Genomic DNA, 57,384 nt, shown 5'->3' with positions numbered 1-57,384 from the left:
CGTCGGCGCTGCGGACCTCGCGGAATTCGACGACGTGAATCCCGTAGCAGTCCAATAGATCGACGGCTTCCAGGTCGGTGAGCCAACGCCCGTCGGATTCGGCCATCCAGCCCGCGACCAGCCGCTTGGCCCGTTCCGCGTCGATACCGGCCGGACGCACTACCGTCGACACCGGTTTCGTGCGCCACTGCGCGTACCGATGTGCCCTGGCCAGCGCCCGTGCGGCGCGCTCTGGATCCGGATAGGACGGTATCGAGCCGCGCACCGCTGTACCGGCCGGACCACGCATGGCCAGCAGGTTCGGAATCCCCTGCTCGGCGACGAAAGTGGTGAGAATAGGTTTCGCCGCATCGGGTACGGCCGCCGCGGCCTCGCGAATGGCATCGGCGAATCCGGCCATCCGCAGCGGCACCGGCGGCGCGAAAACCACGATCACCGAATCGATCTCGTCCGAGCGCAACGCGGCGACCACCGCATCCAAGTAGGCACCCGGCGTCGCGTCCGGTCCCAGGCTCACTGGATCGCCGATCGACTGCTCGTCCACCACACGCTCGGTCGGGCGCGGGCGTCGAACGCCGTCGTACGGCACCGTGGCGGGACGTCGAACCTCGAGCCCCTCACCGCGCGCGGCATCGACGGCCAACCAGTTCAACGCCGCGCTATTGCCGATCACAGCGACCCGCGGACCCGCGGGCAGCGGCTGATAACCCAGCAGCGCCGCACAGTCGAACAGTTCCGAAATAGAGTCGACCTGAACGATTCCCGACTGCACGAACAGGTCGCGCACGATGGATCGATCCATATCCCCGGTCGGCTGGGACCGCGCTGCCAAACGTCCACTGCTCACCGCGACGATCGGTTTACTCCGCGCGACCCGACGCGCGATCCGGGAGAATTTGCGCGGATTACCGAAGCTCTCCAGATACAGCAGGATCACATCGGTGGCGGAGTCGGTGTCCCAGTACTGCAGCAGGTCGTTGCCGGACACATCGGCGCGATTGCCCGCCGAAACGAAGGTCGACAACCCCAGATTGCGTGCGGCAGCTTCACCGAGGATGGCCGCACCCAATGGACCGGACTGACAGAAGAATCCGATGCGCCCGCGCCCGGGCAGCACCGAGGCCAGGGTCGCGTTCAAGGAAACCGAGGCATCGGTATTGGCGATGCCGAGCGCACTCGGCCCGACCACCCGCATCCCGTGTCCGCGCACCGCGGCTACCAGCTCGTGTTCGGCGACCACACCATCTTCGCCGGTTTCCGCGAAGCCCGCGGTGAGCACCACCAATCCCTTGACGCCCTTGGCCATACAGTCGTCCAGAACCGAACTGATCGCCTCGGGTGGCACGGCAACCACCGCGAGATCCACCTCATCGGGAATATCGCGCACCGTCGGGTACGCCCGTACCCCGCGCACCGATCGCCGATTCGGATTGACCGGGAAAACCGGCCCCTGGAACATTCCGGACAGCAAATTGGCCAGGATCACTCCACCGACCCGGGCCGGGCCCATGGTGGCGCCGATCACCGCGACCGAACGCGGCGCGAGCAGATTGCCGACACTGCGCGCCTCCGAGGCGCGCTCACGCGAATCCCGCACCGAGAGCAGAGCTTCGGTGGGATCGATGGCGAATTCCAGATGCAGCACCGAACCGTCCCTGGCGCGCTCCACCTGGTAGCCCGCGTCACGGAATACGGTGACCATCACAGTGTTCTCCGCGAGCACCTCCGCGACGAACGTCTCGATCTTGTTCTCCGCGGCCGCGCCCGCCAGATGTTCGAGCAGAATCGATCCGAGTCCGCGTCCCTGGTGTTCGTCTGCCACCACGAATGCGACTTCGGCGGCGCGTGGTCCGATGCGGTCGGTCAGCAGTTCATAGCGGCCGACCGCGATGATCGCCTCACCGAGGACCAGCAGCAGTCCGACCCGGTCGTGGTGGTCGACGTGGGTGGAGCGGTACAGATCCTTGGGCGAAATGCGCGGGTACGGACCGAAGTAGCGCAGATATCGGGAACGATCCGACAGCGCCGCGTGGAATTCCTGCAGCCGCTCGGCATCATCGGGCGTGATCGGGCACAGTCGCACCACGCCGCCGTCGGAGGCCAGTACATCGGCGAACCAGTGCTGCGGCGGCGGTGGCGGCACCGCGGGCGTGCTCGGGGAGTCCGGGACGGGTGGGTTCTCAGTCACGGGGGTCCTCCGGATCCAGGCCGAGCAACCCGAAGGTGGCTCGGCGCGTGGCCAATACGGCCATATCGATTGCGCGTTGCGCACGGTCGGTGCGCGCGTCCCCAGTTTCCCCGGTGCCGCCGGGACCATCCCATGGGTGGTAGGCGGTGTTACCACCGTCACCCATGGTGCGCGGCGGATCGACGGTCGGCGCCGCGGATCGGATCATATCGATCCAGTCCTGCGGCACCGCGGTTTCCGGTGCGATGGTGCGGTCCAGCGCAGTCGCCAGCAGATGCGTCCAGGCGCGCGGCACCACCCGCACCAGGCCGTAGCCACCGCCACCGACGGCGAGCCAACGGCCTTCGGCGTATTCGTCGGCCAGATCGCGCATGGCGATGAAGGCGGCGCGTTGCCCGTCGACGGTCAGTTCCATATCGGCCAGCGGGTCCTCGCGATGAGTGTCGACACCGCATTGGCTCACCACGATCTGCGGACGGAAGGCCGCGAGCGCACCGGGCACGATCGCGTGAAAGCCGCGCAGCCACTGGGGATCTCGGGTGCCCGGCAGGACCGCCAGATTGATCGCGGTGCCCTCGGCAGCACCGTGGCCGGTCTCCTCCGGCCAACCGGTATTGGGCCACAGGGTGGCCGGATGCTGATGAATCGAGATCGTCAGTACCCGGGGGTCGCCGTAAAAGGCGCGCTGCACACCGTCGCCGTGATGCACGTCGACATCAAGGTAGGCGATCCGGTCGAATCCGTTGTCCAGCAGCCAGGAGATGGCCACGGCCGCATCGTTGTAGATACAGAATCCCGCCGCCGAATCCGGCATCGCGTGGTGCATGCCGCCGCCGATGCTCACCGCGCGCCGGGTCCGCCCGTGGGCGATCTCGCGCGCGGCGGTCAATGTGCCGCCGACGATCACCGAGGCCGCCTGATGCATCCGCGGGAATACCGGATTGTCCGGTGAGCCGAGGCCGTACGGAGGTGCGAGCGGCGCACCCGCGGGCGGTGTGGCGTGTTCGACGGCTTCGATGTAGTCCGCGGTGTGGATGCGCAGCAAATCGGACACTTGGGCCCGCTCGGGCACCAATCGCTCGACACCGTCGAGTAATCCGAGACTTTCCGCCAAGGCCATGGTGAACTGCAGGCGCGCCGGTTTCATGGGATGCTCCGGCGTCCACGCGTAGTCGAGGAAACGGTCGGTCCAGACGACGGTCCCGGATCGCGCCTCGAGATCACCTTCGTCGAGCGGCGCGGACTGTTCGCCGTGCGGTGCAGTGGCCATGCTCGCAACGCTACGCGGGAAGGTAACGGCCCCGTTGGACGTTCGTATGCAGTAGAAATACAAGCAAGAGCGAACACGGTGACAGGCCGTGCGCCGACAGAATTCCCACAGCGCAGTCACGGGTGTAGCGCGAAACCACGCGGCACGCGGGGGTGCCGACGTGCGTGGGTAGAATTCGTGCCGACGAAGGGGTAACAGGTGAAGGATCTGGTCGACACCACGGAGATGTACCTCCGTACCATCTACGACCTCGAGGAAGAGGGCGTGGTGCCCCTGCGTGCGCGCATCGCCGAGCGCCTCGAGCAGAGTGGCCCGACGGTCAGCCAGACCGTCGCGCGGATGGAACGCGATGGTCTGCTGCTGGTCGCCGGTGATCGCCATCTCGAACTGACCGACAAGGGCCGCAGCATGGCGGTCGCGGTCATGCGCAAGCATCGCCTCGCCGAGCGGCTGCTCGTGGACATCATCGGGCTCGACTGGCAGAACGTGCACGCCGAGGCGTGCCGCTGGGAACACGTCATGAGCGAGGATGTCGAGCGGCGACTGGTCGAGGTGCTCAACCACCCGACGACCTCCCCCTATGGCAACCCGATTCCGGGGCTGGACGAGCTGGGCATCATCCCGTCGAGCGGCGCCGACGAAACCCTGGTGCGGCTGTCGGATCTGCCGCACGGACAGGTGCATGCCGTCGTGGTGCGTCGCCTGGCCGAGCACATCCAGACCGATCCTGAGGTCATCGGCCAGCTGCGGGAGGCGGGTGTGGTGCCCGACGCCCGTGTGACGGTCGAGACCAAGCCCGGTTCGGTAGTCATCACCGTGCCCGGCCACGAGGGTTTCGAGCTCTCGGACGAAATGGCCCACGCCGTCCAGGTGAAGTTGGTCTGAGGCGTGAAACTTCTGGTCACGGGTGGCGCGGGCTATGTCGGTGGCGTCTGCGCGCAGGTTCTGCTCGAATCGGGGCACGAGGTCGTGGTGGTCGACGATCTGTCGACCGGCAATGCCGAGGGTGTGCCCACCGAGGCGCGGTTCGTCGAGGGTGATGTCGCGGTCGCCGCGCCCGCACTGCTCGAGGCCGAATCCTTCGACGGTGTCCTGCATTTCGCGGCGCAGTCGCTGGTCGGTGAGTCGGTGCTGCAGCCGGAGAAGTACTGGCACGGCAATGTGGTGAAGACGCTCGAACTGCTGGAGGCGATGCGGCGTACCGAAACGCCGAGGCTGGTCTTCTCCTCGACCGCAGCCGTATACGGCGAACCCGAACAAGTGCCGATCACCGAGGATGCGCCGACCCGGCCGACCAACCCCTACGGTGCCTCCAAGCTGGCCATCGACCACGCCATCACCTCCTACTCGATCGCACACGGCTTGGCCGCGACCAGCCTGCGCTATTTCAACGTCGCGGGCGCCTACGGCGGCCTCGGCGAAAACCGGGTGGTGGAAACCCATCTCATCCCCCTGGTGCTGCAGGTCGCCCTCGGTCATCGCAAGGCGATCTCGGTCTTCGGCACCGACTGGCCCACCCCCGACGGCACCGCGGTCCGTGATTACATCCACATCCGCGACCTCGCCGACGCCCACCTGCTGGCCCTCGGCTCCGCGGAATCCGGCACCCATCGCATCTTCAATCTCGGCAGCGGCACCGGTTTTTCGGTCCGTGAGGTGATTTCGGCCTGCGAGCGCGTCACCGGCCTGCCCATCGCCGCCGAGGACGCACCGCGCCGTGCCGGCGACCCGGCCACGCTGATCGCGTCCAGCGATCGCGCCATCACCGATCTCGGTTGGCAGCCCAAGCACAACGACCTCGACGAAATCGTCTCCGATGCCTGGGAATTCCTGCGCAACCTCGGTCCGCTGGCACACAGCGCGAAGTAAGCCAGCTCACTATCGAGCGCGGTCACATGGTGGTGCTGTACTTGCCGCAACCACCATGTGACTCGCCGGCTCACCTCTGACCGCCCGAGTACGGGCTCACCGGACAACCGGCCCCAGGTCGATGCCGAGGTCCGCGGCAATACCGAGCCCGCAGTAGGCAAGGCGGCGCAGCGTATCCGGGCGCATCCCGGTGCGTAGGGAGATCTCGAGCAGACTCGCCATGGAATGGGCGGGATCGGCTTCGAGAGCCGCTTGCAGCGCGATGCCTGCGAGCGGCCCGTCACCGCGGATATAGGCGCTGTAGCCGAGAAGTGTTGCGGCGTCGGCACGGTCGCTGCCCGACAGCGCATGTGTCAGTACCACCCACAGGGTTTCGGCTGGGGCCGCGTGGGCTCCGACCGCCAACCCGAACAGTGAGTCGCGCACTGTCCGATCGCGCAGTGCCGCGGCCAGTTCCGCGTACTCCTGGGCGGCGAGGGCCACACCGGAGTCGATGTTGGCGATCTGCCACAGCATATGTTCGAGCGCCCGCCGGTGATATCCGTCGGGATCACCGCGCCGGACGGCGGCCGCGTACCGCTCGTGCGCGAGTGCCCGGGCGCTGTCGAGATGGACCGCGACCTGTTGCGCCAGCTCCTCGTCGGGTGCGACCAGATCGGTCAGCTCCGAGCGGGTGCCCCGGATCGGTCGCCCTTCGAGCACATGCGCCACCGTCACCATCGATGTCGCCGGATCCGGCAGCGTCCCACGGTGATTCACATCGAGCAGACTCCACCACCGCTGCTCCGCCTCGATGGCGCGCACCGCCCAGGCACCCTCGAGGTATACCTCGGCCCGCGCCAGTCGCCGCGCGAACGCCGCGATGAGCGTGCCCCACGGCCCGGTACTCCCCACACCGTTTCGGCGCGTGCGTCGCGGTTCGCGCGCCCGGTCATCGACGACTACCGCGAGTACTTCCGTCGCCCCCTCCGCGGCACAGATATGCGAAACACACTCGGCATACGCCGCTGCGAGGCCGCGCCGACTTCCACCCTCCTGATCCAAATCGAACCGCACCACCGCATCGATGATCGGACTCTGCTCCGCATCGGTGGCGCCGCGCAGCACCGCCACCACCAGCGACCGCTCCGGCACGAATCCGACCATGGCGGGCACCGCCACAATCAATTCACCGGGATCGTCGACATGCAGCGAATCCCCCGGAATCCGATCCCCGAATTCCGGCGGCGGTTCCGCACAGATACCCGGGCGCAACTCTTTCCCGAAACCACGTGTGCACTCCGGCGATTCGTCGTCGACATCCGGGTCGAAGAAGGACATCGAATCGAATCGGGCCGAGACCTCATCCACGGGCCATGTGCGATATGCATGCGCCCCAACGCTATCGCCCGCTGGTTCAGCGAAACGCGACGCACAGGCAATGTCACTCGAATCCGTGATGTCATTCGGCTCGTCGACTTGTGGACTTTCCGATGGCTGGCCGATTCGCGCACCGCGGCCTGTATCCGCATCGTCACGCGGATGCGCGACGTCGCGTAGACCCGAGTCGCCGAAACGCGGCGGGTGCGCGGATTTGCGGAGGTGAACGGCGGGGCTCGGGCAAAAACCGGTGCGCTGCGATGCACCATCACCTGGATCTCCGAGGGCGGGAGCGGCGTTCGTAGAAGTCGTCATGCATCGAGGGTGCGCTTACCCACCGCGAAGCCCGGGACGCTGACCTGGGGATATCGCGGGACCGAATTACTCTGTGGAAAACACTTGGATTGTGGACGAATCGGGAATCGGGGACCAGAACGGCGGGGACCATGTCGGTGCCATCTGCTACCGTCCGGCTGCGAGCTCCAGCTGCCATTCGGTAGAACCCACGGCATTCACCCCCGCTTGACCTTCCGCACCGCCGTCGTGAACAGCTCGTCCAACGCCGCGGTATCGGGCTTCGCATCGCCGAATGTCATGTACGTCACCGTGATTCGCACATCGGCGACCTGCCCGGTCAGCGTCCGCATCGACTGCGTCACCCGCGCCGCACTCACCTGTGGCGCCACTGTGCGACGCAACGCGAGCGTGTCGTCAGCATCGATCGGGGGCGGCTGCTGCAATTCGGTGGTCACTGTCGTTATCGCACCCGCCCGGCTCACGTGCACCTGCTGACACCGCTTCAACTGCTCACGCAACACCGACAACGGCTGTCCGGTTCTGGTCAATTCCACGGTCATCGTGGCGCGCGTCTGGTTGTCGGTACCCACCACGATGGCCGTCTGATTCGGACCGAATAGCTGAGCGGGCGGGACACACCCATCGGGTTGCACCGTCGAACCGCGCCCGACCCCGGTCAGATCCCCCGCCGCCTGCGCGGCCGCCTCCGCCGGAAGCACCACGGCATCGTAGTCGACCGGGAACTGCCCGGGATCGGGCAGCAGCGTCGAAAGCTGTGCCGCCACATGCTGGGTCACGGTATTCGGCTCGGACCCAACCGGATGTCCGGTCACCGTCGACGCGCAGCCGGCGAGCAGCACCATAGTCGCGGCCAGGGGCACCCAACCCGATACCCCGAATCCGCGTGGTCCCCTGCGCGTCGAATTCGGTACAGTCACCGCTTCACTGTGCCAAACTCCCCGCACCCGCCCGCGATGCCACGCCGATTCTCGGAGTGACCGGGAATGTGCGGGGTACCGCCGATGTTGCCCTGTCTTATGGGTCGGTGTCGCCCGTGGCAACGTGTGTCGGAGCCATGGGGGACAATGGACAGTGGTTGACCGCCGCGAATTGCCCAACAGGCCTGTGAACCTGGAAGCTCGCATCGGTGAACCGCGCAGGAAGGAGATGCGATGGAGCACGAGTCGCGAATGTACGAGTTGGAGTTCCCCGCTCCGCAGCTGTCGAACGACGATGGCTTGGGTCCGGTCCTGGTACACGGACTGGAGGGCTTCACCGATGCCGGACATGCGGTGCGGCTGGCCACGACGCACCTGCGCGAGAGCCTCGAGAGCGAGCTGGTCGCCTCGTTCGATGTGGACGAGCTGCTGGACTACCGCTCGCGTCGTCCGCTGATGACGTTCAAGACAGACCACTTCTCGGAGTACGCAGAACCCGAGCTGAATCTGTGGGCGCTGCGCGATACCGCGGGCACCCCGTTCCTGCTGCTGTCCGGCCTGGAACCGGATCTGCGCTGGGAGAAATTCACTACCGCGGTGCGGCTGCTCGCCGAACAGCTCGGTGTGCGGCGCAGCATCGGTCTGAGCGCCATCCCGATGGCGATCCCGCATACCCGCCCGCTCGGCATCACCGCGCACTCCTCCGACCGCGATCTCATCGCCGACCATCAGCGCTGGCCGGGCGAACTACAGGTGCCAGGCAGCGCTTCCTCTCTGCTGGAGTACCGCATGGCCCAGCACGGCCACGAATCCGTCGGTTTCTCGGTGCACGTGCCGCACTACCTCGCGCAGACCGCCTACCCGGAGGCCGCGCAGACTCTGCTCGAGCATGTCGCCGACAACGCGGGACTGGAATTCCCCCTGGCCGCGCTGGGTGAGGCCGCCGCGCGGGTGCGCGAACAGGTCAACGAGCACATCGCCGGCAACTCCGAGGTCGAGACCGTGGTGCACGCGCTCGAGCGCCAGTACGACAGCTTCGTCACCGCTCAGGAACGTCAGTCGAGCCTGCTGGTCGGCGACGGTGAACTGCCCAGCGGCGACGAATTGGGCGCCGAATTCGAGCGCTTCCTGGCCGAGCAGGGCGGCTACGAGGGTGACAAGGGCGACGAGGGCGAACAGTCCAACTGACCCGATCACCCTGACGGAGCCGTAGACGGCTGCCCGTAGGGTGGTCGGAGTGGATCTGACCGAACTGCTCGATATACCGGGAACCGACGCCGACGCACTCTACGAATCCTTCGGGGCGTGGGCGGCCGAGCAGGGCACCCCGCTTTATCCGGCACAGGACGAGGCGCTGCTGGAATTGGCGTCCGGATCCAATGTCATCTTGGCCACCCCCACCGGGTCCGGTAAATCTCTTGTCGCGGTCGGCGCGCATCTGTTCGCGCTGACGCGCGGCCTGCGCACGTACTACACCGCGCCCATCAAAGCCCTGGTCAGCGAGAAATTCTTCGCCCTGTGCGACGTTTTCGGCGCGGACCGGGTCGGCATGGTGACCGGTGACGCGGCAGTGAATCCGGAGGCGCCGATCATCTGCGCCACCGCCGAGATCCTGGCGAATATGGCGCTGCGCGAGGGCGCTGCCGCCGATGTCGGCCAGGTCGTGATGGACGAATTCCATTTCTACGCCGATCCGGACCGCGGCTGGGCCTGGCAGGTACCGCTGCTGGAACTTCCGGGCGCCCAATTCCTGCTGATGTCGGCCACTCTCGGCGAGGTCGATTTCTTCGCCGCCGATCTGGAACGTCGCACCGGCAATTCGACCGCCATTGTCGCGGGCACCGAACGTCCTGTCCCGTTGAGCTTTTCCTACGCGCGCACCCCGATCACCGAAACCCTGGAAGATCTCGTCACGACCAACCAGTCACCGGTGTACGTCGTGCATTTCACCCAGGCCGCCGCATTGGAACGCGCCCAGGCGCTGACCAGCGTCAACTTCGCCACCCGCGCCGAAAAGGACGCCATCGCAACGGCGCTGGGCGATTTCCGCTTCTCCTCCGGCTTCGGCAAGACCCTGTCCCGGCTGATCCGCCACGGTATCGGCGTACATCACGCGGGCATGCTGCCCAAGTACCGCCGACTGGTGGAACGCCTGGCCCAGGACGGTCTGCTGAAGGTGGTGTGCGGCACCGACACCCTCGGTGTCGGCATCAACGTGCCGATCCGCACGGTATTGCTCACCGGCCTCACCAAATTCGACGGTGTGCGCACCCGCAGGCTCAAGGCCCGCGAATTCCATCAGATCGCGGGCCGCGCGGGCCGGGCCGGCTACGACACCATGGGCACCGTCGTCGTGCAGGCGCCCGACCACGAGGTGGAGAACACCCGACTGCTGGCCAAGGCGGGCGACGATCCGAAGAAGCAGCGCAAGGTGGTGCGCCGCAAGCCGCCGGAGGGCTTCGTCTCCTGGAGCGAGGAGACCTTCGACCGACTCGTCGCCGCCAGCCCCGAACCGATGGTGTCGCGCTTCAACGTGACGAACTCCATGCTGCTCAATGTGATCGCCCGCCCGGGCAATTGCTTCGACGCCATGCGCCATCTGCTCGAGGACAATCACGAGCCGCGCCCCGCACAACGTCGCCATATCCTGCGCGCCATCCGCCTGTACCGCGCGCTGCGCGACGCGGGTGTGGTGCAACAGCTTCCCGAGCCCGACGCACAGGGCCGCCGCGCCAGACTCACCGTCGACCTGCAGCGCGATTTCGCCCTCGACCAACCCCTGTCTCCCTTCGCTCTCGCCGCACTCGAGCTGCTCGACAAGGACGCCCCCGGCTACACCCTCGACGTCATCTCCCTCATCGAATCGACACTCGAGGATCCGCGCCAGCTGCTCATGGCCCAGCAGCACAAGGCCCGCGGTCAGGCGATCAACGAGATGAAGGCCGACGGCATCGAATACGACGAACGCATGGAGCTGCTGGAAGAGGTCACCTGGCCCAAACCGCTGGCCGAGCTGATCGAGCCCGCTTTCGAGACCTACCGAGCCGGGCATCCCTGGATGTCGGAATTCGCCCCGTCCCCCAAATCGGTTGTCCGCGACATGATCGAACGCTCGATGACCTTCGCCGAGCTGATCTCGCATTACGAACTGGCCCGCTCCGAGGGGGTGGTGCTGCGCTATCTCGCCGACGCCTACCGCGCGCTGCGGCGTACCGTCCCGGAATCGGCGCGCACCGAGGATCTCGACGATATGACCGAATGGCTGGGCGAGCTTGTGCGCCAAGTGGATTCGAGTCTGCTCGACGAATGGGAGCAGCTCACCAATCCAGGCGCGGAGACCGATGCGGATCAGCTCGCCTTCGGCGCGGAATCGGTGCGGCCGATCTCGGCCAATGAGCGTGCGTTCAAGGTGATGATCCGCAATGCCATGTTCCGTCGCGTCGAACTCGCCGCGCTGCGCCGCTGGGAGGCCCTCGCCGAGTTGGGCACAGGCCCGGACTGGGCGGCCGAATTGACGCCCTACTTCGACGAGTACGAGCGCATCGGCACAGGCCCGGACGCTCGCGGTCCGCAACTGTTCCAGGTGGAACAACGCCCCGGTTTCTGGCAGGTGCGCCAGGTGCTCGACGATCCCGCCGGGGACCACGGCTGGGCACTCGCGGCGGTGGTCGATCTGGCCGAGTCCGATGCCGCGGGCGAGGTCGTATTCGACGAGGTCACGGTAGTCGCGGGGTGATCATGATCAAGGTGTCGTCAACGAGTTGGTTACCAGGGGCATCGCGCTGATACTCTCTCGCGCGGTGCCCGAACGACGGCCAACCCCCAAACGACGGAGAGTTCCCTTAGATTGACCGGTTCAAACCTGCCCGAATCGCCCTATCTGGCCATCCACCCAGAGCGGGTGCGCGAGAACTACCGCGCGCTCCAGGCCGCGGTACCCGGAGCCCGAATTCGCTTCGCGGTCAAGGCGAGTCCGGTCCCGGAACTCATCGGTCTGCTCGACCGTCACGGCGCGGAGTTCGACGTCGCCAGCGTCGGTGAGATCGAACTGTGCCTGCGCGAGAGCGTCGACCCGGCCCGTATGTGCTACGGGAACCCGATCAAGAAAGCCGCCCATATCGCCGCCGCCTACGCCGCGGGCGTGCGCCGCTACGCCTTCGACACCGAGGATGATCTGCTGCGCATCGTCGAGCACGCGCCGGGCTCGGAGGTCGAGTGCCGGTTCCTGTCCTCGGCGCCGCAGTCGACGACGCCCTTCGGTACCAAATTCGGCTGCTCTCCCACCGAGGCGCTGCGCCTACTGGTGCGCGCACGCGATCTCGGATTGATCGTCGGCGGTCCCTACTTCCATGTCGGCTCCCAGCAGACCGACCCGAGGGCCTGGCGCGTCGGTATCGAACAGGCGGGCCGCATCGTGGCAGCGTTGGCGGACAAGGATATTCCGGTGCGGTCGGTGAATATCGGTGGCGGCCTGCCCATTTCGTACGTCGAGGCGGCGCCCGCACTCGACGATATCGGCACCGTCATCGCGGCCGCCACCGCCGAATTCCTACCCGAGACCGCCGGACTCGTCATCGAGCCCGGCCGCGCGCTCGTCGGTTCGGCTGGCACCATTCACGCCGAGGTCATCAGCGTGCGCATAGCGCCGGACGGACGGCGCTGGGTGTATCTCGACATCGGCCGCTACAACGGCATGGCCGAGACCGAGAACGAGTACATCGCATACCGCTTCGTCACCGAACGTGACGGAGATCCCGTGGACGAGGCGGTGGTGGCCGGACCGACCTGCGATGGCGACGATGTACTGTATCAACGCACGAAGGTCCTTCTTCCGACCTCGTTGCGAGCCGGTGATCGCATCCAGATCCTCGATACCGGCGCCTATACCGCGAGTTATTCGTCGGTGTCCTTCAATGGTTTTCCGCCCTTGACCGTTCATGTCTCGGGCGCTGAGCGAGAGTGAGTTTGCCCATGACGGCGGAATTCACCGGCTGGCATGTGCTGGCCGAGTTCGGTGGTGTCGACGCGACCCTCTGCGACGACCTCGAACGACTCGAATCGGCGTTGCGCGAGTCTCTGATCGCCGCGGGCGTCACCATCTGCGATGTCGTACACAAGAAGTTCGATCCGCAGGGGGTGACTGTCCTCGCGCTGTTGTCGGAGTCTCACGCCTCGATTCACACTTATCCGGAGTCCGGCGACATCTTTGTCGACGTATTCACCTGCGGAAGTATCGGCGCCGGCGCGTCGAAGGCTGTCGAACTACTGCGAGATAAGTTGTCTCCCAAGAATGTTCGCATGCAGGTCATCCAGCGCGGGCACGGCTCGACGCGGATCGAGGAACCGGTGGGCAATGGCCTGACCCGCATCTGGGATCTGCACGAGGTCATCGTCGATACCCACACTCCGTTCCAGCACATGGTGATCGCACGCACCGAACAGGGCATCAGCCTGTTCTCCGACGACGATCGCCAGTCCACGGAGTTCTCCCAGCTGACCTACCACGAGGCGATGATGGTCCCAGCCTTCGCGCTGGCCGCGAAGCTGGACAAGGTGCTGATCATCGGTTCGGGTGAGGGTGTGGCCAGCCAGATGTCGGTCGCCGCGGGTGCGACGCTGGTGGATCACGTCGATATCGACCAGCGCGAGGTCGAATTGTGCGCCGAGCACCTGCCCTACGGCTACACCAGCGATGAACTGGCCGCCGCGGTGAAGGGTGCGGGCCCGGTCAAGGTGCACTACGCCGACGGCTGGGACTTCCTGGCCAACGCGACCGAGGCGGGTACCCGCTACGACGTGATCGTCATCGATCTGCCCGATGAGCGGGTCGAGGACGCGCAGCACAACCGGCTCTACGAGTCGGAGTTCCTGTCGCGATGTCAGGCACTGCTCGCGCCCGGCGGCGTACTCAGCGCACAGGCCGGATGCGCGACGATGTGGCGCAACGAGACGCTGAAGCGGTCCTGGAAGCGCTTCCACGAGCAGTTCGATACCGTGGTGCAGTACGGCAGCGATGAGCACGAGTGGACATTCCTGTTCGGGTTGAATGACCGGATCGATGACCCGGTGCAGGCGATGACCGATCGGCTGGGCACGCTGCCCTACCGCGCCGAAACGATCGATGCGCGGGCGCTGGTGCGTGGCGCGATCGAACCGCACGCGCTGCGGGTTTAGCGGTAGCCTCGAATCGCACCGGCTCCCAAAGGATTTCCCGTGAGTCGGTGCGATTCGACCGAATACTGCCCGCCCCGCTCTCCGGCGCGCTGCCGGGGCTGATCGCCGCGGCCGCAAGCTGAGCGATTGTCAGCGTGCCGGGTGGTCAGTAAGTGCAGAGCTGATACCAGTTGCCCGAACGGGTGGGCGTGCCGACAGCAGCATTATTGCGGAAGTACAGCCCGGCGTCCTTCACATACGGAATAGCGAGATCAATCTTCGCGCGCCGGTAGATCACATGACGGTCATCGACCGAGACGATCTGCGCATCCTCCATACCGGCGAGGAAACCGCTGAAGGAGTGCGTGTGATTCTCGCTCGAGATCCTGCCGTCTTGCACGATCGCGACCTGATTCGTGATCGCGGTGAACGACCCCCACCCGTTCACCGTGCCCGCACAGGAACCGGCGTGCGCACCGGCCCCCGCTGTGGCGGGACCAGCGCCGGCAATCAATCCGAACGAGAATCCCCAGCGCAACAAGAGCTTTCATGAGCACAGCCTGCGCAATATGGCTTGCGGAATCCTTAACGGTTGCGACCGTGAGGCATTACGCGGACCTTCCCGAGATGAACCCGCCGTCGACGGGGAGGATGTGGCCGGTGGTGAAGGCTGCGTCCGCGAGATACAGCACCGCTGCGGTTGTTTCGCTCACCTCACCGATTCGATTGAGCAAAGCCAGTCGGCCCGAGGCACTTTCGTCGCCGTCACCGAACAGCGGAGTGCGGATGATGCCGGGTGCGACGGCATTGACTCGGATGCCGTCGGCGGCGAGTTCCGCGGCCAAGCTCGTCGTCAGTGCGTGAACGCCACCCTTGCTGACCAGCGCCGCCGATGCGGGCAGCCCCGCGAGCGCGTGGTTGATCAGCACTGTCCCGATATTCACAATGCTGCCAGCACTTTTCTGCGCTCGCAGCTGACGCACGACGGCCTGTGTGGTGAAGTAGGTCCCCTTGAGGTTCCCGTTCAGGTAGCCGTCCAGATCCGCCTCGGTGACGTCGACGAACGGCTTCGCGCCGAAGATCCCGGCGTTGTTCACCAACACATCCACTCGACCGAACCGCTCCACCGCAAGGCGAACCAGCTCGGAACCCGTTGTAGGCCTAGCGATATCACCAGCGAATGCCGCCAACTGTGAGGGCGCGCCCAACGAATCCGCCACCGTCGCGAGCTTGTCCGCATCCCGTCCGTTGAGCACGACATTGTCGCCACGCTCCACGAAGGCCCGAGCTATACCGCGCCCGATCCCACTGGAGGATCCGGTGATGATGACCGTCTTGACCATATTCTTCTCTCTTCCTCGTGATACTCACCGATACGACCGGTCGTCTTGGAATGGATACACGGCCACGCAGGACGGCAATACCCACGGGTCAGACCCGAAAGTAGTCATCCAGCAGTCGACGCAAACACTTGTGCAACGGTTCGAGCGAGCGCTCGATCTTCATCCTGAGCACCGCACCCTCCCAGGACTCCAGTAGCAGATCGGCCAATTCTGTGGCGTCGATATCGTCGCGAATCATCCCGAGCTCCTGCGCCCGCCGTAGCGCCGCCGCCACCCCGTCCCGCCAGGAATGCCAGGCCACCGCCAAGGATTCGCGCAGGACCGCGCTGCCCTCGAGTTCCCCGCCGAGGTTCGCGATCAGGCATCCACCGGTGAACTCCGCCCGCACGAAGTCATCCATGAGCCGTCCGAAGAACGCTCGCAATCCGGCGACCGGATCCGGCGAACTCCCGAGCGCCTCGGCCAGATTCCGCTGCACACACAGCGAATGGTGGTCGATTATGGCCTGCCCGAAACTCTCTTTGCTATCGAAGTAGTTGTAGAACGACCCCTTCGGCACTCCGACCGCATCCAGGATCTGCTTGATACCTGTCCCGTGATAGCCGTTCGTCAGGAAGCCGGCAGCACCGTGCTCCACCAGAAGCTGCCGAGTGTCATCGCTGCGTCGGGGTCGCGCCATCACATTAATATATGACCGGTCGTCTTGGAATGGCAAATCTTGCCGTGCTTCAGAGCAGTCTGCGCCACTCGGCGCACCGAGCCACGAACGCGCCCAAATGCTCGGCGGCAAAGCGCTCGGCATACCAATTATCCTGCGCGACAACGGAAGTCCACACATACGTCCACGCCGACGTGGCCGGACCCGGCTGAACCCGTCGCAACTCGTACTCGTCATCCTCGAACGCATCCAGCACCGCCCACTCCCCCGCGTCGAGCCCCGACAGCACGACACCTCGCGCAACCCCACCCGCGGCGGGCACCAACCCGGGATACACCCGCCCCGGCAGTGCCGCCACCCGCCACCCGGTCAGCTCCGCCGCCACCAATTCCGGACACCGCCCGATCAACTCGCCCAATACTTCCGGAAACTGCAATGTCCCGTAGACGAACAGCTGATCACCGTTCGCGATAGCGCGACCCAGCCGCTCGGTGCCACCCGAGTTATCCACCACGAACCCTTTCGAACTGCCCACCAGCGGAGATTACGCCCGACGAGCTCGCGCAATCAGCCCGACACCGACGCCTGCTACCGGGAATTCGGCGTGCGAACGCGTACCGTGCCACTGGAGCCGATACGCCCGCGGGGCCGCGACCGCCCGCACGCCGCTACAGGAAGGCACCCATGATCCGGCGCACGCTCGCGGCGGGTATTGCCGTCGCCATCGTTTCGGTTGCCCTCGCCGGGTGCACGACCGCACCCGACGGTCGGCCGCAGGCAGATCGGCTGCGGGATGAGCTCGGCGCCATGCCGGGCGTGGAAAACATTTCCGTCGACTACTCCAACGACTTCACCCGGGGCACCTACCTGGACTTGGACCTATCGATGCGTGCGGCTTCCGAAGCCCAGGTCGCGGAGGTTGTCTACCGGATCAATACCATCAAGCAGCGCGACTTCGACTCCTACCAGCAGTCGACCGAGATCATCGTCGGCGATCGACTCGAGTTGAAGCTGGGCGCCGAGTTGGACCCGCATCGAATCGCTGCCCGCACCCACGAGCTCCGCCAACTCGACACGAGCCTCCCCGGTGCCGCCATCACCTGGACCACCTCCGGTTTCGAGATCGAAAAGTCTCCGCCCACAACGGATTCCCTGGCAGCCGTGCGCACCGTCCTCGGCAACGATCCGACGCAGGTCACCATCCGGCCCGCCGACCGGCAGCCGGTCTGGACCGTCGACTTACCATTCGGCACCCAGCAGGAACAGGACATCCAGACCCTGCTGACCGGGCTCCCCATACCCGTCACTTTCGTCCGCATCATCAACGGGCATATCGCGAATCTCTCTGTCGGAGTCCACAGCCCGGATACCGCTTATCAGGACCTGACCGCGGTCATCGCCGAAACCCGGCCGACACCAGACCATCCGATGGACCTACGTTGGAACTGGGGTAGCTACTCGCCCGACAAACAATTCACCGGAAGCGTCCAGGTCGCCGGATGCTCCGATCAGACCACCGCCGCCGACGCCCACCCCGAGCACTACCTCACCCCCGAGGCCATAGCCCTGCAGCGTCGACTCCGCACCGAATTCGAAACCTGCAATTAGCGTCTTCATGTGGCACCTTTTGCGCAGTAGTTGAACCAGGCGTGGGTGGGCGCCTTGTCGTCGATGGTGGGCGGGGTCACCTGGCACGGTGTGCCTACAAGAACGCGTCGACATTGCGCGCACACCAATCGGCGAACGTACGCGGACTCCTGCCGAGCAGCTCAGGCACTGTGTCGGTGCGAAACCCCACCGTATCGGCGCGCATCAACTCGAACCCCTCGATGATCGCCGCCGCCAGCGCTGGTGGCGCGCCGCCCGGGTAGCGGGATTCCAACGCCTCCTGCGGTGTGGCCGCCTCGTGCACCTCGATGGCGCGGCCGATCGTGCGGGCGATGGTCGCGACTTGTTCTGCGACAGTGTAGGTTTGCGAACCCGTGAGGGTATAGGTCATGCCGTGGTGACCGTCACCGGTGAGGACCTCGGCCGCCACCGCGGCGATATCGGCAGGGTCGATCGGGGCGTAGCGGCCGGGTCCGGTCGGGTCGAGGACCGCGCCGCCGGAGCCGATCGCCGGCGCCCACGCCAGCGCATTCGTCATGAACCCACCGGGCCGCAGCACGGTCACCGGTATGCCGGATTCGGCGGCGACCTGCTCGCGCTCGCGATGCCAACGCCCCATGGCCGGTACCGGATCGCCCATCGCGTTGAACGACGACAACTGCACGATATGCCGCACTCCGGCCGCTCGCGCCGCGTTCACCGCATCGACCGTGTGCTCCAGGCCGATGCCGGGCACCAGCAGGAACAGCGCATCGGCACCGTCGAATGCGGGCGCGAGTGTCGTCGGATCGTCTAAATCGCCGACGATCAACTCACCCCGGTCCGGATCCGAGACGCGAGCCGGATCGCGCACGAGGACACGGAATTCCGCATCTCTGGCAGCGAGTTCGCCGACGAGTTCACGACCGATATTTCCGGTGCCACCGGTGACCACTATCATCAGATCTCCACATCGTTAGCCGTCTAATGAAGTCGAACGTTAGACGGCTAACGATCCATTCGTCAACAGCCGAGGAGATCCGACAAGTGCCCGAGTTCCTCGACCTACATGGCCGCAGTTCGAAGATGCTGCGCGCACTAGCGGACCGCGAAATGCGCACGCATGGACTACATCTGGGCCAGAATCACGTACTGGCACTGCTGTGGGAGCAGGATGGTCGCACCCCGGGCGAGGTCGCTGCCGCGCTGAACGTCACCACACCGACCGTCGTCAAGATGGCCACCCGTATGACCGCTACGGACCTGCTGGAGCGCCGTCGCGACGACCACGACAACCGCCTCGTCCGCCTCTGGCTCACCGATAAGGGCCGCGCGCTCCAACAGCCGATCGAGGCACAGCGACAAGCGTTGGAGGACAAGGTGACCGCCGACCTCACCCCCACCGAACGCCGTCACCTCATGAGCGCCCTGCGCAAAATCCACGACACCGCGACCGAACTCCTCGGCGAGGCCGCACCCTGATCGCGCGGACTCAGTTCACTCCTGGCCGCTGGGACCGAATGATCTGCGCCAACCGTTCGTAATCGTCCGCGCGCGCCGTCGACGCGCGAAACGCCAGACCGAGCGTGCGCCCCGGCGCAGGTGCGGCGAAATGCGCGATTTCCAGTGTGCCGCGCGCGGTTTCGGCGGCCACCGCCATCTCCGGAATCAATGTCACCCCCAGGCCACCCGCCACGCACTGGACCACGGTCGCCAGCGACGCGGCACGGGTATCGCCGACCGCCCCCGGATGAGCATCGGCGGAGCGGCAGAACTCCAGGGTCTGATCACGCAGGCAATGGCCCTCATCGAGCAGCAGCAGCGGCAGCGCGTCCAGGGTGTCGGGTGCGATATCGGTGCGACCGGCCAGTTCGTGACCGCGCGGGGTCACCAGCACGAATTCTTCGGTGTACAACGGGATCTCGACCAGCCCCGGCGCCTCGGTGGGCAGTGCGAGCAGCGCGACATCAAGGACGCCGGTGCGCAATCCCTCCAGCAGCCGGGCGGTCTGATCCTCGATCACCTGAGGATTCAAGGCGGGCAATACCTTGCGCAATTCGGGCAGCAGATCCGGCAGCACATACGGGGCAACCGTCGGAATGATGCCGATCCGCAGGGTGCCGCCCAGGCTGTCACCGGTCGCCGAGGCGACGAATCGATCGGCCGCCTCGAGTGTCGCCGTAGCCTGCGGAAGCAGCCGCATACCCGCGGCGGTGACGAGCACCCGTCGGGTGCTGCGCTCGATCAGCTGCAGGCCGAGCCCGTGTTCCAATGCGGCAAGAGCCTGCGATAACGTGGGCTGGCTCACACTGAGCCGCGCGGCTGCGGTGCCGAAGTGGCGGTACTCCGCGACGGCCACGAACGCACGCAGCTGCGACAGGGTCGGCTGATAAGTCTGATCAGTCATGCCTATCAGTGTAGTGCGACTGATCACGTTTACCTTTCACCGGCCTTTGGGCAAGATCGTTGTGAGCTTTTCGATCCACTCGCTCTAGCAAACCGACTGACGAGGAGACAAGCATGGCTTTGCTGACCATCGGCGACCAGTTCCCGGCATACAACCTCACCGCGGTGATCGGCGGTGACCTGTCGAAGGTCGACGCTCAGCAGCCTGACGACTACTTCACCCGCATCACCTCCGACGATCACGCCGGCAAGTGGCGCATCGTCTTCTTCTGGCCCAAGGACTTCACCTTCGTGTGCCCGACCGAGATCGCCGCCTTCGGCAAGCTCAACGAGGAGTTCGCCGATCGCGACGCGCAGGTGCTCGGCGCCTCGGTCGACAACGAGTTCGTGCATTTCCAGTGGCGCGCCCAGCACGAGGATCTCAAGACCCTCCCGTTCCCGATGCTGAGCGACCTCAAGCGTGAATTGGCCACCGCCACCGGCGTTCTCAATGTCGACGGCGTCGCCGACCGCGCCACCTTCATCATCGACCCGAACAACGAGATCCAGTTCGTCTCGGTGACCGCCGGTTCGGTCGGCCGCAATGTCGACGAAGTGCTGCGCGTGCTGGACGCGCTGCAATCCGACGAGCTGTGCGCCTGCAACTGGAAGAAGGGCGACCCGACCATCAACGCGGGCGAACTGCTCGCCGCGAGCGTCTGAGCACTATCCGCACCACCTGAAAACCCCCGAACGAGAAGAGGATTCGCCGAATGAGCATTGAGACCCTGAAGAACTCCCTTCCCGAGTACGCAAAGGACCTCAAGCTCAATCTGTCGTCCATCACACGCACCACCGTGCTGAACGAACAGCAACTGTGGGGCACGCTGCTCGCGTCGGCGGCCGCGACCCGGTCTGCGACGACGCTGCGCGAAATCGCCGAGGAAGCCGCGGACAATCTGTCCGCGGAGGCCTACAACGCCGCACTCGGCGCCGCCTCGATCATGGGCATGAACAATGTGTTCTACCGGGGCAAAGCGTTTCTGGAAGGACGCTACGACGATCTGCGTGCCGGTCTGCGGATGAATATCATCGGCAACCCGGGTGTCGACAAGGCCGATTTCGAGCTGTGGTCGTTCGCTATCTCCTCGATCAACGGCTGCGCGCACTGCCTGGAGGCGCATGAGAAGACACTGCGCGAGGCGGGCGTCTCGCGTGAGGTGATCTTCGAATCGCTGCGTGCGGCCGCGATCGTCGCCGGTGTCGGCCAGGCCGTGCAATCCACGGAGACGCTGGCCACCGCCGCGGTCTGATATTTCGCCGGAAACGCGCAACGGCCCCGTCCGAATAGGACGGGGCCGTTGTCGTTTCCGCGCCGACCGGCACGTGTCGGAGCGCCTCGCTAGCCTGTCCGCGATACGCACCTCGCGAACAAGGGAGCAGGCCGATGGCTATCCGCACGCCGCCGACCGATGAGGACATCTGGGTGGTACCCGCCGCCTGGTGGTCGAAAACCGATCCGTTCCGCGGCCGGTGGCCCGCGCGCAGGGTTTCGGTGAATGTGGCTGCGGCACAGACGGTCTCCGACAAGTTGGCGCAGTCCACGGATCGGATCCGCGCTATCCTGAGCCATTCCGGCTCGCACAAGGTGCTCGCCGAACGGGGTGCGCGGTATCTGACTGATCGGCAGGCCGACCCACTCGGCGCGGCCGTATGCGCCGCGATCGGCATGGACACGAAGCTGTGGGGTGACAGGGCCCTCGGCCGCTACTACGACGACCACGCGGATCTGGCCGATTATCTGGTCGCCACCCATGGTCTCGGCTGTGCCGTGGCGACCGTGGCCGCACTCAGCGGCATCTGCGCGGAAGCTTCGGATACCTGGGGCGGGCAATCGAATCGCTTGGTGGTTTCACGTCCCTGCGATCCGCCCGCCACCCTGGTCCGCCGATTGCGCACTTTGCTGGCCGCCGCAAGGGAGATGGATTACGCCGACGCCTTGGACCAGGCACGGCAGCTGCGCCGCGAACCGCTCTCGATCCGGTTGCTCACCTCGTACCTGTTCCCCACCGAACAGGCCTGGGTCACACACGATCTCGCCGATCCGAAACTCACCGACGGATTCGGATCGATCTTCCTGCTCGCTTCGGTGACCGATTCGGCACACGCGCACCGCATCCTCGATCTGCTCGGCTGGCACTGGCACCTGCTGCGCGACAACAAATCGCTGATCTACAGTGTCGCGGCACATCTCGGCGCCGACGCCGCCTCGGTCCTCACTCGACTATGGGAGGCGGGTCAGGGCAATAGCTCCGCACCGGGACCGGAAACCCTGTCGCGCATCCTCGCCCACCTCCCCGCTGACGAAGCGATGGACTTCCTGGCCGGGCACTCGTGGCGCAACGTGACCGCTGCGGCGCTGCTCGCCTCGACCGAACGGTTTCCGGCACGTGCCATGCGTGTGCTCGGCGTACGGACCGCCCGGCAGGAGAGCGTCGTCGACTTCTGCCAGCATGTCCGCCGCCATCCCGAACTCGCCGTCGCCATGCGATACGAACTACCCGAAGCCGCACAGCAGTTGATCACCGAGAATCGGCCCGCAGAGCAGACGGTCGAAGAGGCTCCCGCCCGACTGGTTCCCGCGATCCTGAGCACACCGCCATGGCAACGACCGCGCCGTAAGCCGGTTGCCGCTATGGCGCTCGAAGTTCCTGCGGGCGTTGCTGTTTCGTGGCGCGCTGGCGAACGGGAGAAATGGCTCGACACCGTCGGCACGCTGTCCGAGGACGAGATACACGAGCGGCTGGAGCGCATTCCGCCGGGCAATGACTTTCTCAATGACTGGACATTGCAGGCACTAACCCAGGTCGACTTCGCGATCGCGGAACCGTATCTGCGCACCAGCACCGTGGGCTGGGGTCTCTGGTCGGCCACTCCACTGCTCGCACTCACCGCCGCACACGGTGCCGCGACGCACGATCTGATCATCGACACTGTCGTACGGCGACCACGCGACCACGCTGCGGCGATCGCCCCCTTCGAAAGTCCGGCCGTCGCCGAACTGGTCGTGGACTGGCTGCGCCTGCGCTCACGCCGCCGCATCGCACTGGACTGGTTGCGCCGCCATCCCGCCTACGCCGCGACCGCGTTCATTCCGGGCGCGATCGGCAAGGCGCGCAAGGCAAGACGCACGCATGCCGCGGCGCTGCGTACCCTGGTCACACTCGGCCACACCGATGCCATCATTGCCGCCGCGGCCGCATACGACGCCACCGCGGCGGTGCGCGAGTTGCTCGATACCGATCCCGCCGAGATCGTGCCCGCGCGGATGCCCGTTCTGCCACAATGGTTGTCGATTTCCGAGCTGCCCGCGATCGGGTTGACCGGCGGCCATGTGCTTCCGCCCGATGCGGTCGCCAATCTCGTTACGTTCATGATGTTGTCCGAACCCGGTGCGCCGCATGCGGCGCTGGCACGAGTTCGCGAAGACTGCGACGCGGCGAGTTCAGCCGCCGCGGCCGGTGCGATCCACAGCCAGTGGAACAGGGCGGGCGCGCCGTCGAAGGACACCTGGGTCTGGGAAGTGTTGGCCGCCTTCGGAAATGATGAGACGGTCGAGGAGCTGCTGCCGAATATCCTCTGGAGCGGGGCCAAGGACAATGCGCTCGACACTCTCGCCGCAATCGGTACCGAGCACGCCTTGTCGGCATTGATCACGTTGAGCGAGAAGGGCCGAAACGCGGCGGTCCGGGATGCGGCGCAGACCCGGGTCACCGATGTCGCGGACGAATTGGGTTTGAGCGAGGATCAACTCGCCGACCGCCTGGTTCCGGATCTCGGACTGCGCCCCGACGGCACGGCACTGCTCGACTTCGGGCCGCGCCAGTTCATGCTTGGCTTCGATGAACAGTTGCGCCCCACCATTACCGGTACCGACGGCACCCGCTACAAGGCGCTGCCCAAGGCTGGAGTTCACGACGACGCATACTCCGCCGCCGATGCGACCGCGACGTATCGCTCGATCCGCAAGTCCGTCAAGAAGTTCGCCGCCGACCAGATCCGACGACTCGAGCGCGCCATGGTCACCGAACGCCGCTTCACCCTCGACGAACTACGCACCCTGTTCATCGCACATCCGGTGCGCATCAACGTGACTCGCCGACTGATCTGGGCGACCTATCGCGACGACCAGGTGCTCGCCTCGTTCCGCATCGCCGAGGACAACTCCTTCACCGACGCCGGCAACGCCACCCTCGAAGTCGCCGAGGACGCCGTTGTCGGTATTGCCCATCCCCTCCACCTCGGCACCGAACTGACCACTGCTTGGGCCGATGTGCTCGCCGACTACGAACTCCTGCAACCATTTTCACAGCTCGGCCGGGAGGTGCACCATCCGGATCCGGAGCTGCTCGCCGGTTCCTCCGTGCCGATTCCGGCAAACGCCACTGTGCCCGTCGGCCACCCTGGTCCCGCAATCCGGCGAAACCGTCACCCTCGCGGAGCAAATGCTCGAGGCCGTGGCTCAACCGTTCGATATCGACGGTCACCACCTCACCGTCACCGCGAGCATCGGTGTCATGGCGGGACGCACCGAGCACACCACTGCCGACGAACTCCTGCAGGCCGTCGATACCACCATGTACTGGGCCAAGGCTGCCGGGCGCGGTCGCTACGCGGTCTTCGATGCCGATCGTGGCCGCCGCGAACACACCCGCGCCGAACTCTCGGCCGCCATGCCCGCCGCCCTGCTCCGCGACGAACTATTTCTGGACTACCAGCCCATCGTCGCCCTGCCCGACCAGCGGATGATCGCGGTGGAGGCTCTGGTGCGCTGGCGGCATCCGGAACTCGGCGTACTGGCCCCGGCGCAATTCGTGGACCTCGCCGAGGACAACGGCCATATCGGCGCATTGGGCGCGCAGGTGCTCGAGCGCGCGTGTCGCGACAGTCGGGATTGGCATGACCGCTTTCCCGGCCGGACGCCGATCGTGAGCGTCAATGTTTCCGCCGCCGAGGTCACCGATCCGACGTGGCTGGACCGGGTACCGGACGTCATCGCCGAGACCGGCATCCCGCCGGATCGGCTACAACTCGAACTGACCGAGCGGGCATTCATGCGCACCACCGGTCGCCCACTGCAGGCATTGCGCACGTTGTCCGAGGCCGGTGTGCGCATCGCCATAGACGATTTCGGTACCGGCTACTCCGATCTCGCCTACCTGGGCCAGCTGCCGCTCGATGTCGTCAAACTCGCAGGACCGTTCATCCGCTGTATCCGCACCCCGGAATCGCCCGGTGCCACCGATCTGCTGGTGCTCGAATCCATTATCGAACTGATCCATGCCCTCGGTTCACCCTCACCGCGGAGTGCGTCGAGACGCAATATCAGGCTGAGCGGCTGGAATCGCTCGGCTGCGACAGCGCGCAGGGCCGGCTTTTCCACCGTCCCATGCCGGTCGAGGAGATCACCGAACTACTGTCCCGCTGACGATCTCAGATTCGTTGCGCCGCATGTGCATTGACCAATGCGAGCAAGAATTCCGTTGGCACATCCGGCCATTCGGGGCGCCAACGACCAGCGAGCTGGTCTTCGTATACGGCAGCGAGTGTGGCGACCACGTGTGGTCCCCCATCCAGCAGATAGCGGACCGATCCGAGTTCGGCACACTGGGCGGTAACCGTTGCCAACAGGGTCTTTGCCGCATCGATGCGGCCTGCGGCGGCGAGACAGGCGATCAGCATTCGGCGCGCCTTCAGCAATTCCCTCGGCCGCTCGACTGTTTCGAGCAGATCCACCCATTCCTGTGCCCATGCGCAGGCGAGTTCGGTCTTTTCCGGTGTTTCCGCAGCGAGCAGCAACCGGATCGCGGTGAATTCCTCGTACAGTACGGTGAATTCGTCGATCGGATCGACCGGCTCGCGGCGATCTCCGTATTCGACCACGGGTAGCGGACCGAATTCCGGATGCGGCGGCAATCCGAGTCGCAGCCGCTCGTTCTCCACCTCGGCGCCCAGTCGCGGTAACGACATCGAACGGGCCACCCGCGCACCTTCGTTCAATCTGCGAATCGCGGCCGCGCGATCGCCGCGCAATGCTTTGATGCGGGCCCCGACGACATAGCGCGCCAATTTGAAATCGACGACACCGGCCTCGGGCCCCAACTTGTAACCTTCATCGAGCAGCCGCTCCGCTTCCGCGACTTGCCCACGCTCATAAAGCAATTCGCCCAGCAGGGATCCGGCCAACCGTGCGCCGTAGGAATGGCTGCCGCCGGACTGCTTGGCCACCTTCATCGCCTTGCGGAAGTACCGCTCGGCACTGGCGATATCGAGTTGCAGGCTCGCGGCCAGCCCGAGAAAGCACAGTCCGTGAATGTTGTTGTAGAAGCCCTTGTTCTGGCGCATATACGGTGCCGACCACTCCTGGATGCGCAGCGCCTCGTCGAAGTCGCAGCGATACCCCGCGGCGAAGGTCGCGACATTCGCGCCGATCGCCACCACATACGGTGACAGTTCCTCGGCCCGGAGAAAGCAGGGTGCCAACAGGTCGTCGACGCCGGCCAGCGCATCCGCGCGCACCGCGACCACCGCATGCACCACACCGGCCTCGGCCCGCAGTCGCGCGGTGTCGGCTTCGTCGAGTTCACCGAGGTCCAGCGTCGATTCCGCAAGGCGCAGTGCACGTTCGGCCGGTGCGGCCCGGTGCAGCAGGATATTCGCCCAGGCCAGATCCAGTTGCAGCCGTGGATGCGTTTCGATGATGTTGGCGGGCAGCTTGTTGACCAGACCGATGAGACTGGCGAACTGCCCATATTCGAGCAGCGACATCCCGTCCCGCTCGACTATCTCGATGGCCCGCTGCTTGTCCCCGGCCAGCAGGGCGTGATCGACCGCCTCGCTGACATGTCGATGCTCGGCCAGCCACCGCGAAGCCTCCCGATGCAGTTCGGTTATCCGTTCGGGCCGATCGCGTTCCAGCCGCTGCTGCAGGAAATCCTGGAACAGGTGGTGGTAGCGGAACCAATTGCCGTCATCGAGCTTGCGCAGGAACAGATCCTGGAGTTCGATCTGCTCCAGCATCGCCTGCCCGTCTGGTACACCGGTCAGCGCCGAGGCGAGTTCACCGCAGATCCGCGGCGTGATGGAGGTCGCCACCATGAAGTCGAGGATTCCAGGCTCGAGGGTGTCCAGGACGTTCTGCACCAGGAACTCGCTGATGGCGTGGTGACGGCCGGTCAGATGGCTGATCAACTCGCCGGGATCGTCACTGCCGCGCAATGACAGTGCCGCCAGTTGCAGCGCCGCGACCCAGCCTTCGGTGGATTCGGTGAGATCCTCGACATCGGCACGATCCAGGTCGAGTCCGCCCAGCTCGACCAGAAAGGTATATGCCTCCGCGACATCGAAACGCAATGCGCTGGGGGCAATTTCGACCAGTTCGTCGCGGGCCCGCATCGAACTCATCGGCAGACCGGCCTGATTGCGGCTGGTGATCACCAGATGCAATGTGGGACTGCAGCCTTCGAGCAGAAAGCGCAGTGCGCGCGTGGTGGCGGAATCGGTGGCGCAATGCCAATCATCGATGACGACGACCAGTTCCTCACCGCGGCGGTCGATATCGTTGATCAGCGAGGTCAGTACGTAGCGTTCGGATTCGTCACCGTGCTCCTCGAGCAACTCGCCGAGTTCGCGTGCGAGCGAGGGTCGCGCGGCGCGTATGGCTTCGATCAGATGCGAGAGGAACCAGACGACATTGTTGTCGTCGTGATCAACGGTCAGCCAGGCCACCGCAATGCCCTCGGCGGTCAGCGCCGCACACCATTGGGCGGCGAGGGTGGTTTTGCCGAATCCGGTGGGGCCGTGGATGACCGCGAGCCTACGGTTGCGACCGTTGCGCAGCAGCGCGAGCAGGCGCTGGCGATCGACCAGTGGGCGATTGGCCACCGGCGGCCGCAAGCGGGTGGCGGGCACGGGTGGGGTGACGGTCGATGACGTCGCCGAGGTGCGGCGGCGACCGGAGGTGGGCGTCGGCGATGGCCGATGCCCGACGGGTTCGGCGGTGGGTAGCGGGACCGGCATATCGTCGGGCGGCAGGCCGTGCCGCTCCTGGATCTGGCGCAGTTGCTCACCGAATTCGGCTGCGCTGGAGGGCCGTTGCGTGCGTTCACGCGACATCGCGGCTTCGATCGCGGCGGTAACGTCCGGGGGCAGGCCCGCCTCCCCCAGATCCGGTATCGGCTGTTTGGTGATGCGCAGGAACTGGGCGACCAACTGCTCGCCGTTGCGTCGCTCGAAGACCGCGTGACCAGTGCTGGCGCAGAACAGAGTCGAGGCCAGGCTGTAGATATCGGAGGTCACGTCCGGGACATGACCCTGCAGCACCTCGGGCGCGGTGAAAGCGGGCGAACCGGTGATCGTGCCCGCCGTCGTCTCGAAGCCGCCGACCAACCGGGCGATACCGAAATCGGCCAGCTGCGGTTCACCGTATTCGGTGAGCAGGATATTGCCGGGTTTCACATCGCGGTGCAGCAGGCCGCGCCGGTGCGCGGTCTCCAGTGCGCCCGCGATTTTCACGCCGATATGCAGCGCGTCCTGCCAGCCGATCGGACCGTGCTCCTGGACGCGGGTATCCAGTGAGCCGTGCGGGTGGTATGGCATCACGATGTAGGGCCGTCCGGTCGTGGTGGAGCCCACCTCGAAGACGCTGACGATATTGGGATGACCCGACAGCTTGCCCATGGCGAGTTGTTCGCGCACGAAGCGTTCGAGATTCTCCGATTCCAGATCGGCGGTGAGCACCTTGATCGCCACCATGCGCTCGAGCGCGGGCTGGGCACACCGATAGACAACACCGAATCCGCCACGTCCGATCTCGGCGGCATCGGTGAATCCGGCAGCGGCCAGCTCTGCCGCGAACCCTGAGGTGAGGTCGCGTTGCGTGGAAAGCGGATCGATATGCGACACGACGACCCCGATTACAACTACCAGCCAGCTACTTCGAGCATATTCCCGTCGCGACGATTCCGCGCGTGCTCGCCTAAGATGCCGCCGCATTGCCTGCGGTGCAGGCGATTCTGGTCACTGAATGCCCGGACCGCCGAAACTATTCGCGCCGCGCACGCCCGGGGGCTACTGGTTGGCGAACTATGTCACGATCCGTCCTCGGTGAGCCAGAATCCGGTTCGCTCGCGCCACAGGTCGAGCAGGGCACTGTCGCCGCTGATTTCGAGCCTGCCCGGGGCTGGGCGCTGGTAGACGAACCGAAGGAGATCGGCGGCACTACCACGTAGCATCACCGATGCCTGTTCGTCGGCGCGGCGGCGACCTCCAGCCACTCTTCGAAGCCATCTGCCACGACATCTTCCGGCACGTCGAGTTCGGCCTTTGCGGCCGCCGCGGCATCCCAGCCGTGCACCACCGCCTCGTGCAGTGCGCGCCGCGCCCAGAAGACCGTCGTACCACCGGGTCCCGGTGTCCAGACCTTCGTCTCGGGCCCGGACGTCGACAGGGTTTCGGCCAGCCGGGTGGCGCCTTCGGTGAGCCACGGCACGATCGCGCTGGATAGTCGGACAGATCGTTGAACTGTGCATCCGAGACCGGTCCCGCGGCGCGGGTGCGCACGATCGTCTCCATCCGGCGGTGGTAGCCGCCGATGTGCCGCAGCAGCTGTCCGAGGTTCCATCCCGGGCAGTCCGGCACCGGAAGCGCTGGATCGGCGTTCTCGACAAGCGATGCGAGCGCGCCGGTCTGCCTTGGGATTTCGGCACAGAGTCGGGCAAAGTGCAGCAATGCCTACCCTTCGGCGATGGCGGCGAGTCGGTCGATGGATGCCTGCAGCTTGGCGGGCGTGGTGGCGCGGGCGCGTGGGAGTCGGTTCTCGTCGGTCAATCGCGACCAGTCGTAGGTATGCGTGACCCGAGTGCGTGCCGCGTCCACCGGCTCGAGCTCCCAGCGCCACAGATGACCCGGCGGTTCGCTCGCCGGTTCCGCGGGCAGCCAGGCGATTCGGCGGCCCTCTTCGAATTCCACGATGTGGTTCTCGCGGATGTGGCCCTTGGTGGTGGTCATGGCGAAGACCTCGCCGACCTTCCGGACGCGTTGACCCGCCGGGGCTTCGGCCAGATTATCGTTGCCATCCCATCGCGGCTGTTGCGCGGGATCGGCGATCAGCTCGAAGATTTCATCCGCCGCGGCCGCGATCTCTCGGCTGGCGGAAACAATGCGTGGCACCTCGCTGTCGTCGGTCATGCCATGATCGAAGCATCCGAACGCGACTCCCGCCAGGGTTGTGTGGCGATTCCAACCGGGGCAATCAATTCGGGCTTTACGAGGGCTATTCCGGCGAGGTGCCGGGATCAGGCCTGCGGCGTCGTGGGCTCCACATCGATCCGTGGGAACGGATTCTCCGCTTCCAGCAGGTACCCGATCTCCAGCAAGGTGCGCTCGTCACCGTAGGCCGCACTGCACATGACGCCGATCGGGACACCGCTGGAGCCGATGCGCATCGGCATCGCTAGGGCGGGCGAGCCGGTCGCATTGTTCATCGGGGTGTAGCCCACATACGTCCGCAGCCGCTCGATCAGCTCTTCGGACGGCACTTTTGGATCGAGATAACCCAGCGGCGGGACCACATGGGTGACCACCGGCGAAAGGACGACCTCATACCGCGTGAATACCTCCGCATAGATCCGGTACGCCCGGCGCAGCCGGTGAAGCGCGGCCGGTGTGCGCAGGATGCGCTTGCGGTGATAGCGGCCGAGACCGCGCGTGAGATCGTCGAGCGCACGGCGATCGAATGACCTGCCGTGCAGGATCTTGCCGCCGATGGCCGACATATCGGCAAGGAACGCCCAGTACAACAGGAAGTCGTCGGCCAGGTGCGGCGGGAAGGGGACGGCCATCGGCTCGATGTGATGTCCGGAGCGTTCGAGCAGCTTTGCCGCGAACTCGACCGCGCCGCGGGTTTCGGCATCGGGTTCGGCACCGGTTCCCGCGGTGGTCAGCAGTCCGATGCGCAGGCGGCGGTCGGCCGGGCCATGCACTTCGCCGATCGGCACGAGATCCGGATTCCGCCAATACCGTTCGGCGGCGGCGGTATACGCGGCGGTATCGCGCACCGTCCTGGTCAACACGCCCTCGGAGATGAGCCTTATCGGCAGATGCTTGTCGAGGACGTTGTCCAGGTGTCGATATCGACTCGGTTTCAGTGCGACCAGTCCGGCGCATGCGGCCGGGATCCGCAACGATCCCCCGCCGTCATTGCCATGGGCGACCGGCACCACACCGGCCGCGACCATGGCGGCCGAACCGCCGGAGGATCCCCCGACCGAATACTCCGGATTCCACGGATTCCTGGTCGGCTCGGCGGCTTGGAATTCTGTCGTCGGGTTCAGGCCGAACTCCGGCATCCGTGATTTGCCGAGTACCGTCACCCCGGTGCTGAGGAACTGCGCGGTGTAGGCGTCGTCGCGAGCGGCCGGACGGGCCACAAATGCGGCGCTGCCCTGGTTGGTCGGCATGCCGGCGACATCGGCATTGTCCTTGACGAACGTCGGAACGCCATACCAGGCACCCGTGCGCTCCGACGCGTATCGCGGCCGCTCGACACTCGAGTACGCGATGGCATTGAGCTGCGGCTCCACCAGCGCCGCCCGGTCGATCGCCGCGCGGGCCAGTTCCTTAGAACTCACTGCTCCCGACCGCACCATGGCCGCCAAGGCGACGGCATCGTGGTCGGCCAAAACATCATCGGAGAATGCGTGTACTCGATCGGCCATAACACTGCCCGCAGCTGCGAATCACGGGTTCGGGCGCGTCGAACCCTGTCTAGTGGACGTTCGTCCAGATAGGGAAAATGATACGCGCCCAGCCTCCGAATCAGAAGTATCGACGTCGCCTCAGGCCTGCACGGGCGTTTACTCTCTCCGGACGTCCTGCGGCGAGAATATTGTTGGCGGCGTTGCGGTCCCGGTCATGGACGCAAAATACCGTTCCGCCGCCTCCTTCATCACCGTGAGCAACACGAGGCCGATGGCAATTCCCGATTGGGACCTGTCGTTGAACACCACCCTGGCACACCTGAATGCCCCTGCTGGACAGACGATCTGGCCTCAGCAGCACAGCCCGACGCGCCGATGCGATCGCCATTGCACCCGGTACGCATCAGAAGACTTGCAGCGGAGGGGATTTGGGGAAGGTGATGGGAAGGGCTACCAGGGCACGGTGGAACGGTCCCGGTCGCCATTCCAGTTCCTCGACAGGGACGGCCAGCCGCATTTCGGGTAGGGCATCCAGCAGTTGATCGATCGCGTCCTGTGCTATCAGGCTCGCGATCGAGCGGGCGGGGCAGGCGTGCGGGCCGACGCTCCACGCCAGGTGGGAGCTGTTGTCGGTGTACTCGCCGGTGGTGATCGCGGGATCGTTGTTGCAGCCGGTCATGCTGACGACGACCGGCTGGTGCGCGGGCAACCACGAGCCCTCGATCAAGATCGGCTGCCTCGGGAAGGTGATGCAGTAGTTCGATAGTGGCGGGTCGGTGAACAGCACCTCGTCCAATGCGTCGCGCGTGGACATGGTGCCGCCGAGTATCCCGCCGCCGAACCGGGTGTCGGTCAACATCAGCCGCAGTGTATTGACAATCAGATTCTGGGTCGGTTCCATACCCGCGCCGTACAGGCTCAGCACCTGGTGGATCATCTCCGGGTCGTCGAGCTTCGCCGGATGGGCGAGCAATCCGGAGACTATATCGTCGCCCGGCTGGTCGCGCTTGAGCTGGATCAGCTCGAACATCGAGTCCATGACCATTTTGTTGCCCTCGACGGCGGCATCCGCGCCTTCCATCAATGCGGCCATACCGGCCGCCGCACGCTGGCTGATCTCCTGCGGACAGCCGAGTATTGCGTTGATCACCGCGAAGGCCAGCGGCAATGCGTACTGCCCGACCAGATCCGCCGTGCCTTCCTGACAGAAGGTGTTGATCAGCGGTATGGCGATCTGCTCCACGGTGGTGTGTAAAGCGAACATGTCGACGACACCGAGGCCGGCAACGGTCGCCTCCCGGTAGCGGCTGTGCTCGAGGCCGCTGGAGCGAATCGCCGCCGGACGCCATTCCAGCATCGGCCGCACCGGGCAGTCCTCGGGAACGCCTTGCTGCCAGCTTCGCGAATCGTGCGGAAAATGGTCGGGATCATTGAGGATCTGCAATGCGGTGTAGTAACCGATCACCAGGGTCGCCGGTACACCGGGAGCCAACTCCACCGGCACCAGCGAACCGTATCTCTTCCGCATCTCGCGGTAAGCCTCGTGCGGGTTCGCGGCGAATTCCGCTGAGTAGAGCGAGATTCGGGGTCCGTTGGTATCAATCGGCGAGCCGTGCGGGACAGGGTGGGAGCGAGTGGTGGTTGCCGACTCTGGCGTGGTCAAGAGACGTGACTCCAGTCGTTGTGCAGAAGCGATGAGCATGGTGCGCGACCGCAGACGCATCCGTGCGCCTGCGCAGAGCAGAGCCAGCCTACGTGGGCTGTCCGGTCCGCGCGTACCGAGCGCCCCACCCTTGGCCATACGACATGTGACCGGCATTACAGTAGATAGGGGCGACACGAAGGACACCGATTGAGCACAGCAGCGCACAGCAACCCCTGGGTGGCCGTTCGACCAGAGGACGACCTCGCGCAATTGGCGCGACAGGTGTCCTGTGCGCATCGCTGCTTCATCGAAAGCGACGAGCAGCTGCCGATCGACCCGGTGCGCCCGGTGGTGCTGGATTCCTGGCGGCGCAGCCGCAGCAACGGCGTCGATCCGGATCGCTTCGGCGCCGGTGTCGACCTCGATGGCCTTGAACTGCAACGGTATCGGGCCACGCATCCGACCGCGCTGATTCGACCGGTGGTGCGCAAACTGCTGGTCGAAGATGCCGCTGATGCCGGACTACTCGTCGCGATCAGTGATGCCGAAGGCCGTTTACTGTGGGTGGAGGGCGATTCGAAGGTCAAGGACCGGGCGCTGGCCATGAATTTCATCGAGGGTGCGGACTGGAGCGAGGACCGGGTCGGCACCAATGCGCCCGGCACCGCGCTCGCCCTCGATCACCACGTGCAGATCTTCGGGGCCGAACACTTCAGTCGCGTGGTGCACGAATGGAGTTGTTCCGCTGCGCCCGTACATGATCCGCGCAGTGGCCGGATCATCGGCGCCATCGATATCACCGGCGGACCGCGTGTCGCGGCGCCGGAAGTGTTGTCACTGATTCGCGCGACAGTGTCGGCCGCGGAATCCGAACTGCGACTGCTCATGCTCGACATGCCGAAACCACTCGCGCCGACGGCACGCCTCGAGGCACTGGGCCCGGCCCGGCCGACCCTGATCCGCGATGGTGAGCGCATCCGTCTATCGCCGCGGCATGCCGAAATCCTTTTGCTGCTGGCCAATTTCCCGGAGGGACTGAGCGCCGACCATCTCGCCATGCTGCTCGACGAATCCGAACTGGATCCGGTGACGGTGCGCGCGGAGATGTCGCGGGTGCGAAAGATGTTGGGCGCCAATGGTCTCGGTTCGCGTCCGTATCGGCTGCTGATGGATCTCGATACCGATGTCGACGAGGTTCGGCGCGCTCTCGCCCGCGGCGATACGTCGGCGGCGTTGCGCGCCTATCCCGGCCCGATCCTGCCGCGATCGCTCGCACCGGGCATCGATGACCTGCGCGTCGAGTTGCGCGGACGCCTGCGTGCGGCCCTGCTGACGGCCGGTGACCGCCGCCTACTCGCCCGCTGGACCGGTTCGGTCGATGGCCGCGAGGACGTTGCCGCATGGACCGCCTACCTCTCCTCCCTGGACCGGCAGTCCTCACTGTATGCCCAGGTAAAGACACAATTGCGGCTGCTCGATCGCAAATTGGGCATCTGACCAGTTTTTTGCAACTGTCGTGCAACATGGACGCTTCTAGTGTTCCGGATCACATCTGACGTAGGAAAGTCAGCAGATCGAGGAGCATTCGATGACCGTCTTCGCCCGTCCAGGCACACCCGGCGCCGCCATGTCGTTCCAGACCCGATACGACAACTGGATCGGCGGCGAATGGGTCGCGCCGGTCAAGGGGCAGTACTTCGAAAACCCAACGCCCGTAACCGGTCAGCCATTCTGTGAGGTCGCGCGCGGCACCGCGGAGGATATCGAACTCGCCCTCGATGCCGCGCACGCCGCCGCGCCCGCCTGGGGCAAGACCTCGGTCGCCGAGCGCGCCATCATCCTCAACAAGATCGCCGACCGCATCGAGGAGAACCTGGACGCGATCGCCCTCGCGGAGGCCTGGGACAACGGCAAGCCGATCCGGGAAACCCTGGCCGCCGACATCCCGCTGGCCATCGATCACTTCCGCTACTTCGCCGGCGCCATTCGGGCACAAGAGGGTTCGCTGTCGCAGATCGACGTCGACACCGTCGCCTACCACTTCCACGAGCCGCTCGGTGTGGTCGGCCAGATCATTCCGTGGAACTTCCCGATTCTGATGGCCACCTGGAAGCTCGCGCCCGCACTCGCCGCCGGTAATGCGGTCGTGCTCAAGCCCGCCGAGCAGACCCCCGCCTCGATCATGTTCCTGATCGGCCTGATCGGTGATCTGCTGCCACCCGGTGTGGTCAATATCGTCAATGGTTTCGGTGTCGAGGCGGGTAAGCCGCTGGCTTCCAGCCCCCGGATCAAGAAGATCGCCTTCACGGGTGAGACCACCACCGGGCGCCTGATCATGCAGTACGCCTCGCAGAACCTGATACCGGTCACGCTGGAACTCGGCGGTAAGAGCCCGAATATCTTCTTCAGCGATGTCCTCGCCGCCAATGACGACTTCCAGGACAAGGCACTCGAGGGCTTCACCATGTTCGCGCTGAACCAGGGTGAGGTCTGCACCTGCCCGTCGCGCGCGCTCATCCAGGCCGATATCTACGACGAATTCCTCGCCGCGGCCGTGGTGCGCACCAAGGCTGTGCGCCAGGGGGATCCGCTCGATACCGAAACCATGATCGGCGCACAGGCCAGCAATGATCAGCTCGAAAAGATCCTGTCCTACCTCGAAATCGGCAAGGGTGAGGGCGCGACATTGCTGACCGGAGGCGAGCGCGCCGATCTCGGCGGCGACCTGTCCGGCGGATACTACGTGCAGCCAACGGTTTTCGCGGGCAGCAACTCGATGCGGATATTCCAGGAGGAGATCTTCGGACCCGTTGTCTCGGTGACCTCCTTCGCGGATTACGACGAAGCCATCAAGATCGCCAACGACACCCTCTACGGACTCGGCGCGGGCGTATGGTCGCGCGACGGTTCGGTGGCCTACCGGGCCGGACGCGATATCCAGGCCGGACGCGTGTGGACCAACACCTACCACCAGTACCCGGCGCATGCGGCATTCGGCGGCTACAAGCAGTCCGGTATCGGCCGCGAGAATCACCGCATGATGCTCGACCACTATCAGCAGACGAAGAACCTGCTGGTCGGCTACGCGTCGAAGGCGCAAGGCTTCTTCTGATGGCCGCAGTTCCCCGGCGCGTGCGCGCCACCGCGGCGGCGATGGATCTACTCCGTCGCCTCCGCGGACTGCATGGTCCGTTGATGCTGCACCAGTCCGGTGGCTGCTGTGACGGATCGGCCCCGATGTGTTATCCCGCAGGCGAATTCATCATCGGCGATCACGATGTGCTACTCGGATTGCTCGATCTGCGGTTGCATGTCGATGAGTTACCAGCCACCGCGCCGGAGCCGGCGGATATTGCGCCGGTGTGGATCTCGGGACCTCAGTTCGCTGCCTGGCAGCACACCCAACTCGTCCTCGATGTCGTGCCGGGTCGCGGTTCCGGCTTCAGTCTGGAATCGCCGGAAGGGTTTCGATTCCTCAGTCGTGGAAGGGTTTTCGATGACGACGAGCTAGTTGCGCTCGCCGCGGCCGAGCCGGTGACGGGCGCGGGCTGGGAGCGCGGGGAACGTCCGGCGGTGTCGAGCGAACCACAGGTAGTCGCCGAGGCAGCCGATGCCTGCCCGGTCCCCGGTAGCCGAACGCGGCCGTCGCTCGACAGCTAACTTTTACTGCGAGCCTGCCGTTTCCGGCTCAGACTCCAGTTCGCGGCTCGATCGCCACCAGGTCGAGTACCAAATCCTGGAGCACCCGGCGCGTGGTGTGAGCCTGTGCGATCAACGGTTCGGACGATTCCGTCTCGGCTAGCTCTACCAGCTTGTTGACTACGTGGCAGACCGCAACAAGTCGTCGGATCGCTTGACGTCGCTCGGCGAGATTCATGGTGTCGGTGGCCATATTCACCAGATCGCCGCAACACTCCCGAACCGTTTCGCTCAGGTTTGCTGGATCACCAAGTGGCACATTCAGCAATCGCGACGCAACCGTCGCTCATGCACCGGACTGAAGGGCCACTCGGGCGGCGGCGCGGGCGCTGTCCGGGTCGGAGGTCGACAGGACAGCGGCTGCGGCACGGCGACAGTCTTCCAGGCTGACCGTGGATAGGGCGGCACCCACGGCGGCCACCGCGGCACCGGCAGCGGAGAGCGAGCCGATGCCGAATCCGGTTAAGACACAGGCCAATAGCGGATCAGCGGCGGCTTCGCCGCAGACACCAACGGGCTTGTGCGCAGTCACGCCCGCGGCCGCGGTGCGGGCGACGAGCGCTAGCACCGCGGGTTGCCAGGGGTCGGTGAGTGCGGCGAGGTCGGCGGACATACGATCGGCGGCCATCGTGTATTGGGCGAGGTCGTTGGTGCCGATCGAGAGGAAGTCGACGTGTTCCAGAATGGCCTCGGCCAGTAGGGCGGCGGCGGGGACCTCGATCATGACGCCCGGGACCAGCCCGCGCGCTCGCACCTCGGCGGCGAACGACTTCGCCTCGGCCGCAGTGGAAATCATCGGGGCCATGACCCACGGCGTCGGCGTGCGGTCGGTGGCGGCCTGGGCGATCGCGTCGAGTTGGCGGTCCAGGATTCCGGTGTGGTGGGCCGCGATGCGGATGCCGCGCACGCCGAGTGCCGGGTTCGCCTCGTTGGCATGGTCGGCGAAACGCAGAGGTTTATCCGAACCGGCGTCGAGGGTGCGGATCACCACCTTCGACCCGGCGTAGGCATCGAAGACCTCGCGATAGATCCCGGCCTGTTCGGTAACGCTAGGCTCGGATTCGCGGTCCAGGAAACATAATTCGGTGCGGAACAGGCCGATGCCCTCGGCCGGTTGTGAGCGCGTCGCGCGGGCTCCGGCCCCATCCTGAACGTTGGCGAGAATCTCGACCCGATGCCCGTCGGCGGTCGCGCCCGGACCGGTCCAGGCCGCAGTACGCGATTCCTGCTTGCGGTACTCGGCCACTGCGCGGGCGGCGGTTTCCGGGTCCGGGCCGATGGCGACCTGTCCGGCCGCCCCATCGATCAGCACGTCGACGCCAGCGGGCACATCGTCGAGCCCAGCGATCGCGACCACGCACGGGATGCCGAGTTGCCGGGCGATGATCGCCGTGTGGCTGGTCGGCCCGCCGCGCGAAGTAGCGAGGCCGACAATGAGATTCGGATCCAGACCGGCGGTATCGGCCGGGGCGAGGTCCTCGGCCAGCAGGATCGATGGCCGCGTGGGCGTAGGAATGCCCGGTTCGGGCGCTCCGGCCAATTCGGCGATCACCCTGTCGCATACATCGCGCAGGTCGGTGACGCGTTCGGCCATCAGCCCGCCCAGCTTGGTGAAAACCTCGGCGAATTGATCGGTTGCCGCGGTCGCCGCGACGGCGGCGGGACTGCCCGCGGCGATCAATTTTTCGGCGGCGGCGAGCCAGCCGCGATCGGCAGCCATGGCGGCATTCGCGGCGAGCACCTCCGCGGCCGCGCCGCTCGCACGGGTGGCACGCTCGCGCAAGCGCCGTGCAACCACCGATGTCGCGGCAAGGAAGGCTTCGTATTGGGATGCCCGATCGGACTCGGCGACCGGTTCGGAACGAAGGTCCACGCGGATCCGTGGCGCCGGACGCACGGTGGGCGCGGCGGCGATTCCGGGCACCGCCGGGGTGCCGCGCAATGTCATGGCACTGCGCGCTACCCGCGCGGAACCCGTGGCCTGCGGTGATCCGGACATTCGATTCCTCCTCCACGCCGATGTCGAGTGAGTGCAACCGATACTCAGCTCGGCTCGATGTGATCCAGACTACTCAAATCTCTTGACAAAGCAACACAGACGGGCATAAAACAACATAAACACACATTGCCAATCGGAGGGTCGGATGTACGCAGAGGAGCGCCAGCAGGCCATCGCCGCCCTGGTCGGGCAACGCGGGCGCGTATCGGTCGCCGATCTGTCCGAGCAATACGGGGTCACCACCGAAACCGTGCGCCGGGATCTGGCGGTCCTCGATCGGATGGGACTGATCCGCCGGGTGCACGGCGGTGCGGTGCCCGCGGCGGCGCTCACCGCGATCGAACTCGGAACCACCGAGCGTGAGCACACACGTGCCGCCGAGAAGGACCGCATCGCCAAGGCCGCCCTGGACTATCTGCCACCGACCGGCGGCAGCGTGCTGTTCGATGCCGGGACCACCACCGCGCGGGTGGCAGCCGCCCTGCCCACGGACCGCGAACTCGTCGCCGTCACGAACTCGGTGCCCATCGCGGCCCGGCTCAGTGGATTCGGCGGTGTGCGGTTGCATCTGATCGGCGGTCGGGTGCGAGGTGTCACGCAGGCCGCGGTCGGCGCGGAGGCGCTGCGCGTACTCGGCGAACTGCGGGTCGATGTGGCATTCATCGGGACCAATGCGCTGACCATCGGCCACGGACTGTCCACCCCAGATCCCGATGAGGCGGCGGTCAAGCGCGCCATGATCGCCAGTGCCCACCGGGTCGTAGTGGTCGCTGATGCCACCAAGGTCGGGCGCGAGGATCTGCTGAGCTTCGGCTCGGTCGAGGAGTTCGACGTGCTGGTCACCGATACCGGGCTGCTGCCTTCAGTGCACAACGAACTCACCGAGTACGGCATCGAGGTGGTCACGGCATGATCGTCACGCTCACCGCGAATCCCAGTATCGACCGCACCGTCAGCCTGCCCGATCCATTGCGGCGCGGCGCTGTACACCGTGCCGAGGCCGTGCTGTCGCAGCCCGGCGGCAAGGGCGTCAATGTCTCTCGGGTGATCGCCGCCGCCGGTGTCGAGACCGTTGCTGTGCTGCCCGGCAATGCCGGTGATCCGTTGCTGCGCATGCTCACCGATGCCGATATCGAGCACCGCGCGGTGCCGTGCACCTTCCCGGCGCGCACCAACCTCACCGTCGCCGAACGCGACGGCACCACCACGAAGATCAATGAACCCGGATCATCGCTGTCCGCCGAATGCCTTGCCGCACTGGCGAATCAGCTCGATGAACTCGCCGATAGGGCGAGCTGGGTGGTGCTGTCCGGGTCCTTGCCGCCCGCCGTCCCCACGGACTGGTACGCATATCTGCTGCACCGGCTGCGGGGCACTCGGGTCGCGGTCGACACCTCCGACGCTCCCCTGCTCGCACTGGCCGCCGAGCTGGAATCGGCTGCGCCGCAACTGCTCAAGCCGAATGCCGAAGAGCTGGCCCAGCTCACCCACGGCGACCCCGCCGAACTCGAGGATCCCATCGCCGCGGCTCGCGCGGCGAGCACGCTGGTCGCTCGCGGCGTCGATGCCGTGCTCGCGACACTCGGCGCGGCCGGGGCCGTGCTGGTCACCATGGACGGTGCATGGCATGCCGCCGCACCCGCCATTACCCCGCGCAGCACCGTGGGAGCAGGCGATTCCGCGCTGGCCGGATACCTGCTCGCCGATCTCGATGGGCTGGACGCACCGGATCGGCTGCGCCGCGCCGTCGCCTATGGCAGCGCGGCCGCCGCGCTGCCCGGGACCGGGCTGCCCGGCCCACACCACACCGACCCCCGCGCCGTGGCCGTCACGACGTTGGAATCCCTGCACAGTCGCTGAAGGACACTGCGATGGCCCACTCCCATGATTCGATCATCACCACCGAGCTGATCAGCCTCGATACCGACCTCGGCAGCGCCAAGGAAACGGTCATCGCGACGCTGGCGCAGCGACTCACCGACAATGGACGCGCCACATCTGCCGACGCATTACGTGATGCGGCGCTGGCACGCGAATCGCAATCCGCGACAGGGCTTCCCGGTGGGATTGCGATTCCGCATTGCCGGAATGTGGCCGTGACCAGTGCGTCGCTCGGGTTCGCTCGGTTGGAACCTGCGGTGGATTTCGGTGCTGCCGACGGCCCCGCCGATCTCGTATTCCTCATCGCCGCGCCGGAAGGTGCCGGGGCCGAGCATATGAAGTTGTTGTCGAGTTTGGCTCGGGCGCTTGTTCGGCCGGAGTTCGTGAGTTCGCTGCGGGGTGCCGCGAGCGCTGATGAGGTGGTTTCGCTGGTTACGGATGTGCTTACGCAGAAGCCTGCGATGACGCCCAAAACCCCTGCAGTGGAGTCTGTTTCGAGCGACGCCAGGGTGTCCCGAGCTGCTTCGAACGGTAACGCCGCGAACGCCGCATCCGCGTCCCGAGCGGCTTCGAAAGGCACCACATCCGCACGCGAATCGGATTCGAACAGCACACCTTCGACAGCGGCCGGACGCGGCAGCTCGGACAGCGCGACAACACCTGCGCGCGACGGCGTTTCGGCCGACGCACCGGCCGGGCAAACAATCGTCGCGGTCACGGCTTGTCCGACGGGCATCGCCCACACCTACATGGCCGCCGACTCCCTCGTCGCCGCCGGTGACCGCGCGGGTGTCACGGTGCACGTCGAGACCCAGGGTTCCAGCGGCAGCACCCCGCTGAGGGCCGAAACCATCGCCGCCGCGAGCGCGGTCATCTTCGCCACCGACGTCGGTGTACGCGGTCGGGAACGATTCGCGGGCAAGCCGGTTGTGGAATCCGGAGTCAAACGCGCGATCAACGAGCCCGACACCATGGTCGCCGACGCACTGCGCGCCGCCCTCGACCCCACGGCGGCGACCGTCGCGGGATCGGCACGCAGCGATGGCGATTCAGCACCCGCCACACTCGGCTGGGGTACCCGATTGCGCCAGATCCTGCTCACCGGCGTCAGCTATATGATCCCGTTCGTCGCCGCGGGGGGCTTGCTCATCGCGCTCGGATTCCTGTTCGGCGGCTACGAAATCGCCGACCACGCCAAGAAGATCGTGCTCGACAACTCGCTGACCGCACTACCCGACGGCGGCCTACCGACCTATCTCGGCGCGGTGCTGTTCCAACTGGGTTCGCTCGCGTTCAGCTTCCTGGTACCCGCTCTCGCCGGATATATCGCCTTCGCCATCGCCGACCGACCAGGCCTGGCACCAGGATTCACCGCCGGTGCGGTGGCCGTCTTCGTCGGCGCCGGATTCCTCGGCGGCCTCGTCGGTGGTCTGATCGCCGGATTCGCGGCCCTGTGGGTGGCGAAACTGCCTGCCCCACAATGGGCGCGGGGACTCATGCCGGTCGTGGTCATCCCGCTGTCCGCCTCACTGATTGTCGGCGCGTTGATGTTCATCTTCCTCGGCAAGCCGCTCGCCGCGATCACCAGCGGACTCACCAATTGGCTCAACAGCCTGACCGGCACCTCCGCCCTCGCCCTCGGCGCCATCCTCGGCCTCATGATGTGCTTCGACCTCGGCGGCCCGGTCAACAAGGCCGCGTATTCCTTCGCCGTGGCCGGACTGTCGGTCACTGATCCGGCCTCGCTGCGCATCATGGCGGCCGTCATGGCCGCCGGCATGGTCCCGCCGCTGGCCATGGCGTTGGCCACGGTTCTGCGGCCCCGGCTGTTCACCACGGCCGAACGTGAAAATGGCAAGGCCGCATGGCTTCTCGGTGCCTCCTTCATCTCCGAAGGAGCGATCCCCTTCGCGGCCGCCGATCCGCTGCGCGTGATCCCCTCGATGATGGCCGGTGGCGCGGTCACCGGTGCGCTGATCATGGCGACCGGAACCACGCTCAGCGCACCGCACGGCGGCATCTTCGTCTTCTTCGCGGTCGGCCACATCGTCTGGTTCCTCGCCGCCCTCGTCGCGGGCACCGCCGTCGCCGCCCTCTGCGTCACCGCCGCAAAGGAATTCATCAAGCCACGCACCCCCGCCCTCGCCACCGCCTGAAATCCCCTCTCACCCAAGGAAGAATCCCCATGGCCAGCACCACTGTCACCGTCGCCTCCGCCATCGGCCTGCACGCTCGCCCCGCCAACATCATCGCCGAAACCGTCACCGACTCCGGCGCCGAGGTCACCCTCTCCCTCGTTGGCGGCGACCCCGTAGACGCGGGCTCGGCCCTCATGATCATGACCCTTGGCGCGGCCCACGGCACCGACGTAGTCGTCACCAGCGACGACGCCAACGCCCTCGAGCTCGTAGCTAAACTCGTAGCTACCGACCTCGACGCCTGAACGACCGGTCCGTTGACGCCGATTCCCTTGTCTCATCGGCTGATTCGCGAACCTACGCGCACTCTCCATCGACCTAGGTGCGCGACGGCTCCAGCCGGCACAATCACGTGTGATCGGGCGTGCGGGAACGCGAGGGCGGCAATCGGAATAGGCCCTTCAGCCTGCGCAAGGCCTCGCTGTCCCCGGACGCCGACGCAGCACCGGTCTCGATCGCGTCGGCGAAGGTTCGCCCCTGACTCGTCACGTCGAGGAACGCTTCCTCGCTGATCGTGATAGTCGCATCAGGGTGCTGAGCAGGTCCGTGCAGCGCCTCGATCGTCCCGTCGTCGATCCGGGCATGGAAGATCTCATCGTCGATCCGGAACTCGTACACCGCGCGCAGCCCGGCGGCGACCTCGGCATCGAAGCAGGCCTGTAGGCCGAGCACCGCCCAGCCCGGATGGAACGTCTCGGTCTCGCGGCGTTCACCCATCGCCCACTTCAGGCCCCATCGAGCCAGTCCCAGGATCGGCGGTCCGAGTTCCTCGCCAGCCTCGGTGAGGGCGTACGCGGGGGTTCGGGCGGGCGGTGGGAGCGTGATCTTTTGTGCGAGTCCCTCGCGCTCGAGATGTTTGAGGCGGGCGGCCAGCAGTCCAGTGCCCAAGCCGCGCATGCTGGCCTGCAGGTCGCCGAACCGTTTGGGCCCGGTCAGCAGTTCGCGGATCAACAGCAGCGTCCAGCGCTCGCCGACAAGGTCGAGGGTGCGCGCGGTCGCGCAGTACTGGTTATAGGTTCGCTGGTCCACTTCCTAATTCTAGACTCCACGCTTCCCGTTCTTGGATGAACGAAGGCCAGGACCAACGGCTTGGCGCTCTCGTCAGATTCCAAACTTTAACCCATTGACTTCCTATTCCAGAAGTGCCAAGTTCTTTTACTGGTAGCTAGCGAAGGGAGTTCAATATGACCGAGGCGCTGTACACGGCGGAAGCGCACGTCACTGGGGGAAGGAACGGCCGAGGGCACACATCCGACGGACGGCTGGATCTGGAACTACGGCAGCCCAAAGAGCTGGGCGGAGACGGTGCGGGAGCCAACCCCGAGCAGCTCTTCGCAATCGGCTACGCCGCCTGTTTCGGCACTACACTTGCCCTGCTAGGGCAGCGCGGGAACCTCGAGGCGAACGACGCGGAGATCGACTCATCGGTCTCACTGATCCCAATCGACGGCGGCCGCTTCGAACTCGGCGTCGAACTGCGAATCTCACTGCCCTCGCTCACCGGCGACCAGGCAATCGAACTTGTCGAGACGGCCCACCAGGTCTGCCCGTACTCCAACGCCACGCGCAGCAACATCGACGTGGCACTGGTGGTCAACGGCACCCGGTTGTGACCCCTTCCCCGCTCCTCTCACGATGAGAGAAGCGGGGCATCACAACAGATTCAGTGCAGCCGGTAACAGCCCGTCCAGAATCCGGCGGACCGCGGTTTCAGCGGCTGTTCCCAGGCAGTGGATCAGGAGCCCGTATGCCATTGGTAGCTCACCGCTCGGCCGCTCAGCGGTACATATTCAGTCGAGGACCGCGGTGGCTTCGATCTCGACCAGATGCTCGGGGACATCCAGCGCCGCGACGCCGATCAGCGTGGCCGGCGGCACCGGAGTGACCCCCAGTTTCGCGGTCGCCCGGGAGATTCCCTCCAGGAGCGCGGGCATCTTGTCGGCAGTCCAGTCGACGACATAGAAGGTCAGTTTCGCTACGTCGCCAAAGGAACCGCCGGCCTCGCCCAGCGCGGTGGCGATGTTGAAGTAGCACTGCTCAACCTGCGCGGCGAGGTCGCCCTCGCCGACCGTGCCCCCTTCCGCGTCCCAGGCGACCTGCCCGGCGATGAAGACCAACTTCGAACCCGAGGCGATCGCCACCTGCCGGTAGACATCGATTTTCGGCAGTCCATCGGGATTCTTCAGGGTGATAGCCATGCTGTCCGCCTCCTTGTCCGGGCTCCTGAAGCCCGTGTTCGTCAAACGACCTTTGGTCTCTTGTAGTTACTCAGGAACTGTAGGAGAGTGTGCGTTGACATGGAAGAACGCACTTTTCAGTGACTGAGGAACCTTATGGTGACCAAGCAGCTCAGCGGCTCGGCCGAGGATGCCAACCTGCGGCGAGCCGACTCCCTGGCGCGGGAGATCTTCTCTGATGTCGCCAACAAGTGGGCGCTGTTGATCATCGAGGCCCTAGGGGAGGGCACCCTGCGCTTCAGCGAGCTGCGCAGCCGAGTCGAGGGCATCAGCCACAAGATGCTCACCCAGAACCTGCGTATGTTGGAGCGCAACGGCCTGGCCGAGCGGACCGTCCACCCCACCGTCCCGCCCCGGGTCGAATACACCCTTACCGAAGCAGGCCACGGACTTCGAGCGACGGTCGACGGAATGTGCGAGTGGACCTACCGGTACTTCCAGCACATCGAGTCCGCCCGGCGGCACTTCGAAGCCTAACGGTCGGTGAATGCGGAGCGCGCGGACTTCAGTGCCCAAAGTCGGTGACAGCCCGAGCATGCAGGCGGCCCGACGGCTGGGTACCGGTTCACGCTCCGAGATCGGCGGTGGCGCGGAAATCGCTGGGGCGGATACCTCGATGGCGCTTGAACGCCGCGCTGAAACCGAAAGCGTCCGCATAACCGACAGCCTTCGCGACCTGCGCCACTGTGAGACTCCGGTCGGCCAGTAGTTCCTCCGCCTCATCCATCCTGCATTCGGTGAGATACGCCAGCGGCGACTGCGCCATGACCTCGGAGAACCGCCGGGCGAACAGCGCCCGCGATACCCCCGCCTCGGCGGCCAGCGACGCGACCGTCCAACCGGCGGCCGGCCTTCCGTGCATGGCCTCCAATGCCGGCCCGACCACCGGATCGGCCGGCCCGCGATACCAACCCGGCGCGTCAGCGTCCAGCTCGTCGAACCAGTTGCGCAGCGTGCACACCAACGCCCAGTCGAGCAGCCGGTCCATCATCGCCTGCGCTCCGGCCGGACGTCGGGCCGCATCCGCGGCGATCGACTCCATCCACGCGCACACCTCCACATCGTCGGTCACGACCAGGACGGGTGGTAGAGCACGCAGCAGCCGTTCGTGGCGCCGACTGGAGGCCCGATAGGCGCCGACAATCAGAGCGGTCTCACCGGCGGGGTCGTTCCCCCAGCGACCGCTGTCCAGCGCGGGATCGCATTTCGCGTCCGGCGCGAAGCAGGCGACTTCGTACTCCTCGTGCGGTAGGCCGACAGTATCCGCGCGGTCGACTAGGACGAACGTTTCCGGGCCGCGCACGATCGCGGTGTCTCCCACCGTGATCCGATGCTCGAGACCGCCGGACAGCAGCAGTGTTCCGCCACCGCGCAGCACGGTGACCATGGTCAGCGGCGCTTCGTCGGCGAACCGGATGCTCCACGGTGCTTCCAAGACCGCGTTGGTGAGCACAGCTCCCTCGGCACGGATACCGCTCAGCAGTTTGCTCAATGGATCCACACCATCGACGGTAGACGAACTCCTATCGAATGTAGATCCTTACCCATAGATCGTCCATTGCCCGGAGTGTGGAATGAAACCCAGACCGCACAACCGATCGTCCGGAACTCCGGACCCACAGAGGAGGCACCCGTGCAGCACAACTCGACCGTGGACATCGCGACCACCCGTACCGCGCTGGTCGTCGTCGCTCATCCCCGGCCCGACTCGCTCACGGCCCATATCGCCGAGCTGGCCACCCGACGGCTCGCCGCGCTCGGCTACCGGATCGATCTGCTGGACCTGCACGCCGAGAACTTCGATCCCCGGATGAGCGCCGCCGACCTCCCGGAATGGGGCAACCGGGAGAAGGCATACTCCCCCGAAGTCGAGAATCACATGCGGCGCATCCTCGCCGCCGACGTGATCGTCGCGGTGTTCCCGGTGTACTGGATGCAGGTCCCGGCAATTCTGAAGGGCTGGATCGATCGGGTGTGGAACTACGGATTCGCCTACGGCCGCAGCAAACCCCGGCTCGCGGGCAAGCGGATGCTGTGGCTGGGCCTGGCGGGCGTGGCAGACGACGACGCGGTCGTCGAGCTCATGCAGGATGCGCTCAGCGCGCAACTCAACGACGGTATCGCCTATTACTGCGGCCTCACACAGTCCTCGGTGGGGTTGTTGCCCGGCGCGGAAGAAAAGCGGCAGCGCGTGGATGCCGCGGGCAATCTGCTGCTCGACGAGGCCCTCACCGGCGCGGTCCGCGAAGCCCACTATGCGGGCTTGGAAGAGCGGGCGCTCGGCTTCGTCGACGATTTCCTCGCCGCCGACAGGGTTCCGGCCTGACCACTGAAGGCATACCTCCCGGCGCTGGGCGCGGACCGAACCCGGCCACCGCCGCAACCGCGAGTCGGCCCCGTGTTCGACACTGAAGAGGAAATCCTATGCGGCGCAGAACTCGTTGCCTTCGGGGTCGCGCATAACCCACCAGTGACCGGCTGGTCCCTTATCGATTTCGCGGATCCGGGTTGCTCCCAATGCTTCCAATCGCGAGACCAGCGCATCAAGGGTGCCAGGCTCGCTGTGCACGTCGATGTGTAGACGGTTCTTACCGGATTTTTCCTCCGGAACGTCCTGGAAGAGCATTCGCCGCCCCTGGCCGACGCCGCTGATCGAGTCGAAGGGGTCGTCGGGGTGGCGGATGGCGGCGTAGCCGCGGAAGGTTTTGCGTCCGTGATGGTCGACGACCGCGGCCGCGGGGAGCTGCCCGGCGGCCAGTAGTCGCTCGACGAGGGCGCTCGGGTCTTCCACCTCGTAGTCCAGTGCCGCGGCCCAGAAGTCGGCGAGGGCGGAGGCGTCCCTGGTGTCGACGACCAGTTTCCAGTTCAAAGCCACCGCCGAAACCTACCGCAACAACGGGCGCACCTCACGGACGCCGGGTCCGCGATCGGCAACCGAACTTCACCATCGAATGGGCTGCCAACGCCCTGAATTCGCCCGCGAGATCATGCGAAGCGCTGCGATCGGCCGGACGTTTCGGGACGATGAACGTCATGGCAAGGACACTCGATCGACTCCGGAACGATCTGCAAGAGTACGCGCGCCTGGCCGAGGTTCGCTACGACCCCGCGATCGCGGATCCGGTACTGGAAACACTGGCTGAGCTATGGACCAATTCGGTTGTGGGCGTGCGGACCACCACACATCCGGTGCCCGAGCGCGAAGTCAACGCCCGGGTGATGCACCCCGGCGAGCCCACCGAGCTCATCGAGAAACTGCGTGGCGCAGGACTTCTCACCTATACGGGCCATCCGATGGAACAGTTGCTTGCCGAGATCTCCGCCGAAGTCCCGGTCAGCTCGGGTGTCGATCTCGCGATCGCCAGTGGGGTGCAGAAGATCTGGCTGGTCTTTCCCGAACTGATCAGCGTGGAGCGGATTCTCGCCTTCTCCGGAATCCCGGAGTCCGCGCGCGCGCACGCCGACCATCTGTCCCGCTACGGCGGCCGAATCGGGATTCTCGCAGTAGATTTCGACGCCCGCACGATGAACCTGTACTCGAATGTCTTCGAGCCCGGCTACCTAACTCCCGCGGATATCACCGGAATCCTGGCCGAACTCGACTTCACCGCACCCACCGAAACCGAATTGGCCTTACTGGCCCGCACCTTCAACCTCTACCGCACCTTCTCTTGGACCTCATCGCGCATGGAGCGCATCTGCTTCCCGGTGCGCTGCGAACCGTCCAGCTTCCCAACCGACCTCGACCCGGTCCTGGCCCGTTTCGTCGCCGATGCACCATTCGCCGACCCCGAAACCCGCGGCTTCGTCTTCTATGCCACCTACGGCCCGACCAACCGCTACTACAAGGTCCAGGCCGAATACGCGGGCGTCCGCGCCGCCACCTTCCCAGGCGGCACCGCACCCCGCCCGACCTAGTATCTCGCCCGGATAGCTTCTGCCGTATCGAGAGCCTTGGTTCGGAGGGTTCCGTCGAACGCAGTCCAATCGTGGTCGCCCACGCCGCATTCGACGGCCACATCACTACGCTCGGCGAACAGCCGGAGCGGGTGGCGCACAAGCCATCCGGACGAGGCACTAGCTCATCGAATGTCAGCTGGCGATCTCGGTGATCTCCCGGTGCGGGTGCAGGCTGCGGAATTTGCTGCCGTGGAAGATCAGTGGTTCGGCATCGGCGCGGGCGGCGAGGCGGTTGATCCGGAGGATGACCACTGTGTGGTCGCCCGCGGGGATGCGGGCCTCGACCGCGCCCTCGATCCACGCCGTCGCGCCCTCGATGAAGATCGCGTCGGCCGCGCCACGGTGCACATCCACATTGTGGAAGCGGTTGCCGTTGCGGTTGCTCAGTGCCCGAGCCGCGTGCTCCTGATCGGTGCCGAGCAGGCTCAGACCGAGGTGCGTTGCGGTATCCAGCTTCGGCCAAGTCGCCGAGCTGTTCTGCACGCAGAACGACACCAGCGGCGGGTCCAGCGAGACCGGGACGAAGGTGCTCACCGCCAAGCCATGTGGCGTCCCTTCGATTTCGGCGCAGACCGCGACGACACCGCTGGGGAAGCTGGCGAAGACACGACGTAGGCCGGAACCGTCGGACGGGAATTCGAAGAGCTCACGCATGATTGGCCGCCTTCGAGGCGAGGGCAGCGGCGACCGGGCGCCAGCGTTCGGTGTAGCGGGCGATGGCGCCGTCTTCCTGAAAAGTACTGTCCGACAGGTAGAGACCGGGCAGCGCCGCCGTCGCACCGAGTTCGACCAACACCGGCTTGAGCAGCAGATCCGGGGCGAGCGCATGGACCGGGCCCGCGCCGAGCATGAGCGGCACCACCACCACATCGGCCAGTCCGGTACCGCCCTCGAATTGTTCGAGGAACAGCTTCAACAGCCCGGTGTAGGTGGCCTTGAAGGTGGGACTGGCGAAGACCACCAGCTCCGAACTGGCCACCGTGTGAACGGCGGCCGCGACCTCTGGATCACCCCAGGACAGCAGGCCCGCGCCGTAGGAGACCAGGTCGATCACCTCCGGTTCCACGTCCGGGCGTAATCCCGCGGCGACCAGCGTTGCCGCGGTCAGGGTACGAGAGGCTGGCTTCGGATTACCGACGACGACCGTAACTTTGACATCCTCCCGGCTGTGAACGACCGGGATTCCTCCCGCGGCACCATGTGCCGCTCCGGTGGGTTCCTGTTTCACAGGGACTCGCCTCCCGCTAGGCGGCAGGACTTACGGTCCCTCCGCAGGCGTTTAAACTCTCGGCGCGTCCCGCCGCGAGAATGTTGACTGCCGCGTTCAGATCGCGGTCGTGGATGGTGCCGCACGGGCACGTCCACTCTCGGACATGCAATGGCTTCTTCCCGCTGAGCGCCCCGCACACTGAGCACAGTTGCGTTGACGGGAACCAGCGGTCGACCTTCCCAAAATGCCGCCCAGACCGCCGGGCCTTCTCCTCCAACATCCGAGTAAACATGCCCCAGCCGGCGTCGTGGACAGATTTCGCCATCCTGGTGCGGGCCAGACCCTTCACGCACAGATCCTCGACGAACACCGCTTGGTTGTCGCGGATGATCATCGTGGACTGCTTGTGCGCCCAATCCCGGCGTGTGTCGGCCACTTTGGCGTGAGCCTTGGCGACGCTCAGCCGAGCTTTCGCCCGGTTCGCCGAACCCTTGTCCCTGCGGGACAACGCTTTCTGCGCTCTCCGTAACCGGCGTTCCGCCTGCCGTAGGAACCGTGGCGACTCGATCCGCTTCCCATCCGACAGGACCGCGAACGTCGACAACCCCAGGTCGATACCCACCTCGGAATCGACCGGCGGCGACGGCTGATCGTCCACCTGCACCACGAACGACGCGAAGTATCGCCCCGCCGCGTCCCTGATCACGGTCACCGAAGACGGTTCGGACGGCAGTTCCCGTGACCACCGGACAGCCAATTCGCCGATCTTCGCCACATACAGCCGCCCGCCCGGCCGCAGCGAAAACCCGTTGCGGGTCAACCGGATCGACTGCCGGTTGTCCTTGCGAGACCGGAAACGTGGCGCGCCCAGCCTGGAGCCGTTGCGTTTGCCGGATAGGGAATCGAACCAGTTCCGGTACCCGGCCCGCGCATCCTGACACGCTTGGATGAGCACCACCGATGCCACGTCCGCCAGCCACGCCCGCTCCGGGCTGCGCTTCGCCAACGTGACCACCCGGCGCTGAATCTCGGTGTCGGACACCTTCACACCGGCGGAATGTGCTTCCTGCCGCACCCGCAGGCAATCGTTGTACACCATCCGCGCGCACCCGAACGCCCGAGCCAACGCAATCTGCTGGCCCGGCGTCGGATAGACGCGGAAGTTGTACCGTAGCTGCACAATTCGACTTCATCATTGGTCCATGGTTTCGAATTCGGACCGCCTTCGTGACGGATGCCGTGGTTGAGTGAACCGGCACAGCATGAACGGAAACTTCTGGCCCCCGAGCTATTTCGCTGCCTCCTGCGGCGGCGCGCCACTGTCGATCATCCAGCAATACATCGAGCAGCAGCGACGGCCGCCCCGTACCCCAGGAAGACCGAAGTTGATGCGCTAACCCGACCCTGAAGGACCGGGCTTGCGCGCTACGTTTCTCGGTCACTTCCGTATCCTCTTCTCGCTCGATCAGATCACGCCGTGCAACGGTGGCGCGGTGTCGTGCAGTAGTGCCCGGCCGATGTGCTGATATTTCCACCGGACCGGGTCGTGCAGGGTGTGGGTGCGGGCATTGCGCCAGAAGTGGTGCAGGTTCAGATCCGCTGCGGCACTGCGTGTTCCGCCGACCTCGAACAATGCGGCCGAGACCTCGTTGGCGGCTCGATCGGCGAGCACCTTGGCGGTGGCTACGGCAAGCGATGCCGCAGCAACGGATTCGGTAGCGGAGACGGCGGCGTCGACGGCAACACCGGCGGCGGTGAGCGTGGCCTCGGCCGCTGTCACCGCGACCGAGAGCTCACCGAAACGCTGGATGAGCAGTGGATCGTCGATCGCCCTGTCGACACCCGATTCGAACCAGGGACGGCTGGAAGTGCGTACGAATTCCGTTGCGGTACTGAGCGCGCCACGAGCGATGCCGGTGTCGATCGCGGCATGCAGCAGTTGTGCGTAGGCACCGTAGCCTGTCGGCGCGTGCACGGCCGCCGAGCGGGCAATCAATTGAGTCGGCTCGACCGCGACTTCCGCGAATTCGATGGTCCCGCTGCCGGTGGTGCGCTGGCCGATGCCGTTCCAGTCGTCGATGATTCGTACGCCCGGTGTATCGGCTGGCAGATATGCGATGTACTCGCCCGCAGGCAGTCCACTGCGGCTCTCCGGATCATCGAGCCGGGTCAGCACCGCGAGCAGATCTGCGAAAAGCGAACCCGTACAGTAGAACTTGACGCCATCTATACGGAAGCGATCCCCCACCGGACGCACCGTAGTGGCGATATCGGCGACAGTCGCAGTGCCGCGCTCGGACTGCGCGTTGGCAATCCGAGCGCCCGCCAGAACTTGCCCGAAGTACCGCGCCTGCTGATCCGCGGTACCCGCCAAGCGCAACAGGTTCAGATACACGAAGTGGCTGTGTGGAATCTGCGCGATATTCGGGTCGGCGACCGCCAGAATGCGCACCACCTCCGCCACCGCACTCGGCGGCAGATCCGCGCCCCCGAATGCCGCGGGCACGGTGATTGCCAGCAACCCACTCGCCGCCAGTCGATCCACTTCGGCGAATGGCAACTCCCGGCCGCGATCACGCGCCGCCGCGCCGTCGGCAAACCCCCAAGAAAGCTGTGCCGCAACCGAATACGCGTGTGCGGCGGATTCGATCCGGTCGGCGACGACGGCGGTCATCGGTGCCCCACAGTGGCGGGCGTACGTGCGGCCTCCAGTTCGCGAACCAGCGGCAACACCTTCGCGCCGAAGTACTCGACCTCCTCCTGGAAGTGCAGGAAACCGGCCAGAATCAGGTCGACGCCGAGTTCCTTGTAGGCCACGATGCGCTCGGCGACCTGTTCGGGTGTGCCGATCAGCTTGGTACGGAATCCGTCGTTGTACTGCACGAGATCTTCGAACGTCGAATCCGCCCACATCCCCTTGCGGTCCTTCGATGACGCACCGGCTTGTTGCACCGCGTCCCGGAAGCCTTCCACCGCAGGCTTATTCGCCTTCTCGATGATTTCGCGCAAGGTATCGCGGGCTTCCTTCTCGGTATCGCGAGCAATGATGAAACCGTTCAGACCGAATTTGACCTCGCGCTGATTCGCCTGGGCGATACTGCGCAGCTCATCCAATTGTTCGGTGACGCCGTCGAAATCCTTGCCGTTGGAGAAGTACCAGTCGGCGTAGCGGCCACCATTGCGGCGCGCCGCGGTCGAGTTACCACCCTGGAACAGTTCGGGATTCGGACGTTCGGGGGTGTTCAGCGGCTTGGGCTTCAGCGTGAAATCGCGGATGCGATAGAAATCGCCACCGTAGTTGACATCATCCTCTGTCCAGATCTTGCGGATCACCTCGAGGAATTCGGCGCTGCGGCGGTACCGTTCGTCGTGCTCCAGCCACGGCTCGCCGAGGGCGGTGAATTCCCCTGCGAACCAACCGGATACGACATTGATGGCGAACCGGCCGTTGGAGAGGTGATCGGCGGTGGCACCGAATTTGGCCAGTACGGCCGGGTGCCAGAGTCCGGGATGGATCGCGGCGATCACCTTGAGCCGCTCGGTCGCACCGAGCAGCGCGAGACTGAACGAGGTGGACTCGTGCTGGTATTCCGCACCGTAGGAGGCTGTATAGCGGACCTGGGACAGCGCGTAATCGAACCCGTTGTTCTCCGCGGTTTGCGCCAACTTCTTGTTGTATTCGAAGTCCCAGCTGGTGCGTTGTTCGATATCACTGGTGACCAGCCCCCCGCTGACATTCGGCACCCAGTAGGCGAACCGGATCTGATCGGCGATGTGCTCTGTGGTCATACTTACTCCATTGGTGTCGGGGAACCGTCTATCGCCAGGAAGGGGCGCACCAAGCGCCCCTTCCACTCCAGCACCGCAAGCCCACCGACAGGAGGGTTTGAATCTGTGCGATCGGATGGGTGTAGCGATCAGGCGTTGGCGAGGCTGTAACCGGATCGGCTGAATCGACCGGCCGGTGTGAACCGTCCGAGCAGTGCCTCGGCATCCGCACCGGTGACCTGGGCGATGAATTCGGCGGCCGCTTCGAGCGAATCGACACCGAGGAATGGCTGCGGGCCGTGCAGCAGTCCGACGAGTGCGTTCGCGAAGCGCTGATCGACCGCGGCCGCGGCGAAGAGCTGATTGCCGATATCGGCCAATTCCGGATCGCCGAGGAACAAGCGGGTGACCTTATTCGCCGCATCCCCGCGCGCGGCAAGGAATGCGGCGTACTGTGCGCTGATCCAGTCCGCGTCGAACGGTCCCTCGTGCACGGCGGCCGCCGCGACCAGTCGTTGCGCCTGGATAAGTCCGCTCTGCGCGCCCTGCCCTGCGATCGGGTCGTAGGCGGCCGAGGTATCACCGAGCGAGGCAACGACATGACCACCGGCGGTCTGCCCGACGCCGGACCGGACCACCGGCCGGACCGCGCCCTTGAGCCAGGAATGCGGATCCTCGGCGATCACCCGGGTTTCGAGCACCTCGGGCAGATCCCAATCGATGAAATCGCGGTACAGATCCTGCACGATCCGATGCGCCGATTCGGCCGAATCCGCTGCGGCGAAACGACTTTCCCATTCACTGCCCGGCCGCGCCCAGCCGAGGAATGCCCAGCTCGGACCCGCGTCCTTGTGCAGATACGGTCCCCACCAGCCCTCGCCCTGCCCGGCGAAGATGGAGAAGCCGCTGTGCGCACCACCGGCCCGACTGCGGTGCGCGAAAACGCTTTCGTCATGGCCGATCCCGGTCACGGTGACGGTAAGCAGTGACCGTTGTGGAGATTCGTAAGGGGTGCGTGCATGATCGATCGGGAACAGGTCGGACAAGCCGCCGCGCCCGGTGGCCACCAGCGTGAGATCCGCGGCCGCGGCGATAGTGTCGAGTTTATCGGGCGTCACCTGCTCGACGACGAAACGTCCGCCGCGTTCCAGGAATGCGGTGAGCCGTTCGTCGGCCTTCAAACGGGTATCGACCGCAACCCCGACATATCCGTCGAAATGACCGTCGAATTGGATCAATTCCTCGCGCTCGGGTCCGGCAATGCGCACGCTCAGCCCGGTGTGCCGGGGTGCGCGACCGGTGTAGGTATCCAGACCGAGCGCGGATTCGGCCTGTTGGGTCTCCCCGAATTCGAGTGCGGTGCCGGTGGCCGGTACATCGTCGCGCAACGAACGCTGATCGCGGTCGCTGTAGAGCGTGACGTCGAATCCGGCGTCGAGTAATCCAAGAGCCGCAGTGACGCCGGTTTGACCGGCACCGATTACCGCGGCCGAACGTGTGGAGCGGGTATTCTGCGATGTCATGCCAATCATGGTCCGTCTCCCGCAGCGATGATTGCAGTGTTGCGATCATCGAGAATCAATGGGGTGACCTGGAATTCGCGATCGCGCCGAACGCGTCCGATCGTGGCTGCCATAGGATTTCAGCCATGTCGTTCACTGTTGCCGAACTGACCGGTGACCGGTCCGAACAGTACCGTCAGCTCGTCGCGCAAGCCGAGGCGCTGGTCGCGGGCGAGACCGACCGGATCGCGAATGCCGCGAATCTGGCCGCGCTGGTCTTCCACGCGCTGACCGAGGTGAATTGGGTCGGATTCTATTTCTACGACGGACAGGAATTGGTGGTCGGCCCCTTCCAGGGCAAACCGGCCTGCGTGCGCATCGCCATCGGCAAGGGCGTCTGCGGCACCGCCGCCGAGACCCGGGAGACCCGTTTGGTGCCCGACGTGCACGCCTTTCCCGGACATATCGCCTGTGATGCCGATACTCGCTCCGAAATCGTGGTTCCGCTGGTACGCGACGATATCCTCGTCGGCGTCTTCGATCTCGACAGCCCACAACCGAACCGCTTCGACGATATCGACAGGAAAGGCCTGGAATCCATCGCCCAGGCCTTCCTGAATTCGCTCGATTAAGTGGCCGCGACGGAGGCGCCCGGCCTCGATTCGGCATCGGGCAATGCCGTCGATAATGAACCACCAAGGCGATATCGTGCGCCGCGGTGCTCTTGCGGCAGCCGATCTCCTTTGTCGAACAAGGCATTTCGCAGGGTGCCCGGTGTGTAGTCCGCAGCGTAGGCGCCACGCTCGGTCAGCACCGGAACCACATAGCGGACAATATCTTCGAAGCTTCCAGGGGTAATTGCGTAGGCCAAATTGAAGCCGTCCAGGTCGGTTTCGGCGACCCAGTCCTGGAGTTGATCGGCGACGGTAGCACCTGAGCCGACGAATACCGGCCCCATCCCGCCGATCCCGGCCCAGCGACCGATATCGCGAACGGTCCATTCACGGCCGTCGTCGTCGAATTCCTGGAAGGCGGCCACGGCGGACTGGATGGCATTGCTCTGCACCTGGCCGATCGGATCGTCCAGGGCGTAACCCGACAGATCGATGCCCATCCACCCGGACATGAAGACCAGCCCGCCCTCGACGCTGGCGTAGGACAGGTACTCCTCGTATTTGGCGTGTGCCGCCTCGCCGGTCGCGTCGGTAATGATCGTGGCCAGTGCGTAGATCCGGGCCGAATACCGATCCCGTCCCGCCGCCTCGAGTGCGTCACGGATGCGAGAAACAGTCTGTGCCAGAATACGTTTCGAAGGCCCGGCGACGAATATCGCCTCCGCATTCTCGGCAGCGAAGCGCACACCGCGCGGTGACGCACCGGCCTGATAGATCACCGGCGTCCGCTGCGGCGACGGCTCCGCGAGATGGATGCCAGGCACCTGATAGTGCGTGCCCCGATGGCCGATGTGATGCACTTTCG

General features: G+C 65.5%; 52 protein-coding genes and 3 pseudogenes (2 of these 55 only partly in view). 27 read left to right on the top strand and 28 right to left on the bottom strand.

Annotated elements, in window-relative coordinates; translation table 11 throughout:
* Positions 1–2,188, bottom strand: partial view of a GNAT family N-acetyltransferase gene (locus ACIBI6_RS01310; protein WP_396954972.1) — the 5' portion only. Its footprint begins 581 nt before the window's first position; 2,188 of the gene's 2,769 nt are visible here — the first part of the coding sequence; it begins with the start codon at positions 2,186–2,188; its stop codon lies beyond the left edge, outside the window.
* Positions 2,181–3,458 carry an acetoin utilization protein AcuC gene (locus tag ACIBI6_RS01305; RefSeq protein WP_396954971.1) on the bottom strand — a complete coding sequence of 426 codons (1,278 nt, stop codon included), beginning with the start codon at positions 3,456–3,458 and terminating at the stop codon, positions 2,181–2,183. Before ACIBI6_RS01305 ends, ACIBI6_RS01310 begins: the two co-directional genes overlap by 8 nt.
* A 198-nt stretch (positions 3,459–3,656) precedes the next feature.
* On the opposite strand from ACIBI6_RS01305, the gene ACIBI6_RS01300 reads away from it, so the two are divergent.
* Positions 3,657–4,343 carry an iron dependent repressor, metal binding and dimerization domain protein gene (locus ACIBI6_RS01300; protein ID WP_364351947.1) on the top strand — a complete coding sequence of 229 codons (687 nt, stop codon included), beginning with the start codon at positions 3,657–3,659 and terminating at the stop codon, positions 4,341–4,343.
* 3 nt (positions 4,344–4,346) lie between these two features.
* Positions 4,347–5,327 (top strand): UDP-glucose 4-epimerase GalE, encoded by a 981-nt coding sequence (gene galE / locus ACIBI6_RS01295; protein WP_396954970.1) that lies wholly within the window; start codon positions 4,347–4,349, stop codon positions 5,325–5,327.
* A 96-nt stretch (positions 5,328–5,423) separates the two neighbouring features.
* On the opposite strand, the gene ACIBI6_RS01290 is transcribed toward galE, so the two are convergent.
* The gene (locus ACIBI6_RS01290) at positions 5,424–6,677 is read right to left on the bottom strand and encodes a DUF4192 domain-containing protein (RefSeq protein WP_364351941.1); all 1,254 of its coding nucleotides are present in this window, start codon (positions 6,675–6,677) and stop codon (positions 5,424–5,426) included.
* A gap of 18 nt (positions 6,678–6,695) precedes the next feature.
* Between ACIBI6_RS01290 and ACIBI6_RS01285 the strand changes: the two genes are divergently transcribed.
* Positions 6,696–6,866, top strand: coding sequence for a hypothetical protein (locus tag ACIBI6_RS01285; RefSeq protein ID WP_364351938.1), 171 nt, complete (start codon positions 6,696–6,698; stop codon positions 6,864–6,866).
* Positions 6,867–7,198: 332 nt separating this feature from the next.
* Here ACIBI6_RS01285 and ACIBI6_RS01280 read toward each other — a convergent pair whose 3' ends face one another.
* Positions 7,199–7,921, bottom strand: coding sequence for a sensor domain-containing protein (locus tag ACIBI6_RS01280; protein WP_396954969.1), 723 nt, complete (start codon positions 7,919–7,921; stop codon positions 7,199–7,201).
* 234 nt (positions 7,922–8,155) lie between these two features.
* Between ACIBI6_RS01280 and ACIBI6_RS01275 the strand changes: the two genes are divergently transcribed.
* The 4 genes from ACIBI6_RS01275 (at position 8,156) to speD (ending at position 14,095) form a co-directional block, all read left to right on the top strand.
* On the top strand, positions 8,156–9,109 hold the full coding sequence (locus ACIBI6_RS01275; RefSeq protein WP_364351932.1) for a PAC2 family protein: 954 nt from the start codon (positions 8,156–8,158) through the stop codon (positions 9,107–9,109).
* A gap of 49 nt (positions 9,110–9,158) precedes the next feature.
* Positions 9,159–11,657, top strand: coding sequence for a DEAD/DEAH box helicase (locus tag ACIBI6_RS01270; RefSeq protein ID WP_396954968.1), 2,499 nt, complete (start codon positions 9,159–9,161; stop codon positions 11,655–11,657).
* Between the two features lie 126 nt (positions 11,658–11,783).
* Entirely contained in the window at positions 11,784–12,884 is a 1,101-nt protein-coding gene (locus tag ACIBI6_RS01265) for a type III PLP-dependent enzyme (protein WP_396955249.1), read from the top strand.
* 8 nt (positions 12,885–12,892) lie between these two features.
* Positions 12,893–14,095, top strand: a complete 1,203-nt coding sequence (gene speD / locus ACIBI6_RS01260; protein ID WP_396954967.1) for an adenosylmethionine decarboxylase — start codon at positions 12,893–12,895, stop codon at positions 14,093–14,095.
* 145 nt (positions 14,096–14,240) lie between these two features.
* On the opposite strand, the gene ACIBI6_RS01255 is transcribed toward speD, so the two are convergent.
* From ACIBI6_RS01255 to ACIBI6_RS01240, 4 genes are all read right to left on the bottom strand, one after another.
* On the bottom strand, positions 14,241–14,588 hold the full coding sequence (locus tag ACIBI6_RS01255) for a hypothetical protein (RefSeq protein WP_396954965.1): 348 nt from the start codon (positions 14,586–14,588) through the stop codon (positions 14,241–14,243).
* A 94-nt stretch (positions 14,589–14,682) separates the two neighbouring features.
* The gene (locus ACIBI6_RS01250; protein ID WP_396954964.1) at positions 14,683–15,417 is read right to left on the bottom strand and encodes an SDR family NAD(P)-dependent oxidoreductase; all 735 of its coding nucleotides are present in this window, start codon (positions 15,415–15,417) and stop codon (positions 14,683–14,685) included.
* Positions 15,418–15,505: 88 nt separating this feature from the next.
* Positions 15,506–16,096 (bottom strand): TetR family transcriptional regulator C-terminal domain-containing protein, encoded by a 591-nt coding sequence (locus tag ACIBI6_RS01245; RefSeq protein WP_396954963.1) that lies wholly within the window; start codon positions 16,094–16,096, stop codon positions 15,506–15,508.
* A gap of 49 nt (positions 16,097–16,145) precedes the next feature.
* On the bottom strand, positions 16,146–16,610 hold the full coding sequence (locus tag ACIBI6_RS01240) for a gamma-glutamylcyclotransferase family protein (RefSeq protein WP_364351914.1): 465 nt from the start codon (positions 16,608–16,610) through the stop codon (positions 16,146–16,148).
* 149 nt (positions 16,611–16,759) lie between these two features.
* Between ACIBI6_RS01240 and ACIBI6_RS01235 the strand changes: the two genes are divergently transcribed.
* The gene (locus ACIBI6_RS01235; RefSeq protein WP_396954962.1) at positions 16,760–17,683 is read left to right on the top strand and encodes a hypothetical protein; all 924 of its coding nucleotides are present in this window, start codon (positions 16,760–16,762) and stop codon (positions 17,681–17,683) included.
* Positions 17,684–17,777: 94 nt separating this feature from the next.
* On the opposite strand, the gene ACIBI6_RS01230 is transcribed toward ACIBI6_RS01235, so the two are convergent.
* Positions 17,778–18,623, bottom strand: a complete 846-nt coding sequence (locus tag ACIBI6_RS01230; RefSeq protein WP_364351908.1) for an NAD(P)H-binding protein — start codon at positions 18,621–18,623, stop codon at positions 17,778–17,780.
* A gap of 86 nt (positions 18,624–18,709) precedes the next feature.
* Here ACIBI6_RS01230 and ACIBI6_RS01225 point away from each other — a divergent pair, with 86 nt between their 5' ends.
* On the top strand, positions 18,710–19,144 hold the full coding sequence (locus ACIBI6_RS01225; protein WP_364351905.1) for a MarR family transcriptional regulator: 435 nt from the start codon (positions 18,710–18,712) through the stop codon (positions 19,142–19,144).
* A gap of 10 nt (positions 19,145–19,154) precedes the next feature.
* Here the strand turns inward: ACIBI6_RS01225 and ACIBI6_RS01220 are convergent, their stop codons facing one another.
* Entirely contained in the window at positions 19,155–20,069 is a 915-nt protein-coding gene (locus ACIBI6_RS01220; RefSeq protein WP_364351902.1) for a hydrogen peroxide-inducible genes activator, read from the bottom strand.
* 113 nt (positions 20,070–20,182) lie between these two features.
* Between ACIBI6_RS01220 and ACIBI6_RS01215 the strand changes: the two genes are divergently transcribed.
* The 4 genes and pseudogenes from ACIBI6_RS01215 (at position 20,183) to ACIBI6_RS01200 (ending at position 25,569) form a co-directional block, all read left to right on the top strand.
* Positions 20,183–20,770 (top strand): peroxiredoxin, encoded by a 588-nt coding sequence (locus tag ACIBI6_RS01215; RefSeq protein WP_396954961.1) that lies wholly within the window; start codon positions 20,183–20,185, stop codon positions 20,768–20,770.
* A gap of 50 nt (positions 20,771–20,820) precedes the next feature.
* Positions 20,821–21,360, top strand: a complete 540-nt coding sequence (locus ACIBI6_RS01210) for a carboxymuconolactone decarboxylase family protein (RefSeq protein ID WP_396954960.1) — start codon at positions 20,821–20,823, stop codon at positions 21,358–21,360.
* Positions 21,361–21,494: 134 nt separating this feature from the next.
* A pseudogene (locus ACIBI6_RS01205) lies at positions 21,495–24,449 on the top strand (DUF4132 domain-containing protein); the annotation flags it as partial.
* Positions 24,379–25,569 carry a putative bifunctional diguanylate cyclase/phosphodiesterase gene (locus tag ACIBI6_RS01200; protein ID WP_396955248.1) on the top strand — a complete coding sequence of 397 codons (1,191 nt, stop codon included), beginning with the start codon at positions 24,379–24,381 and terminating at the stop codon, positions 25,567–25,569. The pseudogene ACIBI6_RS01205 and the gene ACIBI6_RS01200, both read left to right, overlap by 71 nt.
* Here ACIBI6_RS01200 and ACIBI6_RS01195 read toward each other — a convergent pair.
* Complete coding sequence (locus ACIBI6_RS01195) at positions 25,541–29,011, bottom strand: protein kinase (RefSeq protein WP_396954959.1); 3,471 nt, start codon at positions 29,009–29,011, stop codon at positions 25,541–25,543. The two genes, ACIBI6_RS01200 and ACIBI6_RS01195, sit on opposite strands and share 29 nt — an antisense overlap.
* A 182-nt stretch (positions 29,012–29,193) precedes the next feature.
* Between ACIBI6_RS01195 and ACIBI6_RS01190 the strand changes: the two genes are divergently transcribed.
* On the top strand, positions 29,194–29,337 hold the full coding sequence (locus ACIBI6_RS01190; protein ID WP_396954958.1) for a hypothetical protein: 144 nt from the start codon (positions 29,194–29,196) through the stop codon (positions 29,335–29,337).
* Positions 29,338–29,339: 2 nt separating this feature from the next.
* Here the strand turns inward: ACIBI6_RS01190 and ACIBI6_RS01185 are convergent.
* The 4 genes and pseudogenes from ACIBI6_RS01185 to ACIBI6_RS01170 all read right to left on the bottom strand — a co-directional run bounded on the left by ACIBI6_RS01185 (position 29,340) and on the right by ACIBI6_RS01170 (position 33,469).
* Positions 29,340–29,746, bottom strand: a pseudogene (locus ACIBI6_RS01185) (maleylpyruvate isomerase family mycothiol-dependent enzyme).
* Between the two features lie 93 nt (positions 29,747–29,839).
* Positions 29,840–30,295 carry an SRPBCC family protein gene (locus ACIBI6_RS01180; RefSeq protein WP_396954957.1) on the bottom strand — a complete coding sequence of 152 codons (456 nt, stop codon included), beginning with the start codon at positions 30,293–30,295 and terminating at the stop codon, positions 29,840–29,842.
* 107 nt (positions 30,296–30,402) lie between these two features.
* Complete coding sequence (locus ACIBI6_RS01175; RefSeq protein WP_396954956.1) at positions 30,403–31,824, bottom strand: amidase; 1,422 nt, start codon at positions 31,822–31,824, stop codon at positions 30,403–30,405.
* A gap of 385 nt (positions 31,825–32,209) precedes the next feature.
* Positions 32,210–33,469 (bottom strand): cytochrome P450, encoded by a 1,260-nt coding sequence (locus ACIBI6_RS01170; protein WP_396954955.1) that lies wholly within the window; start codon positions 33,467–33,469, stop codon positions 32,210–32,212.
* Between the two features lie 189 nt (positions 33,470–33,658).
* Between ACIBI6_RS01170 and ACIBI6_RS01165 the strand changes: the two genes are divergently transcribed.
* The 3 genes from ACIBI6_RS01165 (at position 33,659) to ACIBI6_RS01155 (ending at position 37,111) form a co-directional block, all read left to right on the top strand.
* On the top strand, positions 33,659–34,948 hold the full coding sequence (locus tag ACIBI6_RS01165) for a transcriptional regulator (RefSeq protein WP_396954954.1): 1,290 nt from the start codon (positions 33,659–33,661) through the stop codon (positions 34,946–34,948).
* 91 nt (positions 34,949–35,039) lie between these two features.
* On the top strand, positions 35,040–36,563 hold the full coding sequence (gene adh, locus ACIBI6_RS01160; RefSeq protein ID WP_396954953.1) for an aldehyde dehydrogenase: 1,524 nt from the start codon (positions 35,040–35,042) through the stop codon (positions 36,561–36,563).
* Positions 36,563–37,111 carry a DUF779 domain-containing protein gene (locus ACIBI6_RS01155; RefSeq protein WP_364349945.1) on the top strand — a complete coding sequence of 183 codons (549 nt, stop codon included), beginning with the start codon at positions 36,563–36,565 and terminating at the stop codon, positions 37,109–37,111. The genes adh and ACIBI6_RS01155 overlap by 1 nt, the downstream gene beginning before the upstream one ends.
* A gap of 28 nt (positions 37,112–37,139) precedes the next feature.
* Here ACIBI6_RS01155 and ACIBI6_RS01150 read toward each other — a convergent pair whose 3' ends face one another.
* Positions 37,140–37,349, bottom strand: coding sequence for a hypothetical protein (locus tag ACIBI6_RS01150; RefSeq protein WP_387287959.1), 210 nt, complete (start codon positions 37,347–37,349; stop codon positions 37,140–37,142).
* 87 nt (positions 37,350–37,436) lie between these two features.
* Positions 37,437–39,149 (bottom strand): phosphoenolpyruvate--protein phosphotransferase, encoded by a 1,713-nt coding sequence (locus ACIBI6_RS01145; RefSeq protein WP_396954952.1) that lies wholly within the window; start codon positions 39,147–39,149, stop codon positions 37,437–37,439.
* A gap of 145 nt (positions 39,150–39,294) precedes the next feature.
* Here ACIBI6_RS01145 and ACIBI6_RS01140 point away from each other — a divergent pair, with 145 nt between their 5' ends.
* From ACIBI6_RS01140 to ACIBI6_RS01125, 4 genes are read left to right on the top strand one after another with little or no spacing between them, the layout of a single operon-like run.
* On the top strand, positions 39,295–40,062 hold the full coding sequence (locus ACIBI6_RS01140; RefSeq protein ID WP_364349936.1) for a DeoR/GlpR family DNA-binding transcription regulator: 768 nt from the start codon (positions 39,295–39,297) through the stop codon (positions 40,060–40,062).
* Positions 40,059–41,009 (top strand): 1-phosphofructokinase family hexose kinase, encoded by a 951-nt coding sequence (locus ACIBI6_RS01135; protein WP_364349933.1) that lies wholly within the window; start codon positions 40,059–40,061, stop codon positions 41,007–41,009. Before ACIBI6_RS01140 ends, ACIBI6_RS01135 begins: the two co-directional genes overlap by 4 nt.
* 11 nt (positions 41,010–41,020) lie before the next feature.
* Complete coding sequence (locus ACIBI6_RS01130) at positions 41,021–43,186, top strand: fructose-specific PTS transporter subunit EIIC (RefSeq protein WP_396954950.1); 2,166 nt, start codon at positions 41,021–41,023, stop codon at positions 43,184–43,186.
* A 29-nt stretch (positions 43,187–43,215) separates the two neighbouring features.
* Positions 43,216–43,473 (top strand): HPr family phosphocarrier protein, encoded by a 258-nt coding sequence (locus ACIBI6_RS01125; RefSeq protein WP_364349927.1) that lies wholly within the window; start codon positions 43,216–43,218, stop codon positions 43,471–43,473.
* Between the two features lie 103 nt (positions 43,474–43,576).
* Here the strand turns inward: ACIBI6_RS01125 and ACIBI6_RS01120 are convergent, their stop codons facing one another.
* Positions 43,577–44,257: a winged helix-turn-helix transcriptional regulator gene (locus tag ACIBI6_RS01120; protein WP_364349924.1), complete on the bottom strand. Its 681-nt coding sequence runs from the start codon at positions 44,255–44,257 to the stop codon at positions 43,577–43,579.
* Positions 44,258–44,412: 155 nt separating this feature from the next.
* Between ACIBI6_RS01120 and ACIBI6_RS01115 the strand changes: the two genes are divergently transcribed.
* Complete coding sequence (locus tag ACIBI6_RS01115; RefSeq protein WP_396954949.1) at positions 44,413–44,841, top strand: organic hydroperoxide resistance protein; 429 nt, start codon at positions 44,413–44,415, stop codon at positions 44,839–44,841.
* 177 nt (positions 44,842–45,018) lie between these two features.
* On the opposite strand, the gene ACIBI6_RS01110 is transcribed toward ACIBI6_RS01115, so the two are convergent.
* On the bottom strand, positions 45,019–45,426 hold the full coding sequence (locus tag ACIBI6_RS01110) for a RidA family protein (protein ID WP_396955247.1): 408 nt from the start codon (positions 45,424–45,426) through the stop codon (positions 45,019–45,021).
* A gap of 135 nt (positions 45,427–45,561) precedes the next feature.
* Here ACIBI6_RS01110 and ACIBI6_RS01105 point away from each other — a divergent pair, with 135 nt between their 5' ends.
* On the top strand, positions 45,562–45,942 hold the full coding sequence (locus ACIBI6_RS01105; RefSeq protein ID WP_364349918.1) for a helix-turn-helix domain-containing protein: 381 nt from the start codon (positions 45,562–45,564) through the stop codon (positions 45,940–45,942).
* An 88-nt stretch (positions 45,943–46,030) separates the two neighbouring features.
* Here the strand turns inward: ACIBI6_RS01105 and ACIBI6_RS01100 are convergent, their stop codons facing one another.
* Entirely contained in the window at positions 46,031–46,966 is a 936-nt protein-coding gene (locus ACIBI6_RS01100) for an AraC family transcriptional regulator (RefSeq protein WP_396954948.1), read from the bottom strand.
* 132 nt (positions 46,967–47,098) lie between these two features.
* Between ACIBI6_RS01100 and ACIBI6_RS01095 the strand changes: the two genes are divergently transcribed.
* The gene (locus ACIBI6_RS01095; RefSeq protein ID WP_364349912.1) at positions 47,099–47,791 is read left to right on the top strand and encodes an NAD(P)H oxidoreductase; all 693 of its coding nucleotides are present in this window, start codon (positions 47,099–47,101) and stop codon (positions 47,789–47,791) included.
* Between the two features lie 96 nt (positions 47,792–47,887).
* On the opposite strand, the gene ACIBI6_RS01090 is transcribed toward ACIBI6_RS01095, so the two are convergent.
* Positions 47,888–48,340 carry a VOC family protein gene (locus tag ACIBI6_RS01090; protein WP_396954947.1) on the bottom strand — a complete coding sequence of 151 codons (453 nt, stop codon included), beginning with the start codon at positions 48,338–48,340 and terminating at the stop codon, positions 47,888–47,890.
* Positions 48,341–48,498: 158 nt separating this feature from the next.
* Between ACIBI6_RS01090 and ACIBI6_RS01085 the strand changes: the two genes are divergently transcribed.
* Positions 48,499–49,383: an aromatic prenyltransferase gene (locus ACIBI6_RS01085; RefSeq protein ID WP_396954946.1), complete on the top strand. Its 885-nt coding sequence runs from the start codon at positions 48,499–48,501 to the stop codon at positions 49,381–49,383.
* Positions 49,384–49,557: 174 nt separating this feature from the next.
* Here ACIBI6_RS01085 and ACIBI6_RS01080 read toward each other — a convergent pair whose 3' ends face one another.
* The 3 genes from ACIBI6_RS01080 to ACIBI6_RS01070 all read right to left on the bottom strand — a co-directional run bounded on the left by ACIBI6_RS01080 (position 49,558) and on the right by ACIBI6_RS01070 (position 51,815).
* On the bottom strand, positions 49,558–50,079 hold the full coding sequence (locus tag ACIBI6_RS01080) for a flavin reductase family protein (RefSeq protein ID WP_396954945.1): 522 nt from the start codon (positions 50,077–50,079) through the stop codon (positions 49,558–49,560).
* Positions 50,072–50,608 (bottom strand): NAD(P)H-dependent oxidoreductase, encoded by a 537-nt coding sequence (locus ACIBI6_RS01075; RefSeq protein WP_364350147.1) that lies wholly within the window; start codon positions 50,606–50,608, stop codon positions 50,072–50,074. Before ACIBI6_RS01075 ends, ACIBI6_RS01080 begins: the two co-directional genes overlap by 8 nt.
* A gap of 61 nt (positions 50,609–50,669) precedes the next feature.
* Positions 50,670–51,815: an RNA-guided endonuclease InsQ/TnpB family protein gene (locus ACIBI6_RS01070; protein ID WP_396954944.1), complete on the bottom strand. Its 1,146-nt coding sequence runs from the start codon at positions 51,813–51,815 to the stop codon at positions 50,670–50,672.
* A 91-nt stretch (positions 51,816–51,906) separates the two neighbouring features.
* On the opposite strand from ACIBI6_RS01070, the pseudogene ACIBI6_RS01065 reads away from it, so the two are divergent.
* Positions 51,907–52,032: pseudogene (locus ACIBI6_RS01065) on the top strand (transposase); the annotation flags it as partial.
* Positions 52,033–52,100: 68 nt separating this feature from the next.
* Here the strand turns inward: ACIBI6_RS01065 and ACIBI6_RS01060 are convergent.
* The 3 genes from ACIBI6_RS01060 to ACIBI6_RS01050 form a co-directional block, all read right to left on the bottom strand.
* Positions 52,101–53,309, bottom strand: a complete 1,209-nt coding sequence (locus ACIBI6_RS01060; RefSeq protein ID WP_396954943.1) for an SfnB family sulfur acquisition oxidoreductase — start codon at positions 53,307–53,309, stop codon at positions 52,101–52,103.
* Complete coding sequence (gene sfnG, locus ACIBI6_RS01055) at positions 53,306–54,424, bottom strand: dimethylsulfone monooxygenase SfnG (protein WP_396954942.1); 1,119 nt, start codon at positions 54,422–54,424, stop codon at positions 53,306–53,308. Before sfnG ends, ACIBI6_RS01060 begins: the two co-directional genes overlap by 4 nt.
* Before the next feature lie 128 nt (positions 54,425–54,552).
* Entirely contained in the window at positions 54,553–55,926 is a 1,374-nt protein-coding gene (locus ACIBI6_RS01050) for a styrene monooxygenase/indole monooxygenase family protein (protein WP_396954941.1), read from the bottom strand.
* Positions 55,927–56,051: 125 nt separating this feature from the next.
* Between ACIBI6_RS01050 and ACIBI6_RS01045 the strand changes: the two genes are divergently transcribed.
* Positions 56,052–56,537: a GAF domain-containing protein gene (locus ACIBI6_RS01045; protein WP_364349888.1), complete on the top strand. Its 486-nt coding sequence runs from the start codon at positions 56,052–56,054 to the stop codon at positions 56,535–56,537.
* Here ACIBI6_RS01045 and ACIBI6_RS01040 read toward each other — a convergent pair.
* Positions 56,534–57,384 carry the 3' portion of an LLM class flavin-dependent oxidoreductase gene (locus ACIBI6_RS01040; protein ID WP_396954940.1) on the bottom strand. 580 nt of this gene lie beyond the right edge of the window, so the window shows 851 of its 1,431 coding nt (coding positions 581–1,431); its start codon lies off the right edge, out of view; the stop codon is at positions 56,534–56,536. The genes ACIBI6_RS01045 and ACIBI6_RS01040 overlap by 4 nt on opposite strands.

The sequence above is a fragment of the Nocardia sp. NPDC050412 genome, assembly GCF_044458825.1.
GTDB lineage: Bacteria > Actinomycetota > Actinomycetes > Mycobacteriales > Mycobacteriaceae > Nocardia.
The sequence above is the reverse complement of the archived record's forward strand: the minus strand, read 5'-3'. Positions and strand labels throughout refer to the sequence as shown.

Coding starts and splice junctions, on each gene's coding strand:
- sfnG (WP_396954942.1), bottom strand. CDS start 54,424: ATGACCACAGAGCACATCGCCGATCAGATCCGGTTCGCCTACTGGGTG.
- ACIBI6_RS01180 (WP_396954957.1), bottom strand. CDS start 30,295: ATGACCGACGACAGCGAGGTGCCACGCATTGTTTCCGCCAGCCGAGAG.
- ACIBI6_RS01110 (WP_396955247.1), bottom strand. CDS start 45,426: ATGGCTATCACCCTGAAGAATCCCGATGGACTGCCGAAAATCGATGTC.
- ACIBI6_RS01135 (WP_364349933.1), top strand. CDS start 40,059: ATGATCGTCACGCTCACCGCGAATCCCAGTATCGACCGCACCGTCAGC.
- ACIBI6_RS01145 (WP_396954952.1), bottom strand. CDS start 39,149: ATGTCCGGATCACCGCAGGCCACGGGTTCCGCGCGGGTAGCGCGCAGT.
- ACIBI6_RS01115 (WP_396954949.1), top strand. CDS start 44,413: ATGACCGAGGCGCTGTACACGGCGGAAGCGCACGTCACTGGGGGAAGG.
- ACIBI6_RS01215 (WP_396954961.1), top strand. CDS start 20,183: ATGGCTTTGCTGACCATCGGCGACCAGTTCCCGGCATACAACCTCACC.
- ACIBI6_RS01190 (WP_396954958.1), top strand. CDS start 29,194: ATGTCACGATCCGTCCTCGGTGAGCCAGAATCCGGTTCGCTCGCGCCA.
- ACIBI6_RS01155 (WP_364349945.1), top strand. CDS start 36,563: ATGGCCGCAGTTCCCCGGCGCGTGCGCGCCACCGCGGCGGCGATGGAT.
- ACIBI6_RS01200 (WP_396955248.1), top strand. CDS start 24,379: ATGTGCTCGCCGACTACGAACTCCTGCAACCATTTTCACAGCTCGGCC.
- ACIBI6_RS01235 (WP_396954962.1), top strand. CDS start 16,760: ATGATCCGGCGCACGCTCGCGGCGGGTATTGCCGTCGCCATCGTTTCG.
- ACIBI6_RS01210 (WP_396954960.1), top strand. CDS start 20,821: ATGAGCATTGAGACCCTGAAGAACTCCCTTCCCGAGTACGCAAAGGAC.
- ACIBI6_RS01250 (WP_396954964.1), bottom strand. CDS start 15,417: ATGGTCAAGACGGTCATCATCACCGGATCCTCCAGTGGGATCGGGCGC.
- ACIBI6_RS01085 (WP_396954946.1), top strand. CDS start 48,499: ATGGCAAGGACACTCGATCGACTCCGGAACGATCTGCAAGAGTACGCG.
- ACIBI6_RS01105 (WP_364349918.1), top strand. CDS start 45,562: ATGGTGACCAAGCAGCTCAGCGGCTCGGCCGAGGATGCCAACCTGCGG.
- ACIBI6_RS01230 (WP_364351908.1), bottom strand. CDS start 18,623: ATGATAGTGGTCACCGGTGGCACCGGAAATATCGGTCGTGAACTCGTC.
- ACIBI6_RS01245 (WP_396954963.1), bottom strand. CDS start 16,096: ATGGCGCGACCCCGACGCAGCGATGACACTCGGCAGCTTCTGGTGGAG.
- ACIBI6_RS01140 (WP_364349936.1), top strand. CDS start 39,295: ATGTACGCAGAGGAGCGCCAGCAGGCCATCGCCGCCCTGGTCGGGCAA.
- adh (WP_396954953.1), top strand. CDS start 35,040: ATGACCGTCTTCGCCCGTCCAGGCACACCCGGCGCCGCCATGTCGTTC.
- ACIBI6_RS01130 (WP_396954950.1), top strand. CDS start 41,021: ATGGCCCACTCCCATGATTCGATCATCACCACCGAGCTGATCAGCCTC.
- ACIBI6_RS01305 (WP_396954971.1), bottom strand. CDS start 3,458: ATGGCCACTGCACCGCACGGCGAACAGTCCGCGCCGCTCGACGAAGGT.
- speD (WP_396954967.1), top strand. CDS start 12,893: ATGACGGCGGAATTCACCGGCTGGCATGTGCTGGCCGAGTTCGGTGGT.
- ACIBI6_RS01175 (WP_396954956.1), bottom strand. CDS start 31,824: ATGGCCGATCGAGTACACGCATTCTCCGATGATGTTTTGGCCGACCAC.
- ACIBI6_RS01080 (WP_396954945.1), bottom strand. CDS start 50,079: ATGCGTGAGCTCTTCGAATTCCCGTCCGACGGTTCCGGCCTACGTCGT.
- ACIBI6_RS01285 (WP_364351938.1), top strand. CDS start 6,696: ATGCGCCCCAACGCTATCGCCCGCTGGTTCAGCGAAACGCGACGCACA.
- ACIBI6_RS01050 (WP_396954941.1), bottom strand. CDS start 55,926: ATGACATCGCAGAATACCCGCTCCACACGTTCGGCCGCGGTAATCGGT.
- ACIBI6_RS01045 (WP_364349888.1), top strand. CDS start 56,052: ATGTCGTTCACTGTTGCCGAACTGACCGGTGACCGGTCCGAACAGTAC.
- ACIBI6_RS01125 (WP_364349927.1), top strand. CDS start 43,216: ATGGCCAGCACCACTGTCACCGTCGCCTCCGCCATCGGCCTGCACGCT.
- ACIBI6_RS01275 (WP_364351932.1), top strand. CDS start 8,156: ATGGAGCACGAGTCGCGAATGTACGAGTTGGAGTTCCCCGCTCCGCAG.
- ACIBI6_RS01220 (WP_364351902.1), bottom strand. CDS start 20,069: ATGACTGATCAGACTTATCAGCCGACCCTGTCGCAGCTGCGTGCGTTC.
- ACIBI6_RS01060 (WP_396954943.1), bottom strand. CDS start 53,309: ATGACCGCCGTCGTCGCCGACCGGATCGAATCCGCCGCACACGCGTAT.